This window comes from Microbacterium sp. KNMS, assembly GCF_053851835.1.
In genome coordinates this window covers 1-57,340 of sequence record NZ_JBSQBP010000023.1, presented here as the reverse complement: position 1 = coordinate 57,340, position 57,340 = coordinate 1, and the positions used below count along the sequence as shown (strand labels likewise).

At 71.8% G+C, this 57,340-nt stretch carries 46 protein-coding genes and 1 riboswitch; of the genes, 23 read left to right on the top strand and 23 right to left on the bottom strand.

All coding sequences use genetic code 11. The annotated features are described in order from the left end of the window. Positions 1-61 precede the first annotated feature (61 nt). Positions 62-493 (top strand): MarR family winged helix-turn-helix transcriptional regulator, encoded by a 432-nt coding sequence (locus ACWXWW_RS13990; protein WP_455970408.1) that lies wholly within the window; start codon positions 62-64, stop codon positions 491-493. Here the strand turns inward: ACWXWW_RS13990 and ACWXWW_RS13985 are convergent. Then, entirely contained in the window at positions 490-1,962 is a 1,473-nt protein-coding gene (locus ACWXWW_RS13985; RefSeq protein WP_455970406.1) for an MFS transporter, read from the bottom strand. The genes ACWXWW_RS13990 and ACWXWW_RS13985 overlap by 4 nt on opposite strands. A gap of 181 nt (positions 1,963-2,143) precedes the next feature. Here ACWXWW_RS13985 and poxB point away from each other — a divergent pair, with 181 nt between their 5' ends. Continuing rightward, on the top strand, positions 2,144-3,868 hold the full coding sequence (gene poxB / locus ACWXWW_RS13980; protein ID WP_455970404.1) for a ubiquinone-dependent pyruvate dehydrogenase: 1,725 nt from the start codon (positions 2,144-2,146) through the stop codon (positions 3,866-3,868). A 28-nt stretch (positions 3,869-3,896) separates the two neighbouring features. Further along, entirely contained in the window at positions 3,897-5,396 is a 1,500-nt protein-coding gene (locus ACWXWW_RS13975; protein ID WP_455970402.1) for a carboxylesterase/lipase family protein, read from the top strand. Positions 5,397-5,406: 10 nt separating this feature from the next. Here ACWXWW_RS13975 and ACWXWW_RS13970 read toward each other — a convergent pair whose 3' ends face one another. Continuing rightward, positions 5,407-6,390, bottom strand: a complete 984-nt coding sequence (locus tag ACWXWW_RS13970) for an LLM class F420-dependent oxidoreductase (RefSeq protein ID WP_455970400.1) — start codon at positions 6,388-6,390, stop codon at positions 5,407-5,409. Between the two features lie 116 nt (positions 6,391-6,506). On the opposite strand from ACWXWW_RS13970, the gene ACWXWW_RS13965 reads away from it, so the two are divergent. Continuing rightward, a complete protein-coding gene (locus tag ACWXWW_RS13965; RefSeq protein ID WP_455970398.1) occupies positions 6,507-8,549 on the top strand; it encodes a 5'-nucleotidase C-terminal domain-containing protein in 2,043 nt (680 codons plus the stop codon). A 56-nt stretch (positions 8,550-8,605) separates the two neighbouring features. Here the strand turns inward: ACWXWW_RS13965 and ACWXWW_RS13960 are convergent, their stop codons facing one another. Genes ACWXWW_RS13960 through ACWXWW_RS13950 form a run of 3 tightly spaced genes read right to left on the bottom strand, consistent with a single transcriptional unit; the run spans position 8,606 to position 11,580 of the window. Further along, on the bottom strand, positions 8,606-9,616 hold the full coding sequence (locus ACWXWW_RS13960; RefSeq protein WP_324013887.1) for a DNA-methyltransferase: 1,011 nt from the start codon (positions 9,614-9,616) through the stop codon (positions 8,606-8,608). After that, complete coding sequence (locus tag ACWXWW_RS13955; protein ID WP_324013884.1) at positions 9,613-10,662, bottom strand: lipoyl protein ligase domain-containing protein; 1,050 nt, start codon at positions 10,660-10,662, stop codon at positions 9,613-9,615. The genes ACWXWW_RS13960 and ACWXWW_RS13955 overlap by 4 nt, the downstream gene beginning before the upstream one ends. A gap of 60 nt (positions 10,663-10,722) precedes the next feature. Further along, entirely contained in the window at positions 10,723-11,580 is an 858-nt protein-coding gene (locus tag ACWXWW_RS13950; protein ID WP_455970396.1) for an alpha/beta fold hydrolase, read from the bottom strand. A gap of 59 nt (positions 11,581-11,639) precedes the next feature. Here ACWXWW_RS13950 and ACWXWW_RS13945 point away from each other — a divergent pair, with 59 nt between their 5' ends. From ACWXWW_RS13945 to ACWXWW_RS13935, 3 genes are read left to right on the top strand one after another with little or no spacing between them, the layout of a single operon-like run. Then, positions 11,640-12,080: a MarR family winged helix-turn-helix transcriptional regulator gene (locus ACWXWW_RS13945; RefSeq protein WP_271174323.1), complete on the top strand. Its 441-nt coding sequence runs from the start codon at positions 11,640-11,642 to the stop codon at positions 12,078-12,080. 5 nt (positions 12,081-12,085) lie between these two features. Continuing rightward, complete coding sequence (locus ACWXWW_RS13940; RefSeq protein WP_455970431.1) at positions 12,086-13,459, top strand: MFS transporter; 1,374 nt, start codon at positions 12,086-12,088, stop codon at positions 13,457-13,459. Positions 13,460-13,512: 53 nt separating this feature from the next. Next, the gene (locus tag ACWXWW_RS13935) at positions 13,513-13,866 is read left to right on the top strand and encodes an L-rhamnose mutarotase (RefSeq protein WP_282980080.1); all 354 of its coding nucleotides are present in this window, start codon (positions 13,513-13,515) and stop codon (positions 13,864-13,866) included. A gap of 59 nt (positions 13,867-13,925) precedes the next feature. Here ACWXWW_RS13935 and ACWXWW_RS13930 read toward each other — a convergent pair whose 3' ends face one another. From ACWXWW_RS13930 to ACWXWW_RS13915, 4 genes are all read right to left on the bottom strand, one after another. After that, positions 13,926-15,212 carry an MFS transporter gene (locus ACWXWW_RS13930; RefSeq protein ID WP_455970394.1) on the bottom strand — a complete coding sequence of 429 codons (1,287 nt, stop codon included), beginning with the start codon at positions 15,210-15,212 and terminating at the stop codon, positions 13,926-13,928. Positions 15,213-15,401: 189 nt separating this feature from the next. Beyond that, complete coding sequence (rocD, locus tag ACWXWW_RS13925) at positions 15,402-16,601, bottom strand: ornithine--oxo-acid transaminase (protein ID WP_455970392.1); 1,200 nt, start codon at positions 16,599-16,601, stop codon at positions 15,402-15,404. After that, positions 16,598-17,467 carry a dimethylargininase gene (ddaH, locus tag ACWXWW_RS13920; protein WP_282980086.1) on the bottom strand — a complete coding sequence of 290 codons (870 nt, stop codon included), beginning with the start codon at positions 17,465-17,467 and terminating at the stop codon, positions 16,598-16,600. The genes rocD and ddaH overlap by 4 nt, the downstream gene beginning before the upstream one ends. A gap of 386 nt (positions 17,468-17,853) precedes the next feature. Continuing rightward, the gene (locus tag ACWXWW_RS13915; protein ID WP_455970390.1) at positions 17,854-21,582 is read right to left on the bottom strand and encodes a proline dehydrogenase family protein; all 3,729 of its coding nucleotides are present in this window, start codon (positions 21,580-21,582) and stop codon (positions 17,854-17,856) included. A gap of 77 nt (positions 21,583-21,659) precedes the next feature. On the opposite strand from ACWXWW_RS13915, the gene ACWXWW_RS13910 reads away from it, so the two are divergent. The 3 genes from ACWXWW_RS13910 to ACWXWW_RS13900 are packed head-to-tail and all read left to right on the top strand — an operon-like array spanning position 21,660 to position 23,474. Next, positions 21,660-22,391, top strand: coding sequence for a hypothetical protein (locus ACWXWW_RS13910; protein WP_455970388.1), 732 nt, complete (start codon positions 21,660-21,662; stop codon positions 22,389-22,391). Next, positions 22,388-22,948, top strand: coding sequence for a hypothetical protein (locus ACWXWW_RS13905; protein WP_421076029.1), 561 nt, complete (start codon positions 22,388-22,390; stop codon positions 22,946-22,948). Before ACWXWW_RS13910 ends, ACWXWW_RS13905 begins: the two co-directional genes overlap by 4 nt. A gap of 1 nt (position 22,949) precedes the next feature. Then, positions 22,950-23,474: a hypothetical protein gene (locus ACWXWW_RS13900; RefSeq protein ID WP_421076028.1), complete on the top strand. Its 525-nt coding sequence runs from the start codon at positions 22,950-22,952 to the stop codon at positions 23,472-23,474. On the opposite strand, the gene ACWXWW_RS13895 is transcribed toward ACWXWW_RS13900, so the two are convergent. Both ACWXWW_RS13895 and ACWXWW_RS13890 read right to left on the bottom strand, forming a co-directional pair. Beyond that, a complete protein-coding gene (locus ACWXWW_RS13895) occupies positions 23,364-24,668 on the bottom strand; it encodes a hypothetical protein (RefSeq protein ID WP_455970386.1) in 1,305 nt (434 codons plus the stop codon). The genes ACWXWW_RS13900 and ACWXWW_RS13895 overlap by 111 nt on opposite strands. Positions 24,669-24,701: 33 nt before the next feature. After that, entirely contained in the window at positions 24,702-25,259 is a 558-nt protein-coding gene (locus tag ACWXWW_RS13890) for an acyl-CoA thioesterase (protein ID WP_282980090.1), read from the bottom strand. A gap of 120 nt (positions 25,260-25,379) precedes the next feature. Here ACWXWW_RS13890 and ACWXWW_RS13885 point away from each other — a divergent pair, with 120 nt between their 5' ends. The 4 genes from ACWXWW_RS13885 to ACWXWW_RS13870 are packed head-to-tail and all read left to right on the top strand — an operon-like array spanning position 25,380 to position 27,755. Further along, the gene (locus tag ACWXWW_RS13885) at positions 25,380-25,889 is read left to right on the top strand and encodes a GNAT family N-acetyltransferase (protein WP_271174330.1); all 510 of its coding nucleotides are present in this window, start codon (positions 25,380-25,382) and stop codon (positions 25,887-25,889) included. Positions 25,890-25,894: 5 nt separating this feature from the next. After that, on the top strand, positions 25,895-26,659 hold the full coding sequence (gene cofE, locus ACWXWW_RS13880; protein ID WP_455970385.1) for a coenzyme F420-0:L-glutamate ligase: 765 nt from the start codon (positions 25,895-25,897) through the stop codon (positions 26,657-26,659). Between the two features lie 50 nt (positions 26,660-26,709). Beyond that, entirely contained in the window at positions 26,710-27,096 is a 387-nt protein-coding gene (locus ACWXWW_RS13875; protein ID WP_271174332.1) for an ArsR/SmtB family transcription factor, read from the top strand. A 2-nt stretch (positions 27,097-27,098) separates the two neighbouring features. Beyond that, a complete protein-coding gene (locus tag ACWXWW_RS13870) occupies positions 27,099-27,755 on the top strand; it encodes an SRPBCC domain-containing protein (protein ID WP_324013870.1) in 657 nt (218 codons plus the stop codon). Here the strand turns inward: ACWXWW_RS13870 and ACWXWW_RS13865 are convergent, their stop codons facing one another. Continuing rightward, the gene (locus tag ACWXWW_RS13865; RefSeq protein WP_455970383.1) at positions 27,756-28,901 is read right to left on the bottom strand and encodes an alpha/beta hydrolase family protein; all 1,146 of its coding nucleotides are present in this window, start codon (positions 28,899-28,901) and stop codon (positions 27,756-27,758) included. It abuts the gene before it with no gap. Positions 28,902-29,022: 121 nt separating this feature from the next. Between ACWXWW_RS13865 and ACWXWW_RS13860 the strand changes: the two genes are divergently transcribed. The 4 genes from ACWXWW_RS13860 to ACWXWW_RS13845 all read left to right on the top strand — a co-directional run bounded on the left by ACWXWW_RS13860 (position 29,023) and on the right by ACWXWW_RS13845 (position 37,313). Beyond that, positions 29,023-30,957, top strand: coding sequence for a 5'-nucleotidase C-terminal domain-containing protein (locus tag ACWXWW_RS13860; RefSeq protein ID WP_455970381.1), 1,935 nt, complete (start codon positions 29,023-29,025; stop codon positions 30,955-30,957). A 187-nt stretch (positions 30,958-31,144) separates the two neighbouring features. Next, complete coding sequence (locus ACWXWW_RS13855) at positions 31,145-34,675, top strand: choice-of-anchor I family protein (protein ID WP_455970379.1); 3,531 nt, start codon at positions 31,145-31,147, stop codon at positions 34,673-34,675. Between the two features lie 131 nt (positions 34,676-34,806). After that, complete coding sequence (locus ACWXWW_RS13850) at positions 34,807-35,904, top strand: NAD(P)-binding domain-containing protein (RefSeq protein WP_455970377.1); 1,098 nt, start codon at positions 34,807-34,809, stop codon at positions 35,902-35,904. A 131-nt stretch (positions 35,905-36,035) separates the two neighbouring features. After that, on the top strand, positions 36,036-37,313 hold the full coding sequence (locus tag ACWXWW_RS13845; RefSeq protein WP_455970375.1) for an ATP-binding protein: 1,278 nt from the start codon (positions 36,036-36,038) through the stop codon (positions 37,311-37,313). A 98-nt stretch (positions 37,314-37,411) separates the two neighbouring features. Here the strand turns inward: ACWXWW_RS13845 and ACWXWW_RS13840 are convergent, their stop codons facing one another. The 3 genes from ACWXWW_RS13840 to rlmN all read right to left on the bottom strand — a co-directional run bounded on the left by ACWXWW_RS13840 (position 37,412) and on the right by rlmN (position 40,824). Next, positions 37,412-38,326: a cytochrome b/b6 domain-containing protein gene (locus tag ACWXWW_RS13840; protein WP_455970373.1), complete on the bottom strand. Its 915-nt coding sequence runs from the start codon at positions 38,324-38,326 to the stop codon at positions 37,412-37,414. A 100-nt stretch (positions 38,327-38,426) separates the two neighbouring features. Then, on the bottom strand, positions 38,427-39,440 hold the full coding sequence (locus tag ACWXWW_RS13835) for an aldo/keto reductase family protein (protein WP_455970371.1): 1,014 nt from the start codon (positions 39,438-39,440) through the stop codon (positions 38,427-38,429). Between the two features lie 127 nt (positions 39,441-39,567). Further along, entirely contained in the window at positions 39,568-40,824 is a 1,257-nt protein-coding gene (gene rlmN, locus ACWXWW_RS13830) for a 23S rRNA (adenine(2503)-C(2))-methyltransferase RlmN (protein WP_324013852.1), read from the bottom strand. Between the two features lie 60 nt (positions 40,825-40,884). Between rlmN and ACWXWW_RS13825 the strand changes: the two genes are divergently transcribed. Continuing rightward, positions 40,885-41,610 carry a phosphotransferase gene (locus ACWXWW_RS13825; RefSeq protein WP_455970369.1) on the top strand — a complete coding sequence of 242 codons (726 nt, stop codon included), beginning with the start codon at positions 40,885-40,887 and terminating at the stop codon, positions 41,608-41,610. A gap of 7 nt (positions 41,611-41,617) precedes the next feature. On the opposite strand, the gene ACWXWW_RS13820 is transcribed toward ACWXWW_RS13825, so the two are convergent. Then, on the bottom strand, positions 41,618-42,457 hold the full coding sequence (locus ACWXWW_RS13820; RefSeq protein ID WP_455970367.1) for an SDR family oxidoreductase: 840 nt from the start codon (positions 42,455-42,457) through the stop codon (positions 41,618-41,620). A 187-nt stretch (positions 42,458-42,644) separates the two neighbouring features. Here ACWXWW_RS13820 and ACWXWW_RS13815 point away from each other — a divergent pair, with 187 nt between their 5' ends. Continuing rightward, complete coding sequence (locus ACWXWW_RS13815) at positions 42,645-43,904, top strand: Nramp family divalent metal transporter (protein WP_455970365.1); 1,260 nt, start codon at positions 42,645-42,647, stop codon at positions 43,902-43,904. A 12-nt stretch (positions 43,905-43,916) separates the two neighbouring features. Here ACWXWW_RS13815 and ACWXWW_RS13810 read toward each other — a convergent pair whose 3' ends face one another. From ACWXWW_RS13810 to ACWXWW_RS13795, 4 genes are all read right to left on the bottom strand, one after another. Then, on the bottom strand, positions 43,917-44,915 hold the full coding sequence (locus ACWXWW_RS13810; RefSeq protein WP_455970363.1) for an aldo/keto reductase: 999 nt from the start codon (positions 44,913-44,915) through the stop codon (positions 43,917-43,919). Between the two features lie 64 nt (positions 44,916-44,979). Further along, positions 44,980-45,765: an energy-coupling factor transporter transmembrane component T family protein gene (locus ACWXWW_RS13805; protein ID WP_455970361.1), complete on the bottom strand. Its 786-nt coding sequence runs from the start codon at positions 45,763-45,765 to the stop codon at positions 44,980-44,982. Further along, positions 45,762-47,246, bottom strand: a complete 1,485-nt coding sequence (locus ACWXWW_RS13800; RefSeq protein WP_455970359.1) for an ABC transporter ATP-binding protein — start codon at positions 47,244-47,246, stop codon at positions 45,762-45,764. Before ACWXWW_RS13800 ends, ACWXWW_RS13805 begins: the two co-directional genes overlap by 4 nt. A gap of 1 nt (position 47,247) precedes the next feature. Beyond that, positions 47,248-47,868 (bottom strand): ECF transporter S component, encoded by a 621-nt coding sequence (locus tag ACWXWW_RS13795; RefSeq protein ID WP_271174348.1) that lies wholly within the window; start codon positions 47,866-47,868, stop codon positions 47,248-47,250. After that, positions 47,860-47,970, bottom strand: a riboswitch (TPP riboswitch). Its footprint overlaps the gene before it by 9 nt. A 65-nt stretch (positions 47,971-48,035) precedes the next feature. Between ACWXWW_RS13795 and ACWXWW_RS13790 the strand changes: the two genes are divergently transcribed. Continuing rightward, positions 48,036-49,427, top strand: coding sequence for a D-alanyl-D-alanine carboxypeptidase family protein (locus ACWXWW_RS13790; RefSeq protein WP_455970357.1), 1,392 nt, complete (start codon positions 48,036-48,038; stop codon positions 49,425-49,427). A gap of 254 nt (positions 49,428-49,681) precedes the next feature. On the opposite strand, the gene ACWXWW_RS13785 is transcribed toward ACWXWW_RS13790, so the two are convergent. After that, positions 49,682-53,137: a bifunctional proline dehydrogenase/L-glutamate gamma-semialdehyde dehydrogenase gene (locus tag ACWXWW_RS13785; protein ID WP_455970355.1), complete on the bottom strand. Its 3,456-nt coding sequence runs from the start codon at positions 53,135-53,137 to the stop codon at positions 49,682-49,684. 99 nt (positions 53,138-53,236) lie between these two features. Between ACWXWW_RS13785 and ACWXWW_RS13780 the strand changes: the two genes are divergently transcribed. Further along, positions 53,237-54,136 carry a LysR family transcriptional regulator gene (locus ACWXWW_RS13780; protein WP_455970354.1) on the top strand — a complete coding sequence of 300 codons (900 nt, stop codon included), beginning with the start codon at positions 53,237-53,239 and terminating at the stop codon, positions 54,134-54,136. A 59-nt stretch (positions 54,137-54,195) separates the two neighbouring features. Continuing rightward, positions 54,196-55,182, top strand: a complete 987-nt coding sequence (locus tag ACWXWW_RS13775; protein WP_324013840.1) for a nuclease-related domain-containing protein — start codon at positions 54,196-54,198, stop codon at positions 55,180-55,182. A gap of 25 nt (positions 55,183-55,207) precedes the next feature. On the opposite strand, the gene ACWXWW_RS13770 is transcribed toward ACWXWW_RS13775, so the two are convergent. Both ACWXWW_RS13770 and ACWXWW_RS13765 read right to left on the bottom strand, forming a co-directional pair. After that, positions 55,208-56,140 carry an aminotransferase class IV gene (locus ACWXWW_RS13770; RefSeq protein ID WP_455970352.1) on the bottom strand — a complete coding sequence of 311 codons (933 nt, stop codon included), beginning with the start codon at positions 56,138-56,140 and terminating at the stop codon, positions 55,208-55,210. A 22-nt stretch (positions 56,141-56,162) separates the two neighbouring features. Further along, a complete protein-coding gene (locus ACWXWW_RS13765) occupies positions 56,163-57,122 on the bottom strand; it encodes a phosphotransferase enzyme family protein (RefSeq protein WP_455970350.1) in 960 nt (319 codons plus the stop codon). Positions 57,123-57,340 lie beyond the last annotated feature (218 nt).

Below are 57,340 nucleotides of genomic sequence, written 5' to 3'. Positions count from 1 at the left end.
GCTGAGCCCCTGCGCCCCGATCAACTCCTATAGGCGCGCATGGAACGCTAGCCTGAGAGGCATGGCCGACCGCAGACTCGCTATCGCCGCGTGGGAGAGCCTCTTCCGTGCGCAGCACGAGGTGTTCGAGGACGTCTCGAACGACTTCGTGGGCGGCGACCTCTCGCAGGCGGAGTACGACGTGCTGCTCACGGTCACCCGCGCCCCGGACATGACGGCGCGGCTGCGCGACGTCACGGCGAACATGCTCATCAGCCAGCCGAGCGTCTCCCGGCTCGTCGACCGCATGGTCGGGCGCGGGCTCGTCACGAAGTGCAGCGACCCCGACGACGGGCGCGGCGCCCTCGTGACGGCGACGGAGGACGGCGCCCGCGCGTTCCGATCGATCGCCGCGGCTCACGGCAAGAGCATCGCCGAGCGCATGTCGTGCCTCGACGACGACGACCTGCGGACGCTGCTCGACATCACCGAGAGGCTCCGCGCGGGAAGCTAGCGGTCGGTCGACTGATCCGGCGCGGCCCGCTCCTCTTCCGCGTGCGGAGTCGCGACGAGCCCCGCGGTCCCTGGCGTCGGAGCGGCCGGCGCCTCGGGTGCCGCGTTCGGCTCTTCGCCGTCGCTCTTCAGGAACTGGGCCGACAGCATCCGGTAGGCCGGCAGGAGGAACGCGCCGAGCGCCAGCAGGATGGCGACGACGCCGGCCGCGACGAACACGAGCGCGATGCCCCGCGCCTCGCCCTCCCCCAGCAGCCAGGCCCACTGCCGTTGACCCGCGTCCGTCTGCATGTACGGGATGACCCAGAGCTGGGCGATCGGCGCGATGAGGAACGAGGTGATGGGCGCCGAGGCCGCTTCGAAGGTCATCGCGAAGCCGAAGACGCGCCCCTGCTTCTCGTACGGCGTCACCTTCTGGATGACCGTCTGCTCGGCCGCCTCGACGGCGGGCATGAGGCACATGAAGACCCAGATGCCGCCGACGTAGAGCCACGCCCAGTCCCTCAGGGTGAAGACCGCCCCGACGACGCCGACGAGCGCGGCGATGAGCAGCATCGTGCGGATCGGGTTCCTGCCGAGCCCCAGCTTCGCGATCACCGCGCCGCCGACGATGAAGCCGGTCGAGCCCACCGCGAGCCAGATGCCCCACATCTCGACCGAGAACATCTCGAGCCCGTACGGGTCCATGAGCGCCATGTAGACGCCGCCCACGAGGTTGTTCAGCGTCGTGAAGAGCACGAGCGTGAGCAGCCCCGGGACCGCGCGCACCGCCTGGAACCCGCCGGCGACATCCACCCACCGGGTCTGCCCCTCGGCGTGCACGATCTCGCGCTCGGGGATGCGGATGGCCATGAGGTGCAGAAGCGACAGCGCCATCGAGACGAGAGCGATGAGCAGCGTCGTGCCCATGCCGAGGAGCCCGACGGAGAGCCCGCTGAACACGCTCGTGACGAGGAATGCGAGGCCCTGCACGGTGCCGACCATGCCGTTCGCGTTCGCATGGCGGTCGACGGGCACGAGCAGCGTGACGGTCGTCGAGAGGGCGATGTTGCGCAGCTGCTCGACCACGGCACCGGCGAGCATGACGACGGCGAAGATCCAGAACCACGGCTGCGTGAGGTCGACGATGCGCTCCTCGCCCAGCACGAAGAAGAAGATCGCGTCGAGGCAGAAGACGCTGAACGCGATGAGCGTCGCCCAGGCCATGACCGCCTTCTTGCGGAAGCGGTCGACGAGGGTCCCGAAGAACATGCTGAAGAGCGCGATGAACAGCATGTAGGCGCCGCCGATGACGCCCGTCGCGATGACGTTGCGGGTCTCGAGGTAGATCCAGAAGGTCAGGGCCCACCAGAGGTAGCTCGTCGTGATGTTCGCGAATGCCGTGTTCACGAGCACGTGCAGGAAGCTGCGCATGCCGTTCTCGGGAGGCGCCGGGTTGCCGTCGCCGGGATGGGTCTGGTTGTCCGCCATGGTCTCTCTCCGTCGTCGCACGCCGTCGTTCGGATACTTGCAAAAGGCAAGTACGTCGTCAAGAGGATCTGTCGAGGAGAAGCTACGCGCCCCCTCGGACATTTCCGTGGACCGCCTCCGGGCTCCGGATCGGGCGTAACGTCGGAGGTACCGCAGGCAGGCTCGAACGGAGGCACGACCCATGACCGACGTCGCCCAGAACATCGTCGCGACCCTCAGGGCGAACGGCGTCGAGCGCGTGTACGGGATCCCCGGCGACTCGCTCAACGGCTTCACCGACGCGCTCCGCAAGGACGGGTCCATCCGCTGGGTCCACGTGCGCCACGAGGAGTCGGCGGCGTTCGCGGCGGCCGCCGAGGCGGCGCTGACCGACGACCTCGCCGTCGTCGCGGGCTCGTGCGGTCCGGGCAATCTGCACCTCATCAACGGGCTCTACGACGCCCATCGCTCGCGGGTTCCCGTGCTCGCGATCGCCGCGCACATCCCGACCTCCGAGATCGGCACGAACTACTTCCAGGAGACGCACCCGCAGGAGCTGTTCCGCGAGTGCAGCGCCTACGTCGAGTACGTCGCGGACGCGAGCCAGATGCCGCGCATCCTCGAGATCGCGATGCGCACGGCCATCCAGGAGCGCGACGTCGCGGTCGTCGTGATCCCCGGCGACGTGGCGCTCGCGGAGGCCGCCTCCGACCGCGTGACCGTCATCGACCGGGCGCGCCCGGTCGTCCTGCCGAACGACGCCGAGCTCGACCGCGCGGCCGAACTGCTCGACGGCGCGAAGAAGGTCACGATCCTCGCCGGCGCCGGCGTCCAGGGCGCGCACGACGAGGTTGTCGCCCTCGCCGACCGGCTCGCCGCTCCGGTCGTCCACGCGCTGCGCGGCAAGGAGTTCATCGAGTACGACAACCCGTTCGACGTCGGGATGACGGGACTGCTCGGATTCGCCTCGGGCTACCGCGCGATGGAGGGCGCCGACGCGCTCCTGATGCTCGGCACCGACTTCCCGTACCCGCAGTTCTACCCCGAGCACGCGACGACGATCCAGGTCGACATCCGCGGCTCCCAGCTCGGCCGCCGCCATCCGCTCGACCTCGGGCTCGTCGGAGACGTCAAGGCGACCGCGGCGGCGCTGCTCCCCCGTCTCTCCGAGAAGCGCAGCCGGCAGCACCTCGACGACGCGCGCGACCACTACGTCAAGACGCGGCGCAAGCTCGACGAGCTCGCGGTGCCGCGCCGCGGGGCGCACCCCATCCACCCGCAGTACCTCGCGCGGCTCCTCGACGAGGCCGCTGCCGACGACGCCGTCTTCACCGCGGACGTCGGCTCGCCGACCGTCTGGGCCGCGCGGTACCTGACGATGAACGGGCGCCGGCGGCTCATCGGCTCGTTCAGCCACGGATCCATGGCGAACGCGCTCCTGCACGGCATCGGCGCGCAGTCCGCGCAGCCCGGACGTCAGGTCGTCGCCCTCGCGGGCGACGGCGGGCTCGCGATGATGCTCGGCGAGCTCATCACCCTCACGCAGAACGATCTGCCCGTGAAGACCGTCGTGGTCAACAACTCGTCGCTGAACTTCGTCGAGCTCGAGATGAAGGCCGCCGGCTTCGTGACCTACGGCACGGGTCTCGAGAACCCCGACTTCGCGGCGGTCGCGAACGCGCTCGGCATCAAGGGCATCCGGGTGGAGCGGTCGGATGCCCTCCCTGCCGCGATCGAGGAGCTCCTCGCCCACGACGGGCCAGCGCTCCTCGACGTCGTGACCGAGCGGCAGGAGCTGTCGATGCCGCCGACGATCACGGCCGACCAGGTCGGCGGATTCGCGCTCTACGCCATCCGCACCGTCCTCTCCGGCCGCGGCGACGAGCTCCTCGACCTCGCGAAGGCGAACTGGCGCCAGCTGTTCTGAGCCTCCCGGGGGCGGCGATACTGGAACCGTGACCGCGCGCATCCCGACCGATCCGCACCGCGTCGAGCAGCCCGTCGTCGACACCGAGGCGGGCCGCGTGCGCGGGTTCTGGCGCCGGGACTGCGCGACGTTCCTCGGCATCCCGTTCGCGCAGCCGCCGATCGGGCGCCTCCGCTTCCAGGCGCCCGCGCCGCACGAGCCCTGGGATGGCGTGCTCGACGCCACCCGGCAGGGGGCGACGCCGCAGCGCGGGGCGACCGGCATCACGCTCATCCCGGAGCCGTCGGTCCCCGGTCGCTCGACGCTCAACGTCAACGTGTTCACCCCGACGACCGATCCGGGTGCGCAGCTTCCCGTCCTCGTGTACTTCCACGGCGGCGCCTACGTCTCCGGCTCGATCGCGAGCCCCTGGTACGACGGGCGCTCGTTCGCCCGCGATGGCGTCGTCGTCGTAACGGCGTCGTACCGCCTCGGCTTCGACGGGTTCGGCTGGATCGCCGACGCGCCGAGCAACCGCGGGGTGCGGGACTGGCTCGCCGCCCTCGAGTGGGTGCAGCGCAACATCCGCTCCTTCGGCGGCGACCCCACCCGCGTGACGATCGCGGGCCAGTCGGCCGGCGGCGGAGCGGTGCTCACCCTTCTCGGGATGCCCGCGGCGCAGCACCTCTTCTCGGCGGTCTGGGCGATGTCGGCCACGATCGGCGTGATCACGCCCGAGGAGGCCGAGCGCTTCGGGCGCCGGGCCGCAGCGGAGGGAGGCGTCGAGCCGACCGTGGCGGGATGGCGCGCGCTCACCGAGAAGCAGGTGCGCGACGCCGCGAAGGACCTCATCGCCATGCGCGATCTGCACGGCGCCCAGGCCGTGCTGTCGGATGGCCTGCGGCTGGGTCCTGCGATCGACGGCGAGCTCATCCTCGAGCCGACTCTGCGTGCTCTCGCGAAGGGCGTCGGCTCCGACAAGCCCCTCGTGATCGGCACCACGGACGACGAGTTCTCGATGATCGTCGACGACCACAGCCGGTGGCTCCGCTGGGTTCCGGCCTGGCTCGTCCTGACCGTGCTCGGGCTCCCTCGGAAGCGGCGCCGCGCCTACCTCCGGGCGAACGCGGAGCTGCGGCGCGAGCGCGGCGTTCCCGCCGCGATCGGCCGCTTCGTCACCGACGCGCTCTTCCGCCGCCACGTGGTGCGCATCGCCCGCGCGCGATCGGCCGCGACCTCGGGCGGCCGCACCTGGGCCTACCGCTTCGAGTGGGTGTCGCCGGCGCGCGGGTGGTCGCTCCACTGCCTCGACGTGCCGTTCTTCTTCGACGTGCTCGACGCCGAGGGCGTCGACCTCATGACCGGCGAGGACCCGCCGCAGGAGCTCGCCGACGCCGTCCACGGCGCGGCGGTCGGCTTCCTCCGGACCCGCGCGGCCGATTGGAGCCCCTGGTCAGCGGGCTCGACGCCGTCTCGCGTGTTCGCGCACCCCGCGACCGCGGAGACCGAGTCGCTGGACGCGTACGACGGGGCGATCCCGCTCGCGTGAGGCCGCGCGCTCAGCTGAGCGACGGGATCACCTTCTGCTCGAACAGCTCGACGCCCGACCGGTCGTAGGCGGCCTCGGGGAAGTAGTGGATCGCGTAGGCCAGTCCCTGGTCGCCGAGCGCGGCGAGGCGCTCGGTCACCTGCTCGACCGTGCCCACCGCGACCGCTCCCCGGTACTCGCCGATGAAGCCATCCGTCGCGTCGCCGAGATGCGGCCGGACGCGCGCCTCGATCGCCGCGAGGCGCTCCTCGACCTCGGACTCGGTCTCGCCGATGACCGTGTTGTAGTTCGCCGACCGGACGATCTCGGCGAAGTCGCGGCCGATGGCGTCGCAGTGCTCGCGAAGCACGGCGCTCTTGTGGGCGAACGCGTCGGGCGCGCCGGCGAAGTTCGTGTACTGCGCGTACTCCGCGGCGATCTTCAGGGTGACCTTCTCGCCGCCGCCCGAGATCCAGAACGGGATGCCGGGGCGCTGGATGGGCCGGGGCTCGACGATCGCGCCGTCGACCTGGTAGAAGCGGCCGTCGAGGGTCGCCTCCCCCGTCTCCCACGCCTGCTTCATGATCTCGACACCCTCGCGGAGCATCCGGAGTCGATCGCCGATCTTCGGGAATCCGTACCCGTACGCGCGCCACTCGTGCTCGTACCATCCGCCGCCGATGCCCATCTCGACGCGCCCGCGCGAGACATGGTCGACTGTCGCGGCGACCTTCGCGAGGTATGCGGGGTTGCGATAGCCCATGCACGTGCACATCTGCCCGAGGCGGACGCGGCTCGTCGACGCCGCGAACGCCGACATGAGGGTCCACGCCTCGTGAGTAGCCTCGCGCGACGGCACCGGCGTCGTGTGGAAGTGGTCGTAGACCCACAGCGACTCCCACGGACCGGCGTCCGCGGCCTGCGCGAGCGACAGCATCGCGCTCCACTGCTCAGCCGGATCGATGCCGACGAGGTCGTGACGCCAGCCCTGGGGTATGAAGGTTCCGAAGCGCATGCCGCCAGGGTACCCGCCTTCCCGCGCGCGACATCCGCATGTCATCGGGCCCCCGTAAGGTGTCCCCCGTCGCCACCGCGACGCCCTCTCCCCTCTCCCGAACCAGGAAGGCACTCATGCGCAGGATCATCGCCGCGCCCGCCGCCGCCCTGCTCGTCCTGCTGCCGGCGGCACCCGCCGCATCGGCCGCTCCGGACGACGCAGAGCGGCGCATCCCGCTCACGCTCATGGCCACGACCGACGTGCACGGACACGTCGTGGACTGGGACTACTTCCAGAACGCGCCGTTCCCCGCCGACGACGCACTCGGGCTCACCCGGGTCGCCACCGCCGTCGATCAGGTGCGCGCGGAGAAGGGCGCCGAGTCGGTCGTCGTCCTCGACAACGGCGATGCGATCCAGGGCACTCCCCTCACCTACTACTACGGGATGGGCGACGGAGCGCCGTCCGTGCTGTCGGGCGAGCTCGAGCACCCCATGGCGACGGCGTTCGACGCGATCGGCTACGACGCGCAGGTCGTCGGCAACCACGAGTACAACTACGGTCTCGACCTCCTCGCCGCCTACGAGCAGGGCCTCGACGCTCCGCTTCTCGGCGCGAACGTCATCGACGTCGCGACCGGCGAGCCCTATCACGAGCCCTACACGCTCATCGATCGCGAGATCGACGGCGAGACCGTCACGATCGGCGTGCTGGGGGTCGTGACCCCCGGCGTTCGGGTGTGGGACAAGGCGATCGTCGACGGCGTGCTGGAGTTCCGCGACGTCGTCGAGACCGCGGCGGAGTGGGTGCCCGTGGTCGAGGAGCAGGCCGATGTGGTCGTCGTGCTCGCGCACACGGGCAAGGGCACTACTGCCGACGCGGACTACGACCCGGCTCTGCTCGAGGAGGACGCCGCCCGCAACATCGCGACCCAGGTGCCGGGCATCGACGTCGTCGTGGCCGGCCACAGTCATCAGGACGAGCCGGAGGAGGTCGTCGAGAACGCCGCGGGCGAGAAGGTGCTCATCACCCAGCCGGAGTACTGGGCGCGCAGCGCGAGCCAGGTCGACCTGACGCTCGTCGCCGACGGCGACGGCTTCCGCGTCGACTGGTCGGATGGCCACGCCCCGGTCGTCGTGCCGCACTACGGCCGAGAGGGGATCGGCGAGAGCGCCGGGCTCGCCGAGGCGGTTCAGCGCGCGCACGACACCACGGTGTCGTACGTCAACACCCCGGTCGCGACGTCGACCGAGGAGCTGCGCACCGAGACGTCGCGCTACGAGGACACCCCGATCATCGACTTCATCAGCGAGGTTCAGGCCGAGACCGTCGCGAACGCGCTCGACACGACGGAGTACGCCGACCTGCCGGTGCTCTCCCAGGCGTCGCCGTTCTCGCGGACGGCGCGCTTCCCGCAGGGCGAGGTCACCATCCGCGATCTCGCAGGCCTCTACATCTACGAGAACACGCTTCTCGGCGTCGTGCTCACGGGCGCGCAGGTGCAGGACTACCTCGAGCACTCCGCGCGCTACTTCGTCCAGACGGAGGAGGGCGCCGAGTTCGATCCCGAGAACGGCACGAACGCCCGCTACGAGGATGCCCCTGAGGGCATCCCCGACTACGCGTACGACGTGCTCACCGGGCTCGACTACACGATCGACATCTCGCAGCCGGTCGGCGAGCGCATCACGGGGCTCCGTCACCCCGACGGCACCCCCGTGTCCGATGACGAGCAGTTCGTGCTCGCCGTCAACAACTACCGGCAGAGCGGCGGCTCGGGCTACCCGCACGTCGCGGAGGCGCCCGTCGTCTACGACGAGCGCCTCGAGATCCGGCAGCTGCTCGTGGACTGGGCGCAGTCGCGCGGCGTGATCGACCCGGCCGACTTCTTCACCGAGAACTGGTCCCTGACCACCTCGCCCGTCGAGGAGGCGCCATCGCCGGCGCCCACCCCGGAGCCGACTGCGGAGCCGACTGCCGCTCCCTCGCCGGAGCCCACTGCCGAGCCGACCGCGGCGCCCTCGCCCGCGCCCACCTCAGCGCCCTCGCCCGAGGCCGACGAGGATGCTCCGCTTGCGCCGACGGGCGGCTCGACGGTCATCGGCACCGTCGTCGCCGGCGTCCTCGTGATCGCAGCGGGGGCCGTGGTCCTCGCGGCGCGCCGGCGCCGAGCCTGAGGAGGGGCGGCGGGGGCGGCATGTGTCCCCCGCCGCCCTGCACAGGGGGGCAGGCGCTACCTGCGGAGAACGACGCGCGCGTCGGGGATGCGGTCTCCCATGATCCGGATGGCGTCGGGGTTGTCGTCGATGAGCACCGCGTCACGGCCGAGCGCTGCGGCGACCGCTCCGGTCGTCCCGCTGCCCGCGAACATGTCGAGGACGCGATCCCCCGGGCGCGAGGAGGCCTGGATGATGCGGCGCAGGATGCCCTCGGGCTTCTGCGTCGCGTATCCGGTCCGCTCCGCCCCGCTCGTCGGCACGATCGTGTGCCACCAGACATCCGTCGGCAGCTTGCCGCGACGCGCCTTCTCGCGCGTGACGAGTCCGGGGGCCATGTACGGCTCGCGGTCGACGGCCTCGGAATCGAACCAGTAGCGGTCGGGGTCCTTGACGTAGACGAGGATCGTGTCGTGCTTCGTCGGCCATCGGCGGCGCGACTTCGCCCCGTAGTCGTATGCCCAGATGAGCTCGTTGAGGAATGCGTCGCGCCCGAAGACCGCGTCGAGCATCACCTTGGCGTAGTGCGCCTCGCGGTAGTCGAGATGCAGGTAGAGCGTGCCGTCGTCGGCGAGGAGCCGCCAGGCCTCCTCGATCCGCGGCATGAGGAAGCCCCAGTAGTCGTCGAACCGGTCGTCGAAGGTGCGCAGCGCACCCCGCACGCGCTCGTAGCTGCGGCCGTGGAAGCCCGTGTGCGTCGCCGCGCGGACCTCGGCCTCGTGCGCGTCGATCGCCGCGATGTCGGCGCCGTCCGGGCTCCCGAAGAGCGCGCCGTCCTCGAGGACGGGCTCGGGGGCATCCGCCGCCGCCTCGGGCTCGTCGGGCACGTGGATCGAGAAGCCGCGGCGGCTCTCGTCGGTCTCGCGGCCGCGCCCCGTGTTGAACGGCGGGTCGAGGTACGCGATGGTGAAGGCACCGTCGGGCAGCCGTGCCGCGACGTCGAGGTTGTCGCCGTAGTGGATCGCGACCGCGCCGCGGCCCGGTGTGAGGGCGGCGAGCGGTGCGTCGTCGAGGATGTCCTGGCTCACGGGACGCGGTGGAGCCACGCGTCGGTCGCGAACTTGGTGCGCACGAGCTCCTCGGCCTCTGCGAGCTCGTCAGGCGCCACGTGCCCGCGCTCGGCGCCGGTGAACGCCTGGAACGACGCCATGAAGCGGTCGATGATCTCGCGGCGCGACATGCCCGTCTGACTGCGGATCGGGTCGACGCGCTTCGCGGCCGACGCCGTGCCCTTGTCGCTGAGCTTCTCGCGCCCGATCCGCAGGACCTCGGTCATGACCTGGCCATCGATGTCGTACGAGAGCGTCGCGTGGTGGAGGACCCCGCCGTTCGCGAGCCGCTTCTGCGCCGCCCCGCCGATCTTGCCCGAGGGGCTCGCGATGTCGTTGAGCGGCTGGTAGGTCGCCTCGATGCCGAGCCCGCGCAGCGCCTGCAGCACCCAGTCGTCGAGGAAGGCGTACGAGTCGGCGAACGTGAGGCCCGCCACGAGCGATGCCGGCACGTAGAGCGAGTAGGTGATGATCTGCCCGGCGCCCATGAGCATGGCGCCGCCGCCCGAGATGCGGCGGACGACCTGGAAGCCGTGGCGTGCGGCGCCCTCGGGGTCGACCTCGTTGCGGTACGACTGGAACGAGCCGATCACGACCGCCGACTCGTCCCACTCCCAGATGCGGAGCGTCGGCTTGCGGCGACCGTCGCCCACGCGCCCCGTGAGCACCTCGTCGAGCGCGAGGTTGACGAGCGGCGAGACGGCGGGGTCGTCGATGATCTCCCACTCGAAGTCGGTCCAGGTCGACGCCGTCACGAGCGCGCGGCGCACGGCCGTGCCGACGGCCTCCGGCGTGAACCCGAGCATCTGGACGCCCTCGGGGAGGCGCGCGCGGATGGCCGCGGCGATCGCCGGGACGTCGGCAGTGTCGGGCATGCCGATCAGCGCGCGGTTGATGTCGTCGAGCGCCGTGTCGGGCTCGAGGAAGAAGTCGCCCGCCAGGTGGAAGGAGCTGATCCTCCCGGCCTCGACCTCGAGGTCGACGACCACGAGCTTTCCACCGGGGACCTTGTACTCGCCGTGCACGCGTCCAGCCTACGTCGTCGCGTCGAGACGACGCCGAGAGAGCGAGCGCTCTCTCGCACGCTACGACCGCGCCGGCACGCGCGCGTCGAGCCAGGCGAGGATGTCGGCGCGCACGCGCCCCTGCACGGGCTCGTTGAGGATCTCGTGCCGCCCGTCGTAGACGAGCGTCGTCACATCCGTCAGCCCGGCGCGCTCCCGATACGCCTGCGCGAGCTTGTGCACGCCGCGCGGACCGCCGACCGTGTCGTCGCGCCCGACGAGGAGGAGCACGGGGACGTCGGCCCCCGCCCGCTCGCGGAGGTCGCGGCGGGGGCGCCCGTAGATCCGGGCGGCCTCGACCACGCCGAACAGCTTGACGAGCGGCACGTTGACCGTGAGCGGATCGTCGAGGAACGCCTTCTGCACGGCCGGGTCGGTCGAGAGCCACTCGACGCCGGTCGCGCCCGGCGCCTTCCACGGCGCGTTGAGGTCGCCCGGGTTCAGGGCGCCCGGCCACCGCAGCGACGAGCCGACGAGGACGACCGCGTCGTACGCCTCGGGGTGGGCGTCGAAGAGGATCTGCGCGAGGAAGGATCCCCACGAGTGGCCGAGGAGCACGAGCGGGAGGCCCGGGCGCTCGTCGCGGATCCGCCGCGACAGCTGCCAGACGGCGTCGACCGCCGCGCGGTGCCCGCCGATGCCGAGGCGACCGAGCTTCGCCGCGTCACCGTGCTGGCGCATGCCCGTGCGGCCGTGACCGCGATGGTCGTCGGCGTAGACCGCGAAGCCGGCCCCGGTCAGCGCCTCGGCGAGCGCGGCATAGCGCCCCGCGTGCTCCCCGACGCCGTGGAGCACCTGGACGACACCGCGGGGCCGCCCCTCCGGCTCGTAGACGTCGTACACGATGGCGACGCCGTGCGCGTCGACGAACTCGGGCATGCGTCGATCGTACACACCCCTTTATTTAGCAAAGCTAATGAGCTATGCTAATGGTTGACATGGCTAAACAATCCGCATCGACGAAGCTCTCCTCCGACGCCTCCGAGATCCGGGCCGCCGTCTTCCGCCTCTCCCGGCGGCTCAAGCAGCAGCGCGCCGTCTCGGACATGACCGACGGGCAGTTCGCCGTGCTCGTCGCTCTCAAGGTGCACGGGCCGCACACGCTGTCCGCGCTCGCCGAGCGCGAGGGCATCACCGCGCCATCCATGAACCGGACGGTCAACTGCCTCGAGGAGCTCGGCCACCTCAGCCGCACCGAGAACGGCGATGACCGGCGCAAGGTCGACATCCAGATCACCGAGAGCGGGCGTCGCGTCGTCGAGGAGACCGCGCGGCGACGCGACGAGTGGCTCTCGAAGGTGCTCGCCGACCTGTCACCCGAAGACCGCCAGACGCTCCGCAGCGCGGCGGCGATCATCATGCGGGAGGTCGAGCGATGAACGCGATGTTCCGCTCGTTCGCCTCATTCAACTACCGCATCTGGTTCCTCGGGGCCCTCATCTCCAACGTCGGCGGATGGATGCAGTCGACGGCACAGGACTGGGTCGTCCTGACCGAGCTCACCGACAACGACGCGACGGCCATGGGCGTCACGATGGCGCTCCAATTCGGCCCGCCGCTCGTGCTCGTGAGCGTGACCGGCTGGGTCGCCGATCGCTTCGACCGGCGACGTCTTCTCATGGTCACGCAGGGCGTGCTCCTGCTCCTCGCGCTCGGGGTCGGCGCGCTCCTCCTCGCCGGCGTGATGACCCTGCCGCTCATGCTGCTCTTCGCGCTGGCCTTCGGCGTCGCGAACGCCTTCGACAGCCCCGCGCGGCAGGCGTTCGTGTCGGACGTCGTCGAGCGCCGGTACGCGGCCAACGCCGTGGCGCTGAACTCGGCGTCATTCAACATGGCGCGCCTCATCGGCCCGGCCGTGGGCGGTCTGCTCATCGTCGCGGTCGGGAGCGGATGGGTGTTCTTCGTGAACGCCGCCACCTTCCTCGCCATGATCGTGGCGCTCATGCTCATGCGCCGCGACGAGCTCGTGCCGCGCGTGCGCAGCCAGGGCGCGGCGCGCGTCGCCGACGGCTTCCGCTACGTCTCCCGTCGCCCCGACCTCATCGTCGCGTTCGTCATGGTGTTCCTCGTGGGCGCGTTCGGCATGAACTTCCCGATCTTCGCGTCGACCATGGCGATCGAGTTCGGGCACGGTGCGGACGGCTACGGGCTGCTGAGCTCGGTGCTCGCGATCGGCTCGCTCACGGGCGCACTGCTCGCCGCCCGACGCGAGCGCGCCCGGCTGCGCGTCGTCATGATCGCAGCGGGCGGCTTCGGCGTCGCGTCGCTCGTGTCGGCGGCGATGCCGAGCTACTGGACGTATGCCGCCGCCCTCGTCTTCGTCGGCTTCGGCACGGTGACGATGCTCACCACCGCGAACGGCTACGTGCAGACGAACTCCGACCCGGCCCTGCGCGGCCGCGTGCTCGCCCTCTACATGGCGGTCATCATGGGATCGACCCCGATCGGCGCGCCGATCGCGGGGTGGGTCGCCGACGCGTTCGGCCCTCGCGCCGCCATCATCCTCGGCGGCACGGCCGGCGTGCTCGCGAGCCTGATCGGGCTCACGTGGGTCATCTGGTCGGGGCGCCTGCACCGCGATGCCGACCGCCGCCTCGGCGTCTCCCTCGACGAGACCCGGCCGCTCGACATCATCACGAAGGCCAATCCGACCGTCGCGCCGGAGGAGTTCAGCGACCAGGTGGCCCAGACCACGGCCATCCGCATCGACGACGAGGACGAGGACGAGGACGAGCGGATGGCGCGACGCGGCCGCTGAGGCTCGACGGCTAGCATGAAAGCGCTTGCCCGCCATCGAGAGAGGCCCCGCCCATGAGCTCCACGACCCGCGTCTGCTTCCGTCTCCGGGTGAAGCCCGAGATGCTCGACGAGTACATCGCGCGCCACAGCCCGGTGTGGCCGGAGATGCTCGAGGAGATCGCCGCAGCCGGGCGGCGGAACTACTCGATCTTCCACCTGGGCGGCGGGGAGCTCATCGGGTTCTACGAGACCGACGATGACGCCGCCGCGCAGGCCTACCTCGCGGAGTCGGAGGTCGCGGCGCGCTGGGAGGAGTCGATGGCACCCTTCTTCGTGTCGCTCGACGGCCGCGCCGACCAGGCGGCCGAGACGTTCCCCGAGGTGTTCCACCTCGAGTCGCAGCTCGCCGACGCCCGCGGCGCCTAGCAGCGACGACGAAGCCCTCCTGCGCCGGTCGGCGCAGGAGGGCTTCGTGTTGCGGGAGCTCAGACGAGCGACTTCGCGGGAGCGCCGTAGCGCTCCTCCTCGATCTCCTCGAGCGTCTTGCCGCGCGTCTCGGGCGCCCAGATCGCGCCGACGAGCAGGGCGACCGCGAGGATGGCGATGAGCAGCGCGCCGAGTCCGTGCAGGCCCATCGTGGTCAGCCAGACCGGGAAGCCGTAGCTCAGGATGCCCACCATGATGCGAGCGGCGAAGAACAGCACGCCCTGCGCCGACGCGCGGTAGCGGGTCGAGAACAGCTCGGCGGTCCAGAGGCCGTAGAACGCTTGCGCGCCGATGCCCGAGGCGAAGCCCCACAGCACCGCGAACGCGAGCATCGTGACGGCGGAGGCCGGCAGGTAGACGAGCACCACCCATCCGGCGATCCCCATGACCGCGCCGATCACATAGAGCAGGCGACGGGAGACGCGGTCGGCGAAGCGCATGAACCCGAAGTAGGTGCCGAGCACGGTGAAGAGCCACAGCAGCGACTGCAGGAAGAACTGCTGCTGCGCGTTGGTGAGGCCCGCCGCGTCGTAGACACGCGGCATGAAGATGCCGGCCTGGCCCGCGACGGTGTTCCAGAAACCGTAGACGCCGATGAGGAACAGCAGCGCCGTGAGGTTCTGCTTGCGCCCGAAGAGCGCCTTGAGCCCCTTGCCGCCGATCGCGTTGGCGGAGGCGTCGTCGCGCGAGGCCTTCCAGCGCTTCGACTCGGAGAGCCCCTGTCGCACCCACCACGTGACGAAGGCGACGACGAAGAGGTGCACGAAGATGATGCGCGAGCCGAGCAGTCCGAGCGGTTCCAGCAGAGCAGCGAGCAGGAAGCCGATCATCGGGCCCACCGACCAGGCGAGCTGCGCCGTGCCGACGTGGGCCGCGCGCTTGTCGGCGGGCGCCTCCTCGGCGATGTAGGTCCATGAGGCGGGCACGCCCGCGCCGACGGCGATGCCCGTGATGACGAACGCCGCGAGCAGCATCCACTCGTTCACGGCGAATGCCGCGATGAGCACGCCGACCATGTAGACCATGAGGTCGTAGGTGTAGATGAACTTGCGCCCGAACCGGTCGCACAGCGGCCCGCCGATGATCGCTCCGATCGCCGCGCCGAACGCGTTCGCGCTGAGCGCGGCGAGGAGGCCCGCGAAGCCGTCGGTGAACCCGAACTGCGCCTGCCAGAATCCGAGGCTCGTCGCGATCGCGATGATCGAGCCCGCTTCGATGTAGTTGGACATCGCGACCGAGATGGTGGCCTTCCACCCCGTGGTCGATTTCGCTCCGATGCGTGCCATGTGAGTCGTCTCTTCCTTGAATCCGTTCGACGTCGTCCGCGTCCTCGCGCTCCGATGTGACCGCTCTCATAAAACGATTCAACGACGCCGAGTCGGTACCTTACGCGGCGCGCGGACCATCCGCAAGCCGCCGGACGACAGAAGCCCTCCGACCCCTGTCGGGGCGGAGGGCTTCCGGAGGAACGGGGGTCAGCCGGCGAGATCCGCCAGCACGACCTGGAGCTGCTCGAGCGCCCAGTCGATCTCGGTCGCGCGGATGACGAGCGGCGGGGCGATCCGGATGGTCTGCCCGTGGGTGTCCTTGACGAGCACGCCGCGCGCCATGAGCGCCTCCGACACCTGACGCCCCGTGCCGATGGACGGGTCGATGTCGACACCGGCCCAGAGCCCGGCGACGCGGATCTCGGTGACGCCCTGCCCCACGAGCGCCTCGAGCTTCTCCCGCAGGTGCGCACCGAGCAGCTGCGCGCGCTTCTGGAACTCGCCGGTCGCGAGCAGCTCGACGACGCGAAGCGCCACGGCCGCAGACAGCGGATTGCCGCCGAACGTGGACCCGTGCTCACCCGGGCGGATGACGCCCAGCACGTCGGCATCCGCGACGACAGCCGACACGGGCAGGATGCCGCCGCCGAGTGCCTTGCCGAGCAGGTAGACGTCGGGGACCACGCCCTCGCGATCGCACGCGAACGTCTCGCCCACGCGGCCGAGCCCCGACTGGATCTCGTCCGCGATGAAGAGCACGTTGCGCTCGCGCGTGACCTCGCGCACCCGTCGGAGGTAGCCATCCGGCGGGATCACGACGCCCGCCTCGCCCTGGATCGGCTCGATGAGCACGGCTGCCGTGTCGTCGTCGATCGCCGCGGCGAGCGCGTCGGCGTCGCCGTAGGGCACGGCCACGAATCCGGCCGGGAACGGCCCGAAGTCGTCGTGCGCCTCGGGGTCGTCGCTGAAGCCCACGATCGTCGTCGTGCGGCCGTGGAAGTTGCCGTGTGCGACCACGATCTTCGCGCGGTCGTCGGCGATGCCCTTCACCCGGTAGCCCCACGCCCGCGCCACCTTGATGCCGGTCTCGACGGCCTCGGCGCCGGTGTTCATGGGGAGGACGAGGTCCTTGCCGCACAGCTCGGCGAGTGCCGTCGCGAACGGCTCGAGGCGGTCGTTGTCGAACGCGCGGCTCGTCAGCGTGATCCGCCCCAGCTGCTCCGTCGCGGCCGCGACGAGGTCGGGGTGCCGGTGGCCGAAGTTGAGGGCCGAGTACCCCGCGAGCATGTCGAGGTACCGCTTGCCCTCGACATCCGTCACCCACGCGCCCTCGCCGCCCGCGATGACGACGGGAAGGGGGTGGTAGTTGTGCGCGACGTGGCTCGTCGCGGCCTCGGCCGTGGTCACTTCGCGCCCCGCAGCTCGAGCGTGCAGCACTTGATGCCGCCGCCGCCGAGCAGGAGCTCGGACAGGTCGATGAGCACCGGGTTGTACCCGCGCTCGCGCAGCTGTGCCTCGAAGCCCTTCGCGCGCGGCGAGATGAAGACGTTGTACCCGTCGCTGGCGGAGTTCAGGCCGAAGACGGCGCCGTCCTCATCCGAGACCTGGATCGCGTCGGGGAACCGCTCCTCGAGGATCGCGCGGCTGCGCTCGTCGAATGCGCCGGGGAGATAGGCGATGTTCGCGGGCCCGGTCGTCTCGTCCTCGACCGGGTCGAGCACGCTGAGCGCCGTGTCGAGGTGATAGAACCGAGGGTCGACGAGGTTGAGGCTGATCACCTCTCGGCCGAACACGCGGGCCACCTCGGCGTGGCTGTCGCCCGTCGACCGGAAGCCCGTACCCGCCAGGATGACGTCGCCCGCGAGGAGGAAGTCGCCTTCGCCCTCGTTGACCTCCTCGGGCACGACCGTCTCGAAGCCGTTCGCGCGGAACCAGTCGATGAACGCGGGCGCCTCGCCCTGGCGCTCGACATAGCGGAAGCTCGGCCCGTACGCGATGCCGTCGATGACGAAGCCGCCGTTCGCCGTGTAGACCATGTCGGGGTAGTCGGCGAGGGGCTCGATGAGCTCGACCTCGTGCCCCAGCTCGCGGTAGGTGTCGTAGAGCACCTGCCACTGGGCGACCGCCCGCGCGGTGTCGGTCGGCCGCGTCGGCTCCATCCACGGGTTGATCGAGTACGACACGGTGAAGTGCTCGGGGCGGCACATCAGATAGCGCCGCTTGTGCTGAGTGCGAGTCGGCGCCTCGGTGGGCGCGGGAGACGCGACGGACATATTTCGCTCCTCGTCGTGGCAACGGGTGGCGGACGCTGTCCAGAGGCCCGGCGGAGCTGGAAGCCGCGATCCGGGCACGCCGAGGTCATTCTTCCACGGCAATCCCGAGTCGTCGGTGAGAACGCGGCGTCAGGGCACCACGACGATCTTGCCGAAGGCGTGCCTGCTGTGAGCGCCCGCTGCCGGTGAACGCTCCCGGATTCGGACCGGTGGGGCTGGTGTGAGCTCCTGGGGCCGACACGCGCACACGCGCCCCACCGATCCGAATGCGGACACGCCTGCGCGACCCCCGGCACGCCTGCGCGACTCGGGACACGCCAGCGCGACGCCGGACACGCGACCGCGCCCCGCGTCGGAGACGATCAGCCCCCGCGCCGCGCTGAGCGTCAGATCACGTCGGAGAAGCGGTCGTCGGGATTGCCGAAGCGGTGCGCCGTGATCGAGATCGACTGCTCGCGCAGGAACGGCAGCAGCTCGAGGCGTCCGGCCGTGGTGACCTCTCCCGCATAGACCGCGAGATCGGGATCGCCCTCGACGCGTGCGGCGAGCGCTCGATGCAGACGCTCGACGCTCTCGCGCGATCCGACGAGGCGCGCGCGGGACGGCCGCTCGCGTCGGATACCGAGGATGTCCTCCGAGGTCGGCACCGCCGCATCGTCGGCCTCCTCGTCGGAGACGTCTCGATCCTCACCGCCCTCGAGGGCCTCGTCGGCGGGCGCGGCTCCGGCCATCCGCTCGATCCACTCCGCGTCGCTCTCGACGAAGACCGGCACGTCGAGCTCGCCGAGCGCACGGCGCACGGCCGCCGGGAGCCCCGACGGCACGCTGAGGGAGAACCAGTCGGCGGCTCGGACGCCCGCGATCACGACCCGCAGCACGGCCTGCCACGGAGCGTCGGCGGTCGCGCGGATCGCGACAGAGGCCGCACGGTAGCGGAAGAGGTTGCGCTCGATTCCGAGCCGCGAGACGTCCTTGACGCGGCCGAACTCGCGGTCCCACGCGATCGCGTCGGACAGCGCGCCGCGCCGCAGCCACTCGAACTCGTCGTACGACAGCGAGGGCTGCGCGGCCTCGATGAGCGCGGCGATGCGCGTGTCGAGCCCGCGCAGGTGCAGCGACTGCGACGACGGGCCTCCGCTCGTCGCGCGCCACGATCCGAGGCCGACGAGGTAGTTCGGCCCGCCGGCCTTGGCGCCCGCTCCGACCGACGAGCGCTTCCAGCCGCCGAACGGCTGCCGCTGCACGATCGCGCCCGTGATGCCGCGGTTGACGTAGAGGTTCCCGGCCTGCACGGTCTCGAGCCACTGCTCGAGGTCGTCGGGGTCGAGCGTGTGCAGACCGGCGGTGAGACCGTAGTCGACGGCGTTCTGCAGCTCGATCGCCTGCTCGAGGCTTGCGGCGTGCATGATCCCGAGCACGGGCCCGAAGAACTCCTCGCGGTGGAAGCGCGAATCGGGCCGCACGCCGATCCGGATGCCCGGTGTCCAGTAGCGGGCATCAGCGTCCTCGAGACGGCGCGGCTTGAGGAGCCACGACTCTCCCTCCTCGAGCTCCGTGAGCGCCCACGCGAGCTTGCCCTGCGGCTCCTCGATCACCGGCCCCATCTCGGAGAGCGGGTCGTGCGGCGGTCCGACGCGCAGCGACCGGGTGGCGTCGACGAGCTGCCGCGCGAAGCGCCGGGAGCGGCCGACCGGCCCGACGAGGATCGCGAGCGATGCGGCAGAGCACTTCTGCCCGGCGTGGCCGAACGCGCTGCGCACGACATCGGCCGCAGCGAGGTCGAGATCCGCCGACGGCGCCACGACGATCGCGTTCTTGCCGCTCGTCTCGGCGAGGATCGGCAGATCGGGGCGCCACGACCGGAAGAGCCGCGCCGTGTCCCACGAGCCCGTGAGGATCACGCGCTCGACGGCGGGATGCGAGACGAGGCGCTGCCCGAGCTCTGGCTCGTCGAGCGCGACGAGGGCGAGCGCGTCTCGGGGCACGCCCGCGTCCCAGAGCGCCTCGGCGACGACCGCCGCGCAGCGCCGCGACAGGTGCGCGGGCTTGAAGACGACGCCCGAGCCCGCGGCGAGCGCGGCGAGCACGCCGCCTGACGGGATGGCGATGGGGAAGTTCCAGGGCGGTGCCACGACCGTGACCGCCGACGGCTGGAAGACGGCCCCGGCCACGCGGTCGAGCTCGCCTGCGTTCGCGGCGTAGTAGTTCGCGAAGTCGACGGCCTCGCTCACCTCGGTGTCGGCCTCGGCGAGCACCTTGCCGGTCTCCGACGCGGCGACCTCGATGAGCTCGGCCCGCCGCGCCTCGAGCGCCCGGGCGGCACGGCGCAGCACGGCGGCGCGCTCGGCCGCGGGGCGCGCGCCCCACTCCCTGCCCGCCGTGCGCACCCGCTCGACGATCTCGTCGAGCGCGGCGGCGTTCGCGACGTGCGACGTCGCGACGGTGTCGGCTCCTGCCCGCGAGTCGGGAATGCGGGCGAGGATCTCCCGCGCCCATTCCCGGTTCGCGACCAGGGCGGGATCGGTGTCCGGGGTGTTCCGGAACCCCGGCGCGCCTGCCGCCACCGCGCTCTCCTTTCGCGCGAAGACGGCGGTCTCGACCCAGTCGTCCTCGAAGCCTGCGGCCGACGCGGATTCGCCGGCCGCGATGTCGAGCACGACCTGCGTGAGCTGGCCATCGCCATCCGACGCCGCGTCGCCCGAGCCGCCATCGAGGTCCGCGTCGTCGGCCCGCCGTTGCGCACGGCGCGGCCCGCGCGCGAGAGACGCGTCGTCGGCTCGGCGCACGGCGCCCGCGAAGCGGTTCTCCTCGCGCGCGAAGAGCGTCTCGTCCTCGTGCAGCGAGAAGGCGGCCGACAGGAAGTTCTCGCTCGATGCGTTCTCCTCGAGACGCCGCACGAGGTAGCTCACGGCGACGTCGAACTCGTCGGGGTGCACGACGGGGACGTAGAGGAGCACGCGCCCGACCTCGCGCGAGACCGCCTTCATCTGGCCCTCGGCCATCCCGAGGAGCATCTCGAACTCGATCGCATCGCGCACCGAGCGCTCCCCCGCGAGCAGCCACGCGTAGGCGATGTCGAAGAGGTTGTGGCCGGCTACCCCGATGCGGACGGCCCGCGTGCGCTCGAGCGAGAAGGCCGCCCGCAGGCAGCGGATGTAGTTGGCGTCGGTGTCGAGCTTGGTGTCGTACGGCGCCTGCTCCCACCCGTGCAGAGTCGCGTCCACCCGCTCCATCGCCAGGTTCGCGCCCTTGACGAGCCGGATCTTGATGGGCGCGCCGTCGCCCTCGACGCGCTCGGTCGCCCAGTCCGTCAGGCGGTCGAGCGCCGGCAGCGCGTCGGGCAGGTACGTCTGCAGCACGATCCCGGCGTGGTAGCCGTGCAGTCTCGGGTCGTCGAGCACGCGCTGGAAGACCGCGATGGTGAGATCGAGGTCGCGGTACTCCTCCATATCGAGGTTGAGGAACGTGCCGTTCTTCGCCGCGGAGAGGTAGAGGGGCAGGAGCCGCTCGGCGACGAGCTCCACGGTCTCATCGAACGCCCACATCGAGAGGCGGCTCGCGATCGCGGACACCTTGACCGACACGTAGTCCACGTCGGGGCGGCGGACGAGATCGTGGATGCCCTCGAGGCGACGCCGCGCCTCCTTCTCGCCCAGCACGGCCTCGCCGAGGAGATTGAGGTTGAGCCGCGCACCCTTCTCGCGGAGCTTCTCGATCGCCGGCCCGAGCTTCTCCGGCCGCGCGTCGACGATGAGGTGCCCGACCATCCGCCGCAGAGCGGCGCGGGCCGCCGGGACGACCGCGATCGGGGCGACAGGAGCGAGGACGCCGCCCGCCTGCACGGCGCGGCGGAGGTACCAGGGCAGGAACCGCGGGGCCTTCGGCGCGATGCGGGCGAGCTGCGACGCCGCTGCCGAGAGGCTCTCGGGGCGCATGACCCCGTCGACGAAGCCGAGCGTGAAGGGCAGGCCGTTCGGATCCTGCAGCACGCCGGCGAGCCGCTTCGCGGCCGGATCGACCTCCGCCTCAGCCGCCTCGTGGACCCAGCGCCGCGCGAGCGCGACGGAGCGCTCGACCAGTTCGTCCGTGCCCTCGGATGGTGTCTGCTCGGCCATGCGCTCAGCCTACGAGCGCGATCCCCGCGGCGGCGGGCATGGATGATGTGGGTCTGCTGAGTCGTATGCTCTGCGTCATGGAGGAGGCGGAGGGCGCGCGGCCGACGGAGGCCGCCGCGTCGGAGTCGGCGGCGACCGCCGTGAACGCGGCCGCGCTCAGCGGCGGAGGAGCACCCGCCCTCGGCGCGTGGGCGCGGAACCTCATCGACCGGATCCCCACAGGGTGGAGCGCCACCATCCTCACCGGGCTCGCGCTCGGCGCCACGGCCATGTTCGGCGGTCTCGAGGACGCGCCCGTGCCCCCGCCCACGATCGTCTCGGTCGCCGCGGGCGAGGACCACGTGAACGACGCCCTGCGGATCACGGTGCAGCGCGCGATCGTCATCGACGAGCTGTCCGGGTCGGGGAGCAACCCCGACGACGACTCCGACGACCGCGTGTTCGCCCTGGTCGTCGACGTCGAGAGCCGGTGGGACCGGCCCCTCTACGCGACGACGACCCTGCAGTCGAGCGTGCTCGCGCCGCACACGGAGCTCGACGAGTTCGACCGGGACGCCGAGATGAGCGTCGTGCGCCTGGAGGACGAGACGTCGGGCGTCGTGCTGCAGCCGCATGTGCCCGAGACCCTGGTGCTGTCCTGGGTCGTCCCGGGTGATCGCTATGCCGACGGCGAGCCCGTGGAGATCGCCCTCCGCGACCCCGAGCTCTTCGTCTACACGACCTTCGAGCACGAGGACGAGTGGACGGACTTCGCCGAAGCCGCGACCGTCTCCCTCACCGTCGAGGACCTCGGAAGCGGGGCATCGTGATCCGGCGCGCAGCCGCCCTCCGCTGGGGCGCCGGCCTCGCCCTCGTCGGCGCGGCCTGGGGCGTCATGCAGCTCACCCCCGACGACGACGTCATGCGCGAGCCGTTCCGCACCTGGGCATCGGTCGGCGAGCACGTCGAGACCCGCACGCTCGCGGGCGCCGTCACGGACGCACGGCTCGGCGAGCGCATCTCGGACGAGAGCGGATGGCGGGACACGGGGATGTGGCTGGTCCTCGACCTGGAGATCGCCGCCATGGAGACCGACGCCGACCGCTCCCTCGAGCACGTGCGGCTGACCCTCGACGACGGCACGGTGTACACGGCGAGCGAGCGCCCGGAGGACTCCCTCTATCGCGCCCCCACCCACGTCGGGCTTCCGCGCACCGGCAGCGTCGCCTTCGAGCTGCCGCTGGAAGCCGCCGACGAGCGGGCCCGCATCGACATCGGCACCGAGCTCGAGCCGTGGGTCGACGCACTGATCTCCCTCGACCTCGACCTCGGCTCCCTCGAGGTGCGGCCGTCGGTCGAGCTCCTGCCCCTCGGATGGAGCGGCTGAGATGCAGAGGTCCTGGCTGCGACGCAACGCCCTCGCCCTGACGGCGCTCGGCGTGCTCCTCGTCGGCGCGATCGCCGGCATCGGCGGCCCCGCGTGGTGGTCGCGACACGAGACGATGCCGGTCTTCCCGCACACGGTCGCCGCCGGCGAGACCGGCGCGTTCGGCGGCGCCACCTGGCGCGTGCGCAGCGTGGAGGACGTCTCGACGGAGGTCACGTCGCCGCTGCCTCCCGGCGGGCGGGCGATCACGGTCACCGTCGAGGTGTCGCCCTCGGACGACGAACTCGCCTGCAGCATCATCCGCCTCAGCGAGATCGGCGGCTCGCACCGGCAGTGGAATGCGAACCCGCCCGACCTCGACGTGCCCTACGACCCGGAGGTCGACGCGTTCTGCGACGCGTCCGACGGGGATTTCCTACTCGGCTTGAGCTTCCTCGTCCCTCGCCAGGTCGACGGCGCCCTTGCTCTCGACATCCCGGTCCAGGGCGAGACCCCGGCGTTCGTCCGTCTCGAGCTGCCCCGCTGACAGCACGACGCGATCGAGGGTCGCGTCATAGGCGGACGCGACGAGCGCGAGCCGCAGCGGCTCGACGATCAGCGGCATGACCAGGAGGATCAGCCGATCGAAGACGCCCCAAAACGTCGCGAGATCGTGCGGGCCGACGAGGCGCGTGATCGCGTAGAGGAGGACGGGCTCGAGCAGGAGCGTCACGCTGTACAGCAGGATGAACCCGCCGATGAGAACGGGCCCGCCTCGGAGCATCAGCCGGATCGCGCCGTAGATGGGCGCGACGCGCGACGCGGCCATCCCGCCGAGGTCGTTCAGCCGTCGCTGCGCGGACGCGGGCAGGCGCGACAGGCGCGTGCGCGCCGCCCGGATGACGCGGTGATCGAGCTCGAGCCCGCGCGCGCTGATCGCGACGCCGTAGACGACGCCCGCGATCGCGAGCCACGCCAGCGGCAGGGAGACGACCTCGACGAGCTGCGTGACCAGCCACCAGAGTGCTTCCCACGCCCACGCGACGGGAGCCGCCGCGCGGGCGATGGCGTCGCCGACGCCCTCGGCCCAGGCCGTCGCGGCACGGCTCTCGACCCAGTCGCGGACGGGCGCGGAGAAGGACTGGATGATGAAGCCGACGCAGAAGGTCCACACGAGCTCGAAGACCACGGCGACGGCCGCCGTCCACTCGGGCAGCCGGTCGCGGAACCTCGTCCAGAGAGCGCGTCCCGTGAACGCGGCCACGATGAGCACGATCGTCAGCGCGCTCACCTCGACCTCGACGATCCGCGAGAGGTCGGCGCCGCTGTCTCCCCAGCCGAGGTCCGTCGCGTAGAGCTCGCCCGCGCGCCGAGCCCAGTCCAGCCGGTCCTCCTCGAGATAGCCGGCCGCCACGTAGAACGCGATGAACGGGATCATCGCCGCGATCAGGGCGTCGATGAAGAAGTCGCGCCGCTCTCGGCGATCGACGGGAGTCGGCGCGACCTGCTGCAGCGCGGCCATCCCGTCCCGCATCACGAGGAGCATCGCGACGAGCGCGACGAGCCGGAACAGCACGCCGAGCGCGAGGAGCATGAGCCCGCCGATGCCCGAGTAGAGCCCCACGTAGGCGGCGGCCTCGACCGCGAGGTGGCGCCCGAGCTGCCCGAAGAGGAACCACGCCAGCAGCGCAGGCCAGTGCGCGAGCAGCAGCCTCCCCATGGTCCCGAGCATCCGGAGCATGCGTTCACGGTACTGCCCCGGGACCGGGCGACATCAGTCCCAGATGCTGGGGGCGGGGCGCCGCGTCGACGGCAGCGCCGCCGCGTCGGCCCACGTGTGGATCCACTCGTCGACCTCGGGAAGGCCCTCGGGCACGTGCACCGCGGCGAACAGGTCGTCGTGCGGAACCGGCCCGCCGGGGCCGAGGAGGCGCGCCCGCACGATGGCGCGCGCGAAGACCTCGCCGTCGACCACGGCGCGGTGCTCCATGTAGAGCGCGCGGTCGTCGCGGCCGATCCAGCGCGTCTCGAGGTCGAACCTCTGCCACAGGTCGAGCGAGCGGCGGAAGGTGATCGTCTCGCTCGAGACGACCGGGTACCAGCCGCGGGCGCGGAAGACATCGGTGAGTCCGGCCTGCTCGAGCATGTCCCAGCGCCCCAGGTCGAACAGCGACAGGTAGCGCCCGTTGTTGAGATGCCGCAGGAGGTCGATGTCGGTCGGCAGCACGCGGAGACGGATGCGGTAGACGTCGGTGAGGGGCCGCGTCCCGCGACGGCGCCTGCGCAGCTTCGCTCGGAGCATCACGAAGAGGGTTCGCCAGAGCACGTTCACGATCCGGACGCTATCGGCGGCGCGCGCCCGGGCCGCTTTCCTTGTGCTCGTCCCACAACCCCGCGGCCGGCCATCCCCCTCCGATTTCGCCCCTCCTCGGGGCGCGCGTAATCTGACGGCATGGCCACCGAAACGCACGCCGACGTGCTCGTCCGACCTGTCCGCGATGTCGACGTCGAGGCACTCGGACGCGTGCACGCGAAGGTCTGGCACGAGACCTACGACCAGCTGATCAGCAAGGCCACGCTCGAGAACGTCTCGCCCAAGCGCCTGGCCGAGCTCTGGACCCACTACACGGCTCTCGGCCCCGAGTACCGGATGGCCGCCGCTCTCGTCGACGGCGAGATCATCGGCTTCGCGGGCTCCGGTCCGGCGCGCGACACGGACGCCCCGGCCGCCCGGGAGCTGTACTTCGTGTACCTGCTCGACTCGTGGCACCGCAAGGGCATCGGCCGCGCGCTCTTCGACGCGGTCGTCGAGAAGGACGAGCCGCTGTACCTGTGGCTGGCCGAGCAGTACCCCGGCGCCCGCGACTTCTACGAGAAGCGCAACCTGCGCCTCGACGGCGGCCGGCGCGAAGAGGCGTTCCTCGGTGAGACGATCACCGAGGTGCGCTACTCGCGCAGCTGAAGCGCGTGCTGCAGATCTGGGCGCTCGCCGGCATCGGCGAGGTGACGGCGGACGACGACCTCGCCCAGCTCATCGGCGACGCGCTCGCGGCGGCGGATGTCCCGGTGGCGGACGGCGACATCCTCGTCGTCACGAGCAAGATCGTCTCGAAGGCCGAGGGGCGGTTCGTGGTCGCCGACGACCGCGAGGACGCCATCACGCGCGAGACCGTTCGCGTCGTCGCGACGCGCACCGCTCCGTCCGGCCACACGACGCGCATCGTCGAGAACCGGCTCGGGATCGTGTCGGCGGCGGCCGGCGTCGACGCCTCGAACACGCCCGAGGGCACGGTCCTGCTGCTGCCCGAGGATCCGGATACGTCGGCTCGCGCGCTCGCGGCGGCGCTCCGGGACCGGTTCGGCGTGCGCCTCGGGGTGCTCGTCTCGGACACCCTCGGCCGAGCCTGGCGCGACGGGCAGACCGACCACGCGATCGGCGCGGGCGGCGTGCACGTCTTCGAGGATCTGCGCGGCGAGGTCGACGCGCAGGGCCGTCCGCTCGTCGTGACCCTCCCGTGCGTCGCGGACGAGCTGTGCGCCGCAGCCGACCTCGTCAAGCGGAAGGCGACGGGGATGCCCGTCGCGGTCGTGCGCGGGCGCGGCGACCTCGTCGGCGACCTCGACCTGCCGGGCGCCCGGTCGATCGTGCGCACCGGGGAGCGCGACATGTTCCGACTCGGCGCCGACGAGGCGTACGCCGAGGGCTACGCCGCCGGCCGCGCCGCGCGCTGACCGTCGAGTTAAGCATTGACTTATATAAGCGCCAGGTGAAGAATGGGCGCATGCACGCGCTCGATGTCCTCGGGGATCCGGTCCGCCGGCGCATCCTCGAGCTCCTGACCGACGGCGAGACCGCCGCGGGAGACCTCGGCTCGGTGATCCAGGCCGAATTCGGAATCAGCCAGCCGGCCGTCTCCCAGCACCTGCGCGTGCTCCGCGAGCAGGGGTTCGCGACCGTGCGCGCCGAGGGCGTCCGGAGGATCTACGCGGTCGACCCGCGCGGGATGCAGGCCGCGAGCGCATGGCTCACCCCGTTCGAGCGCTTCTGGCGTGGGCCCCTCGCGGCACTCGACACCGAGCTCGCGCGCGGTCGGCGCGCGCGCCGTGCGGAGGAGCCATCCGAGCGCGAAGCCGATGACCGGGAGCCTCCCGGCGACAGAGAGGAATGATCATGGTGGACATCCAGGCGCAGCTCGATGCGGTCTCGCGCGAGCTGCGGGAGGACGAGGTCGACGGGCACGCTGCGCACGTGCAGACCATCGCGCAGGAGTACCCGTCGGGCATCGACGACGTGTGGGAGGCCGTGACCGCGCCCGAGCGCATCGCCCGCTGGTTCCTCCCTGTGTCGGGAGACCTGCGGCTCGGCGGCCGGTACCAGCTCGAGGGCAACGCGGGCGGCGAGGTCCTCGCGTGCACCGCACCGGACGGCGGCTCGGCGGGCTACCGCGTCACCTGGGAGTACGGCGGAGGCGTGACGTGGCTCGCCGTCCGCCTCACGTCCGTCGCCGACGGCCGCACCCGGCTCGAGCTCGAGCACACGGCGCGCACGGCGGATGTGCCGCCGGGCATGTGGGAGACGTTCGGCCCCGGGGCGACCGGCGTCGGATGGGACCAGGGCCTCCTCGGCCTCGCGCTGCACCTCGGCGCGGTCGAGGGCGCGGTCTCGCCCGCCGAGGCCGAGGCGTGGCAGCTGTCGGACGAGGGGCGGGCGTTCACGCGCGCCGCCGCGGACGGCTGGGCGGCCGCCCAGGTCGCGTCAGGGGCCGACCCGCAGGCCGCTCAGGCGGCAGCCGATGCGACCTACGGCTTCTACACGGGCCAGCAGTGATCAGGCGACGTGCGCGCGCAGCCACGCGCGCACCGTCTCGGTGAACCACTCGGGCGCGACGTTGTACTCCCAGGAGTGATCGGCCGCCGGCGCCTCCTGCACCTCGACGAGCCCGGGGTTCGCCGCCGCGAACCGCTCGGTCGAGTCGAACGGCACCGTGCGGTCGGCCCGCGAATGCACGACCAGCGTCGGCACGGCGAGGCGTCCGGGTCGCGTCCAGTCCAGCTCGTCCAGGTCGACCGGTGCGCTCATGCCCGCGAGCCGCGACAGGAGCGGATGGCCGAGCGCGGCGCACGCGATCCACGCGGCCGCCCCGGGCAGCGGGACGCGCCCGGCCGCCGCACCCGATCGGATGGCCGCGCGCCAGTCGGTCGCGGGGCCGACGAGCACGAGGCCGGCGATCCGCTCGCGATGCGCGCTGCGCTCCGTGAGCCGCAGCGCGATCCCGCCGCCCATCGACCAGCCCACGAGCACGATCCGCTCGGCGCCCCGCTCGACCGCGAAGCCGATCGCGGCATCGACGTCGTCCGCCTCGTCGAGCCCGAGACGGCTCGCGCCTCCCGGAGCAGGGGCCGCGTCGCCGTCGCCGCGGTACGAGACGACGAGGCTCGACAGGCCCTCGGCGTCGGCCGCGGGCACAGTCCGCAGCGCGCCGTCGCGCGTCGAGCGGATGCCGTGGATGTGGATGGCCCAGGTCGTGTTCTCGGCCGGACCGAAGCGCCACGCGGGCGCGGGCCCGCTCGGCGCGTCGATCAGCACGTCGACGTGCGGTCCGACGTCCGAGGGGAGGGCATGCACGTCCCCCTCCCAGCTGACGCCGCCTCGGCCGGGAGGGCGTCCGGAGACCTCGCGCAGCTCGCGGGTCACCGTCCGAGCGCCCTCGGCGACGACCGGGCCGACAAGGGCGTACCCGTCCGCGTACCGCATGCCGAACACCCCGGGATGACGCGTCTTGAGCGATGCCGCGAGCACGACCATCCGCTCGTCTGCCGCGAGCACGCGCTCGTCGTCGTGCGGTCGCCAGCGGACGACCCGGCGCGCGAACGCCGCGGCGAGCGCGACACCGAGGGCCCCGACCGCCGCTCCCCCGGCCGCGGCTCCCCCGAGCACGCGGACGACGATGCGGCGGTCACGCGGAGTTCCCATGGTGCTCGTCAGCGTATCCGTCTTCCGCGGCCTGCTCTTCCCCTCGCCCCGTTGCCGGGGCAGGATGGCGGAGTGTGCGCGACCCGCGCCATCCATCCGCTCTCTCACGACGAGGATCACGATGCCCTCTCCCTCCCTCAGACGCGTGACCGGCGCGGCCGCCATGACGGCCGCGTGCGCTCTCGCCTTCCTCCCCGGGGCGGCGAACGCCGCCGTCGAGCCCGAGACGTCCGATCTCCGCGTGCTCACGATCAACGACTTCCACGGTCGGATCGAGGCGAACGGCGACGAGGTCGGCGCGGCCGTCCTGGCGGGCGCCGTCGCGCAGTTCAAGGCCGAGAACCCGAACACGATCTTCGCGTCGGCCGGCGACAACATCGGCGCCTCGACGTTCACCTCGTTCATCCAGGACGACAACCCCACGATCGACGCGATCGTCGCCGCCGGGCTGGACGTCAGCGCCGTCGGCAACCACGAGTTCGACCAGGGCTTCGCCGACCTGCGCGACCGCGTCATCCCGCGCTACGGCAGCGGCGAGTGGGCGGCGGGTGTGGACTTCGCGCTCGGCGCGAACGTCTACGCGAAGGGCACGACCGAGCCTGCGCTCAAGGAGTACGCCATCCGCGAGGTCGACGGCGTGCGCGTGGGCTTCATCGGCACCGTGACGAGCGACACGGCGACGCTCGTGAGCCCCGCCGGCATCTCGGAGCTCGACTTCGGCAGCCAGCTCGAGGCGGCCAACCGCGTGGCCGCCGAGATCGCCGACGAGACCGACGTCGTCGTGCTGCTCACGCACTCGGGCGCGGCGACCGAGGACTGCGCGGCGATCGCCGGCGAGCAGTCGGAGTACGGCGAGCTCATCCGCGAGGCGTCTCCCGAGATCGACGCCATCGTGTCGGGCCACACGCACCAGCTGTACTCGTGCGACATCGCCGACCGCCCCGTCATCTCCGCCCACCAGTACGGCACGACGCTCGGCTCGCTCGAGATCAGCGTCGACGCCGCGACGCACGAGCTCGTGTCGATCGCGGGGTCCACGGTCGACCTCGCGACGCAGGAGCTGGACGAGAACGGCGAGGAGATCGACGTCCCGCAGTTCCCCGCCGACCCCGAGGTTCAGGCGATCGTCGACGCGGCGACCGAGGAGGCGGACGTGCTCGGTCAGGAGGTGGTCGGCACGATCAGCGCCGACATCCTGCGCGGCGGCAACCCGCCGGGCGACGACCGCGGCGTCGAGTCGACGATGGGCAACCTCGTCGCCGACATCTACCTCTGGTCGACGTCGCCCGAGTACGCGAACTACGGCGGCGAGCCTGCCGACATCGCCGTCATGAACCCCGGCGGCCTGCGCGACGACCTGCTCTACGGCGAGGACGGCACCGTGACGTACGAGGAGGTCGCGGCGGTTCAGCCGTTCGGCAACACCCTCACCACGACGACGCTCACGGGCGCCCAGCTCGAGCAGCTCCTCGAGGAGCAGTGGCAGCCCGGCAACGAGCGCCCGAAGCTGCACCTCGGCATCTCGGAGGGCTTCGCGTACGAGTACATCGAGGACGCGCCCGCGGGCGAGCACGTCGTGTCGATGACGTTCCAGGGCGAGCCGATCGCCGCCGAGGATGAGTTCCTCGTGACGACGAACTCGTTCGTCTCCGCGGGCGGCGACGGCTTCACCGCCTTCCTCGAGGGCACGGGCACGTCGGACACGGGTCTCATCGACCTGTCGGCGACGGTCGACTACTTCGCCGCGCACGAGGTCGTCGACCCCGCGCCGCTCGGCCGCGCCGCCGAGTACGTCGCGGAGCCGACGCCCACCCCGACCGCCTCGCCGACCGCGACGCCGGAGCCGACCGAGACGCCGACGGCGTCGCCGGAGCCGACGGCGACGGCCACGCCCGAGCCGACGAGCGAGCCCTCGACGCCGCCCACCCAGAAGCCCGAGGACGAGCACCTCGCGCCGACGGGAACGGACGTCACCTGGGGCCTGGCCGCGGCCGCGGCCGGTCTCGTCGCGGCAGGCGCGCTCCTCGTCGCCCGTCGACGCCGCGAACGCGCGTAGCGATCACCCCCACGGCGCCCCGCGACGATCCGTCGACGCGGGGCGCCGTGCTGTCCCCGCGGAGGGGCGCCGACGTCGCCGACAGGCGTTCGCCATCCGTTCACGTCGGCGACACCTGCCGACGACAGGGTGGAGCGCGGTGCCCGGGCATCCCGACCCGGCGCTCTCTCCGACCACGAGGACAGCGATGCCTTCTTCTCCCTTCCGTCGCGCCGTGGGCGCGGCCGCCGTCGCGGCGACCGCGTGCGCGCTCGCGATCGCGCCCGTCACCGCGGCGAGCGCAGCTCTCGTCCCCGATCCGCTCGTCGACGCCTCCGCGGACGCGCCGTTCGATCTCGTGCCCACGGGCACGTTCGAGACCGGCGTGTTCGACGAGGGCGCGTCCGAGATCGTGCAGGCCCACGGCGACCGCCTCTTCTCGATCAACGCCGCCGAGGGGTCGGTGAGCGTTCTCGACATGAGCGACCCGGCCGCTCCCACCCTGCTCCACACGATCGGCGCCGAGGGCTTCGTCGCCAACTCCGTCGCGATCCGCGAGGACGGGCTCGGCGTCGTCGCGCTCGAGGTCGCCGATGACAAGACCGCGGATGGCGCGCTGCTCTTCTTCGACGCGGATGCCGAGTCGGCGACCGTGCTCGGCACCGTGACGGTCGGCGCTCTGCCCGACATGGTGACCGTCTCACCCGACGGCGCATACGCGCTCGTGGCGAACGAGGGCGAGCCCGCCGACGACTTCTCGAGCGATCCCGAGGGCTCGGTCGGCATCGTCACGCTGCCGGAGGCCGGCACGCTCGCCGCGCCCGCACAGGCGGATGTCCGGATCGCCGACTTCCACGCGTTCGAGGGCGGCGCACTCCCCGCCGACGTCAGCGTGTTCGGCCCGCGCCCCCACGGCGACGACCTTCCCGTGTCGCGCAATCTCGAGCCGGAGTACATCACCGTCTCGGGGACGACCGCCTATGCGGCACTCCAGGAGGCCAACGCGGTCGCGGTGATCGACGTGCCGACCGCGACCGTCACCGACATCTGGTCGCTCGGCTTCAAGGACTGGGGCCAGGTCGCCCTCGACCCGTCGGATCGCGATCCCGAAGACGCCCCCACGATCGACCTGCGCACGTTCGAGGGTCTGCACGGCATGTACATGCCCGACGGCATCGCGTCGTACGAGGTGGACGGCGAGACCTACCTCGTGACGGCCAACGAGGGCGATGCGCGCGAGTGGGGCGACTACGTCGAGCCCGCCCGCGTCAAGGACCTCGGCGAGGTCGACGACGAGACCGGGCTCATGACGGGCTACGGGCCCGTGTGCGAGACCGCCTTCGACGCCGCTCTGCTCGAGGACGACCAGCTCGGTCGCCTCGAGGTCACGACCGAGCTCGGCTTCGACGAGGAGCAGGGCTGCTACGACGAGCTCTACGCCTACGGGGCGCGCTCGTTCTCGATCTACACCGCCGACGGCACGCAGGTCTTCGACTCGGGCGCGCAGTTCGAGGAGATCACGGCCGAGCTGCTGCCGGAGCACTTCAACGCGGGCCACGACGACAGCGAGCTCGAGAGCCGCAGCGACGCCAAGGGCGTGGAGCCCGAGAATCTCGCCGTCGGGGAGGTGGACGGCCGCACCTACGCGTTCATCGGCTTCGAGCGCCTCGGCGGCGTCATCGCGTACGACATCTCCGACCCCGCGTCCCCCGCGTACGTCACCTACGTGAACAACCGCGACTACTCGGTGTCGGCCGCGGACGACATCGAGGCCGCTCCCGAGCGCCAGGCCGAGATCCTCTCGCAGGCCGGCGACCTCGGGCCCGAGGGCCTCGACTTCATCCCGGCGAGCGCGTCGCCCACCGGCAAGCCCCTGCTCGCCGTCGGGAACGAGGTGTCCGGGTCGACCACCCTCTACACCCTCGACGACGGCACGACCGAGGGGCGGATCCTCACGATCAACGACTTCCACGGTCGGATCGAGGCGAACGGCGACGAGGCGGGCGCCGCCGTCCTGGCGGGCGCTGTCGCGCAGTTCACGGCTGAGAACCCGAACACGATCTTCGCGTCGGCCGGCGACAACATCGGCGCCTCGACGTTCACCTCGTTCATCCAGGACGACAACCCCACGATCGACGCGATCGTCGCCGCCGGGCTGGACGTCAGCGCCGTCGGCAACCACGAGTTCGACCAGGGCTTCGCCGACCTGCGCGACCGCGTCATCCCGCGCTACGGCAGTGCCGACCTCGCGCTCGGCGCGAACGTGTACCTCAAGGGCACCGACACCCCCGCGCTCGAGGAGTACGCCGTGCGGGAGGTCGGCGGCGTCCGCGTCGCCTTCATCGGCACGGTCACGAGCGACACCGCGACGCTCGTGAGCCCCGCCGGCATCTCCGAGATCGAGTTCGGCAGCCAGCTCGAGGCCGCCAACCGCGTGGCCGCGGAGATCACGGCGGATGGCGCCGCGGACGTCATCGTGCTGCTCACGCACTCGGGTGCGGCATCGGAGGACTGCACCTCGGTCGCCGATGAGCAGTCGGAGTACGGCGAGCTCATCCGCGAGGCGTCTCCCGAGATCGACGCGATCGTGTCGGGCCACACGCACCAGCTGTACTCGTGCGACGTCGCCGACCGCCCCGTGATCTCGGCGCACCAGTACGGCACGACGCTCGGCGCCCTCGACTTCCAGGTCGACGACGCGACGGGCGAGCTCATCTCGATCGCCGGCTCCACCGTCGACCTCGTCGCCCAGGAGACCGACGAGCTGGGCGAGGAGATCGACGTCCCGCTCTTCCCGGCCGACCCCGAGGTGCAGGCGATCGTCGACGCCGCGGCGGCCGAGGCGGATGTGCTCGGGCAGGAGGTCGTCGGGCGCATCAGCGCCGACATCCTCCGCGGCGGCACCCCGCCGGGCGACGACCGCGGCGTCGAGTCGACGATGGGCAACCTCGTGGCGGACATCTACCGGTGGGCGACGTCCGCGGAGTACGCGAACTACGGCGGCCGGCCCGCCGACATCGCGATCATGAACCCGGGTGGTCTGCGCGACGACCTGCTCTACGGCGAGGACGGCACCGTCACGTACGAAGAGGCCGCGGCCGTCCAGCCGTTCGGCAACACGCTCGTCACCACGACGCTCACCGGCGCGCAGCTCGAGCAGATCCTCGAGGAGCAGTGGCAGCCCGGCAACGAGCGCCCGAAGCTGCACCTCGGCATCTCGGAGGGCTTCGCGTACGAGTACATCGAGGACGCTGCGGCCGGAGAGCACATCGTCGAGATGACGTTCGACGGAGACCCGATCGCCCCCGAGGACGAGTTCCTCGTGACGACGAACTCGTTCATCGCGTCGGGCGGCGACGGATTCACGACCTTCGCGGAGGGCGTCGGAACGGCGGACACGGGCCTCATCGACCTGTCGGCGACGGTGGACTACTTCGCCGCGCACGAGGTCGTCGACCCCGCGCCGCTCGGCCGCGCCGCGGAGCACGTCCCGGGTGAGACCCCGGCGCCGGAGGTCCCGGAGGAGTCGCCCGCTCCCGAGTCGCCCGCGCCGGACTCCCCGGCACCGGAGTCACCCGCGCCAGAGAGTCCCGCGCCGGAGGAGCCGCAGAGCGAGCAGAAGCCGGAGCGCGAGCTCGCGCCGACAGGCGGCGACATGGCCATCTTCGGCGGCATCGCCGCGGTCGTGCTCATCGCGGCCGGTGCGGCGCTGTTCGTCGTGCGACGCCGTCGCGTCTGACGCGACCGGATCAGGGGCCGCCCCGCGACGTGCGTCGCGGGGCGGCCTCCTCCGTATGCGGAGGGATCGACTCCGCGTGCATCCATGCACTCGCATGGAATAGTCGGCGCGCCACCCGCGTTGCCCCGCATATGACTCCGCAGCCCGTCGACGTCGTCGTCATCGGCGCCGGGCAGGCCGGACTCTCCGCGGCCTTCCACCTCCGCCGTCGCGGATTCGCGCCCGTCGACGAGGGCGGCGAGCGCACCTTCGTCGTGCTCGACGCGAACGCCGCACCGGGTGGCGCGTGGCAGCATCGCTGGGCCTCGCTGCGCATGGGCACGGTCAACGGCATCCACGAGCTCCCCGGCCATCCTGTGCCTCAGGCGGATCCGGCGAGCGCGAGCCGCGACGTCCTCCCTGCGTACTTCGCGGAGTACGAGCGGATGTTCGACCTGCGCGTGCACCGTCCGGTCGCCGTGCGCGCGGTGCGGCGGGAGGACGACCACCCCGATGGCCGCCTGCGTGTCGAGACGGATCGCGGCGCCTGGTCGGCGCGCTTCATCGTCAACGCCACGGGAACGTGGACGAGCCCGTTCGTCCCGCGCTACCCGGGCCAGGAGCGCTTCCTCGGACGCCAGCTCCATGTCGCGGACTACGTCTCCGCCGACGAGTTCGTCGGGCAGCGCGTGATCGTGGTCGGCGCGGGCATCTCGGCCGTCCAGCTGCTCGACGAGATCTCGCGCGTTGCCGACACCGTGTGGATGACCCGGCGCGAGCCGCAGTGGATCGACGACGACTTCGACGAGGCGGCTCGCATTGCGGCGATCGCCGGTGTCGAGGAGCGCGTGAGCCGCGGGCTCCCTCCCGGCAGTGTCATCTCGGTGACGGGCATGCACTGGACGCCCTGGGCGCGGGCCGCGCGCGACCGCGGAGTGCTCGTGCGCCATCCGATGTTCGCGCGGATCGAGGAGGACGGGGTGCGGATGGCCGACGGCGCGTTCGTCGCGGCTGACGCGATCCTCTGGGCCACCGGGTTCCGGCCCGCGCTGCGCCACCTCGCGCCTCTGCGCCTGCGGACACCCGATGGCGGCATCCGCGCCTCGCACGGGCGCGCCGTCGACGAGCCGCGGCTCTTCCTCATCGGGTACGGGCCGTCCGCGTCCACGGTCGGCGCGAACCGCGCGGGCCGCGCGGCGGTGAACGCCATCGTCGCTGAGCTCGACCGCGCGGGCGCGCAGGCGGCGTGATCGACGCGCCACCGCCATCCGCTACGCTGTCCGTTACCGTCCCGCACCCGGGACCGCGATGACGCGGCACGACCCCTGCCGGCACCTCTCCGCCGCTCCCCCGAGAGCGACCGCTGCCGCCAGGAGGCATCATGAGCCGTACCCGCATCCGCGACTTCCACGACGACGATCTCGACGGGATCGTCCGACTGTGGGAGGACTCCCACGACGATGACGCACCCGTCTACGCACTGTCGGAGGTCATCGCGTCATGCCAGGCCGACCACGCGGTCGTCGCCGTGCGCGACGACGAGATCGTCGGCGCCGCCGTCGGCCGGGCCGCGCACGCGCAGGGCTGGGTGGTGTTCTTCGCGGTGGCGCCGCACGAGCGCACCGACCGCGTCGAGGCAGGGCTCCTCGACGCGCTGGAGCGGCGGATGGCTCCGCTCGGCCTGGGCAAGCTGTCGATCCTCGTCGCGGATCGGGCGGGAGCGATCGACGGCCTCACCGCGAACGGATTCGAGGCGCGCACGCAGCTGCGGTACCTCGAGCGCCAGATGCCCGTGCAGCGTCGCGAGCTCGACCTCCTGAAGGGCGTGGGTGGGCGCATCCTCCCCCGGCACCTGTGGGATGCCGTGAGCGGCATGCAGCTCGAGAAGGACCTGCTCGAGGAGCGGCTCGTCGTGCCGCTGTCGCGTCCCGACCTCGCCGATCGGTTCGGGGTCGTGCCGCCGCGCGCGGTCATGCTGTTCGGACCTCCCGGCACGGGCAAGACGACCTTCGCGAAGGCGGTGGCCTCGCGCCTCGACTGGCCGTTCGTCGAGCTGTTCCCCTCGCGCCTGTCGGATGAGCCGGGCGGGCTCGCCGCGGCCCTGCGCGCGACGTTCGAGATGATCGGCGAGCTCGAGCACGCGGTCGTGTTCATCGACGAGGTGGAGGAGATCGCGGCACGGCGTGGAGGCGAGCCGCCGTCGCCCATGCAGGGCGTGACGAACGAGCTGCTGAAGCTCGTGGCGGAGTTCCGCGAGCGCGAGGGGCGTCTGCTCGTGTGCGCGACGAACTTCGTGCGCGCCCTCGACGCGGCGTTCCTGCGACACGGCCGGTTCGACTACGTGATCCCGATCGGGCTCCCCGACGAGGAAGCCCGTCGGGCGATCTGGCGCCGCTACGTGCCGTCGCAGCTCGTCGACGGACTCGATCTCGACGCGCTCGTCGACGCGAGCGACGGCCTCACGCCGGCCGACATCGAGTACGCCGCCCGACGCGCGTCGCAGGAGGCGCTGGCCCGTGCCCTGCGCGACGGCGAGATGGGAGAAGCGGATCTCGGCACCGACGACTACCTCGCGGCGCTCGGCGCGACGCGCGCGACCGTCTCGGAGGAGACGGCGCGCGAGTTCCGCGACGACGTGCAGACCATCGCGCGGCTGTGACGGCGCCCGGCCCCGGCCGCCGAGACTAGCGTCGGTTGTCGAGGCCGGTGCCCGGAGCGCTGGTCTCGACGACGGACGCTAGTCTCAGGCAGCCGCGGCTACTTGCGCAGGCGCACGTCGCCGAAGCGCCGGGCGAACGCCGCGATCCACGCGTCGTTGCGGATGGCGAACCAGCCGACCACGAGGGCCACGACCGAGAGCACGAAGATCCCGAAGCCGAGCCATCCGTCGCCGTCGTTCCCGGCGTACATCGTGTTGAGGTTGCGCAGGATGCCCGTCGTCAGCACGAGCCCCACGTGCACGACGACGAACGCCACGAAGAACAGCATCGTCGGCCAGTGCAGGGCCTTCGCGATGCGCTCGGGGAAGAGCGCGCTCAGTCGCTCGCTCTGGCGCGGCCAGAAGGCGCTCAGGCGGAACCCCGTGATCGCCGCGAGCGGAGCGGCGAGGAAGACGATCGCGAAGTAGCTCAGCTGCTGCAGCGCGTTGTAGTTCGTCCAGCCGTCGTGCGTCGGCCAGTCGAAGGACGCGTACTGGATGAGCGCCGACAGCGCGTTCGGGAAGACGTCCGCGCTCGTCGGCACGATGCGTGCCCAGTGGCCCGACGCGAACAGGAGCACGACGAAGACGACGCCGTTGACCAGCCACAGCACGTCGACCGCGATGTGGCCCCACAGCGCGAGGCTCATCCGGCGCTTCTTCACGCGCTTCGACGACCACAGCCCTCCGGCCACCTTCTCGTTCCGCACACGCAGCCCCGAGCGGATGATCAGCACGAGGAAGAACGCGTTGAGGAAGTGCGTCCACGAGACCCACGCGGGGATGCCCGGGGTGACGAAGTCGGGGAGCGTCGAGTCGCCGGGGTACGCGCGCAGGAAGTCCGCGACGGGCTCCAGGCTGGCGACGACGCGCACCGCGGCGACGCCCGCGGCGACGAGGACGAGGAGACCGGCGGCGCCCAGCAGGTACGCGAGCGCACGCGGCCACGGCGTGCGGGGGCGGGGGGACGTCACGAGAAGATCATGCCAATCGCGGCACCTCATCCGGAAACCGGATGAAACACAACGCACACGGAGGGCTCGCGGCCTCTCGGCCGCGAGCCCTCCGTGTGGTTCAGACCAGTCGGGTCTTGGGCGAGACGCCGTACGTGTCCTCGGGGTCGTCGTTCACGACGCCCTCGAGAGCCGCGTCGATCGCGGCCAGGACTCCGGGCTCGAGGACGACGCCCGACGCCTTGACCGTGTCGGCGAGCTGCTCGGGGCGCGAGGCGCCGACGAGCGCGGCCGCCACGTTCTTGTTCTGCAGCACCCACGCGATCGCGAGCTGTGGCATCGTGAGGCCGAGGTCCGACGCGATGGGCTTGAGCTTCTGCACGGCGGTGAGCGTCTCCTCGTTGAGGAAGCGCTGGATGAACCCGGCGCCGCTCTTCTCGTCGGTTGCGCGGCTGCCGGCCGGCACGGGCTGGCCCGGCAGGTACTTGCCGCTCAGGACACCCTGCGCCATGGGCGACCAGACGATCTGCGAGATGCCGAGCTCCTCGCTCGCCGACACGACCTTGCCCTCGATCACCCGGTGCAGCATCGAGTACTGCGGCTGGTTCGAGACGAGCTGGAAGCCGAGCTGCTTCGCGAGCGCGTGGCCCTCGCGCAGCTGCTCCGCCGTCCACTCCGAGACGCCGATGTACAGCGCCTTGCCCTGGCGGACGACGTCGGCGAACGCCTGCATCGTCTCCTCGAGAGGCGTCTCGTAGTCATAGCGGTGCGCCTGGAAGAGGTCGACGTAGTCGACGTTCAGGCGGCGCAGCGATCCGTGGATGCCGTCGAAGATGTGCTTGCGGCTGAGCCCGGTGTCGTTCGGCCCCTTCGGACCGATCGGGAAGTAGACCTTCGTGAAGATCTCGAGGCTCTCGCGACGCTGCCCCTTGAGGGCCTCCGCGAGCACCTCCTCGGCCGCGGTGTTGGCATACGTGTCCGCGGTGTCGAACGTCGTGATGCCTGCGTCGAGGGCGGCGTGCACCGTCGCGATCGCCGCGTCGTTCTCGACCTGGGAGGCGTGCGTCACCCAGTTGCCGTAGGTGATCTCGGAGACCTTGAAACCGCTGTTGCCGAGGTAGCGATAGTTGACCATGCCTTCACGCTAGCCGCCCCTGATGGCACCTCGGCGCGAAATCCGGAAACCGCTTGCTTCGACTCAGCCCGCGGCTGCCGCAGCCGCCTGATCGTCCTCCGTGGCGGTTTCGTCTCGCTTCGCTCGCTCAACCCGCGGCGACGGGCGAGCCGCTTCGCGGCTCAGGATCGTCCGCCGCGAGCTGACCGCACGCGCCGTCGATCTCCTTGCCCCGGGTGTCGCGGATGGTCGTGGGCACGCCCGCATCGTTGAGGCGGCGGACGAACTCCATCTGCACCGAGCGCTCCGACGCGTCCCACACCGAACCCGGCGTCGGGTTCAACGGGATGGGGTTCACGTGCACCCATCCCTTGCCGCGCGCGTTGAGCTTCTCGGCGAGGAGGTCGGCGCGCCACGCGTGGTCGTTCATGTCGCGGATGAGGGCGTATTCGATCGAGACGCGGCGTCCGGTCGCGTCGAAGTAGGCGCGCGCGGCATCGAGCGCCTCGTCGACCTTCCAGCGCGAGTTGACGGGGATGAGCTCGTCGCGCAGCTCGTCGTCGGGCGCGTGCAGCGACAGCGCGAACGTGACGGGGATGTCCTCGGCCGCGAGCTTGCGGATGGCCGGGACCAGCCCCACGGTCGACACCGTGATGCCGCGGGCGCTCATGCCGAGGCCCTCCTTCTTGTCGACCATGACCCGAACCGCCTGCATGACGCGCGCGTAGTTCGCGAGCGGCTCGCCCATCCCCATGAAGACGATGTTCGAGACGCGCTCGGCGCTGTGGTCGTCGGCCTTCTTGCCGCCCAGCTCGCCCGACGCGATGACCTGGTTCGCGCGCACGATCTGGTCGACGATCTCGGCCGCCGACATGTTGCGCGTGAGACCCGCCTGCCCCGTCGCGCAGAACGGGCAGTTCATGCCGCAGCCGGCCTGCGACGACACGCACAGCGTGATGCGCCCGGGGTAGCGCATGAGCACCGACTCGACGAGCGCTCCGTCGTGCAGCCTCCAGAGGAACTTGATCGTGTCGCCGCCGTCGGTCTGCAGGCGGCGCACCTCGGTCAGGAGCGGCGGCAGGAGCCCCGCGACGAGCTCCTCGCGCCCTTCCGCGGGGAGGTCCGTCATCGCGGCGGGGTCGCTCGTGTAGTGCGTGAAGTAGTGCTTCGCGAGCTGCTTCGCCCGGAAGCCGGGGAGGCCGAGCTCCTTGACCTTGGCGACGCGCTCCTCGGGCGTGAGGTCGGCGAGGTGCACGGGCGGCTTGCCCCGCTTCGGGCTCGCGAACTGCAGGAGCGGGCGCCCGCTCTCGTCCTTCTGCTGCTGCCACCCCTCCGTGCGCGGGCGCACCTGCCGCACGCCGGTGCTCGTCGGGCGTGTCGTCGTGCTCTCGGGGCGCTCGGTCATTCCTCCAGGGTAGAGCCCCGCCCTGCGAAGCCGCTGGTTCCGGCAGGGCAGGATGGCTGCATGAGCATCCCCGTCGACGACATCGCCGTGCCGGACCGCGTGCGCGCCCTCGCGGGGCCCGCGCGGCTCGAGCCCGCCTGGCGGAACGAGCTCGGCGGTCTCACCTTCCGAACCGACGACGGGCGGTACATCAAGTGGGGCCCGCTCGACCTCGAGACGTCGATGGCTGACGAGGCCGAGCGGCTCGCGTGGGCGGTGCGGTGGGCTCGGGTTCCCGAGGTGATCGCGCACGGATCGGATGGCGCGCACGAGTGGATGGTGACGCGCGCGCTCCCGGGGCGGAGCGCGGTCGCACCGCGGTGGCTCGCCGACCCCGCGACAGCCGTGCGCGCCGTGGGCGAGGGCCTGCGGGCGCTGCACGAGGCGCTCCCCGTCGCCGAGTGCCCCTGGTCGTGGCAGGTGCCCGACCGTGTGTCCAACGCCGCGCGCCGCGGCATCCGCGTGCCCGACGCCCTCCAGGCCGCGCCGCCCGTCGACCGGCTCGTCGTCTGCCACGGAGACGCCTGCTGCCCGAACACCCTCGTCGACGACGCGGGCCGATGGGCGGGTCACGTGGATTTCGGCGCGCTCGGCGTCGCCGACCGCTGGGCCGACATCGCGGTGGCCGCCATGAGCACCGAGTGGAACTACGGCCCCGGCTGGGAGGACGCGCTCGTCGAGTCCTACGGCGTCGCGCCCGACCGCGAGCGGATGGCGTACTACCGCGATCTGTGGAACGCCACGTGAGCCACGGCTAGAGGAAGACGTCGGGGATGAGGTCCTCGTCGGGCGTCCCGGGCACGGCCGCGTAGCCCGAGAGGTCGGTCACGCCGGCGTCGGCGAGCACGTCCTCGACGATGAGCGTCTGGCCGGAGTACGCGCGCGCGGGCTGCGTGAGCACGACGTGCGCGGCGTCGGCATAGATCTCCGGCGTCCGGCTGCGCGCCATCATCGCGTCGCCGCCGATGACGTTGCGCACCGCCGCGGTCGCGATGAGCGTCTTCGGCCACAGCGCGTTCGCGGCGATCCCCGCGTCCGCGAACTCGGCGGCGAGCCCGAGGGTCGCCATGGTCATCCCGAACTTGGCGATGCTGTAGCCGGGATGAGCCCCGAGCCATCGCGGCGTGACGGTGAGCGGCGGCGAGAGCGACAGGATGTGCGGATTGCCGCTCTCGCGCAGGACGGGGATGGCGGCCCGGCTCAGCATGAACGTCCCTCGAACGTTGACGTCCTGCATGAGGTCGTACTTCTTCGCCGCGAGGTCCTCCGAGCCGGAGAGGTCGATCACGCTCGCGTTGTTGACGACGGCGTCGATGCCCCCGAACGTCCCGACGGTCTCCATGACGGCCTGCGCGATCGCGTCGTCGTCGCGCACGTCGCCGACGATCGCGAGGGCCTGCCCGCCCGCGGCGCGGATGGCATCCGCCGCCGTGTGCACCGTGCCCTCGAGCCGCGGGTGCGGGGTGTCGGTCTTCGCCAGCAGCGCGACGTTGGCGCCGTCGCGCGCGGCGCGCAGCGCGATCGCGAGTCCGATGCCGCGGCTCCCGCCCGACATGAGGATCGTCCGCCCTGCGAGGGAACCGTCCTGGATCATCCGCTCTCCTTCGAACGTGCACGTGGCGCGCGGGCGCGCGCGGATCCATCCTGCCCCGGCGCGGCACCGACGGGCGAAGGCGTTATCGGATGCGCACAATCCCGGAGCGGATCCGCCGATCGGCCGCGATCGCCCGATAGCGTCGGAGTGCGCGGGCCGCGCCGCGCCGCGAGACGAGGAGGTTCGCATGTCGACGTCACCTGAGCAGACCCCGAAGTGGAAGGTGATCGGCCCCGGCCTGGTCGTCGCGGCGACCGGCGTGGGCTCGGCCGACATGGTCGCGACCCTCGTCGCGGGCTCGAACTACGGCTACATGCTCCTGTGGGCCGTGGTCCTCGGCGTGATCCTCAAGATCGTGCTCGTCGAGGGCGCGGGGCGGTACACGGTCGCCACCGGCCGCACGATCTTCGAGGGGTGGCGCTCCCTCGGGCGCTGGCCCGTGTGGTACTTCGCCCCGTACATCGTCATCTGGGGCTTCGTGTACGCGGCGTCGGCCATGAGCTCGACCGCGCTCCCGCTCGTCGCGCTGTTCGGCGGCGAGACCTGGATGTGGGCGGTCGCGATGGGGCTCGCCGGCTTCGTCCTCATCTGGTTCGGCAAGTACCGCTTCTTCGAGCGCATCACGGCCGCGCTCGTCGGCCTCATGTTCGTGACGATCGTGATCCTCGCGATCATCGCGGCGCCCAACGTCTTCCAGGTGCTCACCGGCCTCGTCCCTCTCCTGCCGGATGCCCCGAACGGCATCTTCTACACGCTCGCGCTCGCCGGCGGGGTCGGCGGCACGATCACGCTCGCGGCGTACGGCTACTGGCTGCGCGAGAAGGGGTGGGACAAGCCCCGCTTCCTCCGCGTCATGCGCATCGACAACACGGTCGCGTATGTCGTGACCGGCATCTTCGTGATCTCGATGCTCATCGTCGGGGTCGAGGTCGTGCAGGCGGCGGGCGTGGCGCTGGCGTCCGGCGACCAGGGCCTTCTCGAGCTCGACGCCGTCCTGCGCGAGCGCTACGGCGACTTCATCGGCGTGTGGTTCCTGGTCGGCTTCTGGGCCGCGGGCTTCTCGTCGCTGCTCGGCGTCTGGAACGGCGTCTCGCTCATGTTCGCCGACTTCATGGGCAACATCACCGGCAAGGGCTCCGATCACGCCGACTCCCGCGGACACGGCAAGTGGTTCCGCGTCTACGTGCTGTGGCTGACGTTCCCGCCCATGCTCATGCTGTTCCTCGACCAGCCGATCTTCCTCGTGCTGCTCTACGGATTCCTCGGCGCGCTCTTCATGCCCTTCCTCGCGATCACGCTCCTGCCCATCCTCAACACCGATCGCGTGCCGACGGCGTTCCGCAACCGCTGGCACCACAACGTCGCGCTCGGCATCACGGCCGTGCTCTTCATCGTGCTCGGGGTGTACCAGGCCTGGAACGCGATCGCGACGGTCATCGCGGGCTGAGCCCGCGCCGCCTCACCAGCGCGGGTGGATGGCCTCGCGCAGGCGGGCGTCGTAGATCCGGCGCACGCCGGCCTCGAACGCCTCGCCGAGCGGGGAGACGGAGCCCGCGGCCGCGTTGCTCCGCGCCTGGGCGATCGAGCGGGCGCCGGGGATGACGCTGCTCACGCCCGGCTGCTGCCACAGCCACGCGATCGCCGCCTGCGCGGGCGAGACACCCTCGGGTGCCTGCTCGGCGACGAGCGCGCTGAACTCGCGCGCGGCCTGGACGCCGGTCGCGTAGTCGACGCCGGAGAAGGTCTCGCCCACGTCGAAGGCCTCGCCCGAGCGGTTGTATGTGCGGTGGTCGTTCGCCGCGAACGAGGTCGTCTCGTCGTACCGCCCTGACAGGAGACCCGACGCGAGCGGCACCCGGGCGATGATCCCGACCCCGGCCTCCTGCGCCGCGGGGAGCACCTCGTCGAGCGGCTTGAGGCGGAAGGCGTTCACGATGATCTGCACGGTCGCGACGTTCGGCCGCGCGATCGCCGTGAGCGCCTCCGCGACGGTCTCGACGCTCACGCCGTAGTGGGCGATCGCCCCCTCGTCCACGAGCACGTCGAGCGCGTCGAAGACCGCGTCGTCGGCGTACACCGACGACGGCGGGCAGTGCAGCTGGACGAGATCGAGAGTGTCGACGCCGAGGTTGGCGCGCGACCGGTCGGTCCACGCCCGGAAGTTCTCGAGCGTGTAGTTCTCGGGCACCTGATCGACGCGACGGCCCATCTTCGTCGCGACCGTGATGTCGTCCCGCAGACCGCGCTCGTCGAGGAAGCGGCCGATGATCTGCTCGCTGCGGCCGTCGCCGTAGACGTCGGCGGTGTCGAAGAACGTCACGCCGCCCTCCGTCGCCGCCGCGAGCACGCCGAGCGCGTCGGCCTCCGACACGTCGCCCCAGTCGGCGCCGAGCTGCCACGTGCCGAGTCCCACGACGGAGACGTCGCGTCCGGTTCGTCCGAGTGTCCTGTGCTCCATGTCCGCCTCCGCGTCGTGGGTTGTCGAGCCGCGTCCGATTATGCCCGCCCCGACGACACCGGGCTCAGCTCGGGCCGAGGATGAAGTTCCACGCGCCCGTCGCGATCGCGACGGCAACCGCGGTGAGCGAGATGCCGAGGCCGATCGCGAGGAGCATCCACTCGCGCGCGCCCCAGGGCGAGCGGCGCGCCCACGTCCGGGCGCGGTCGCTCCCGAAGCCGCGCGCCTCCATCGAGGTCGCGAGGGTCGCCCCGCGACGCAGGGCGAGGACGACGAGGGCGAAGGCCATCCCGAGGACGCGGCGCACACGGCGGGTATCGGCGACGCCGCGCGCACGACGGGCCAGCTCGAGCTCGCGCCAGTCGTCGAAGAGGAGCCCGACCAGGCGCATGCCGCCGAGCGCACCGAGCACGAACCGCGCCGGGAGCCGCACGCGCTGCGCGAGACCATCCGCGAGATCCGTCGGATCGACGGTCGCGAAGAGGACGACGCCGGGCAGCGCGAGCGCGAGGATGCGCAGGCACGTCGCGGCGGCGAGGGCGAGCGATCCGTCGCTCACGCGCACGAGCAGCCACTCGAAGTGGACGGTGCCGCTGGGCTCGCCGTACAGCGCGATCGTCACGGCGGCGAGCGGCGCCGCGATCCAGACGGGCGCGGTGCGGCGCCAGAACGTGCGCGCGTCGACGCCGGCGGCGAGGAGCAGCGGGATCTCGAGGAGGAGCGCGACCGCCGCCGAGACGACGTCGATCGTGAGGATGAGCGGGAACGCGATGAGGAGCGCGGCGCCGAGCTTCGCGACCGGGTTCACGTGCGCGAGCGGGCCCCGAGGGATGGGCGGCGCTGGGATCATCCGAGCACCCCCGCTCCGTCGAGGCGGTGGACGCGCGCCTCGAGGGCCGTGAGGACGTCGGCGTCGTGCGTCACGGCGACGACCGCCGACGGAGCGGCGTCTGCTCCGTCGCGCAGCCGGGCGATGATGTCGACGAGCTCGGCCCACGTCGTCGCGTCCTGGCCGAACGTCGGCTCGTCGAGGACGCAGACGCGCGGCCGGGTCGCGAGCATGGCCGCGACCGTGAGGCGGCGCTTCTCGCCGCCCGAGAGGGTATGGGGGTTGGCGTCCGCGAGGTGCGCGAGGCGCAGCGCGGCGAGGAGCTCCTCCCCGCGCGCCGAGATCTCCGCGTCGGGCACTCGGAGCGCGCGCATGCCCACCTCGAGCTCGGCGCGCACCGTGTTCGCGAGGAGCTGGTGATCGGGCGACTGCAGCACGGTGCCGATCCGGGTGAGGAGCTCGCGCGAGCGCCATCGGATGGGCGCGGGGCCCGCCCCTGCCGCGAGTTCGGGTGCCGCCGCCACTCGGCCATCGACCGGCGGCAGGAGCCCTGCGACCGTGCGCGCGAGGGTCGACTTCCCCGCGCCGTTGCGGCCGGTGATGCCGAGCACCTCGCCGGGGCGCACCTCCAGGTCGACGGGGCCGGCCACGGCCGTGTCGCGCAGGCGCCCCACCTGCAGCGCTTCCGCAGCGAGGAGAGGAGCGCCCGGCGCGTGGCGCGGCGAGCCGGGGCGACGCGGCGGGATGCCCGGCACCCACACGCCGCCCGACGCGAGCTCGGCGCCACGTCGGGCGAGGACGACCTCGGGCGTCCCGTCCGCGACGACGCCCTGCTGCCCGTCGCCGAGGACGATCACGCGATCGACGACGGGAAGCCACACGTCGACCCGGTGCTCGACGACGACGAGCGTGGCGCCCGTGTGCGCGACGACGCGCGACACCGCGTCGCGCACCTCGACGACACCCTCGGGATCGAGGTTCGCGGTCGGCTCGTCGAGCAGCAGGAGCCCGGGGCGCATGGCGAGCGCACCGGCGAGGGCGAGGCGCTGCTTCTGCCCGCCCGACAGGGCGGACGTCGAGCGGTCGAGCGGCACGTCGAGGCCGACGATCGCGAGCGCCTCCTGCACGCGCGACCAGATCTCGTCGTGCGGGACGCCGAGGTTCTCGCACCCGAACGCGACGTCGTCCCCGACGCGCGCGAGCACGGCCTGTGCGTCGGGGTCCTGCTGCACGAGCCCGGTCCGTCCGCGTGCGGCCTCCGGCGGCGCGCCGTCGACGAGGAGACGGCCCGCCTGCTCTCCCTCGTCCTCCCCGCCGAGCACGCCGGCGAGCGCCTGCAGCACGGTCGACTTGCCCGATCCGCTCGCTCCGAGAAGCAGCACGCGCTCCCCGGGCCGGATCGACAGCGTGACGTCCTGGGCCGCCCATGCCAGGCGCGTGCCGTACCGCCATCCCCACCCCTCGGCGAGGATGCCGCAGGGGCGGGTCTCCGCCGCCGTCACGTCAGACGCGTCGCGCGACGTCGCGCCCCGCGGCGAAGCGGCTGAGCGCTCCGGTCGCCGCGAGTGCGCGCACGATCGCCCAGCCGCCGAGGCCGGCGATGACGGCGCCCGACAGCGTCGTCGACGCGATGTAGATGGCCGTGAAGGCCGCGTCAGCCCCCGCGTACCAGTTGACGATGTCGTTGATGCCGCAGGCGAGGCCCGCCGCAGCGCCCGCGAGCGCCGCGACGACGGGACCGAAGGCGCGGTACAGGAAGATCGCGAGGACGATCTCGGCGCCGAGGCCCTGCACGAGGCCCGAGACGATCGTGAGCGGACCCCACTGGTTGCCGACGAGCGCCGAGATCACGGCGGCGAGCAGCTCGGTGTAGAGCGCGGCGCCCGGCTTGCGGACGACGAGTCCGCCGATCACGCCCGCGATGAGCCACGGGCCGGCGACGAGGCCGCCGAGCCCGGGCAGGAGCGGGCTGAGCAGCGTGCTCGGCAGCTCGTAGGCGATGTTCCAGACGAGGAACACGACCGCGCACGCGACGCCGATCACGCTCGCGACGACGATGTCGACGACCCGCCACGTGAAGCGGCGTCCGGTCGCGGTCTGTCCTGCGGAAACGGACGTGGACATTCGTTCTCCTTCCTTCGCCGGCATGACCCGGATCAGGTTCGACGGTCGACGCGCGGCTCGCGTCCTCTCAGTCCGGCTCGGCGGACTCCCGTGTGATGTGGGCTGATTCTACTCGCATCCCACGAGCCGCTTCCCGTCTTCGCAGGAGCAGCGGGTACCGTATGCGGGTGGCAATCGACGACATCCCTGCGGCGGAGACCGCGCCGTCGCAGGACGCCGCTGCGGCGCTCACGGCGCTCGGCTGGGTCGACCCCGACGCCGTCGCCGCCTCGCGCACGGCGGGCGCGCTCCCCACGAGCCGCCTCGTGCCCGTCGAGCCATCGCTCCTTCCGCCGCGCACGCGCCGCCGGTTCTGGCTCGGGCCGACGGTCACCCTCGGGGTGCTCGCCCTCGGCTACGTCGCATCCTGCGCGGTGTGGCCGCTCGCGAACGTCGCCCCCACCATCTCGGATCTCACCGTCGAGACGCCGATCGGCGAGGAGTTCCCCGTCACCTGGCCGGAGGACGGCATCGCCGCGCTCGCGGCGGAGGGCGGCCCCGGCGGCCCGATCGCCTCGAGCGACGAGGCGCTGCCGATGGCGAGCATCACGAAGATCATCACCGCGCTCATGATCATCGAGCGCGAGGGCCTCGAGCTGGGTCAGGATGGGCCGTCCTACGCCTTCACGCAGGCCGACAGCGACGAGTACTGGGCCTATCTCACGGCCGATGAGTCGTCGCTCGATGTCCCCGTGGGCGGCACGCTCACGCTGCACGAGATGCTGCAGGGCGTCATGCTCGGCTCGGCGAACAACTACGTCGACCGACTCGTCCTCGAGCTGTGGGGCACGCAGGAGGCCTGGCTCGCCGACGCGCAGGCCTGGCTCGCGCAGCACGAGCTCACGGGCATCACGGTCGCCGACCCGAGCGGCATCGACCCGGCGAACACCGCCGACGCGCGCTCGCTCATCCGCCTCGCCGAGATCGCGCTCGAGGATCCGGTCCTCGCGAGCATCATGGCCGAGGACTCCGTCGTGCTCCCGGGAGCGGGGCTCGTCGAGAACTCGAACCCGCTCATCGGGGACGAGGGCGTGGTCGGCCTGAAGACCGGCTCGCTGTGGTCGACGGGCACGCAGTACTGGAACCTCCTGTCCGCGAAGGAGGTCACGATCGGCCAGACGAGCGTGACGCTCTACGCCGCGGTCGTCGGCCAGCCCGACGACGACAGCCGCGCGATCGTGAGCCGCGAGCTCCTCGCGCAGCTCGAGGAGGGCATGCAGCTGACGACCGCGGTCGCCGCCGAGGTGCCCGTCGCGCACGTCAGGACCGAGTGGGGCGCGCAGAGCACGATCGTGACCGCCGACGAGGCCCAGGTGATCTCGTGGCAGGGCGTCGCGCCATCCACCGATCCGTCGTACGAGGTCGAGCTCGGAGCCGAAGCCGGCGACGAGGTCGGCACGCTGGCCGTGCAGGGCGGGATGGACGACACGAGCGTCGCGCTCACCCTCACCGACGACGTGCCCCCGCCCTCCTTCTGGTGGAGGCTCACGCACCCGCTGTCGCTGTTCGGCCTCGACTGACCCGACCGACCAAGCATGTCTCGCTCGGCGCGGCCAGACGACCGAGCATGTCTCGCTCGGCGCGGGAGGCCGGCCGAGCATGTCTCACTCAGCGCGGGATTCGGCCTCCCTATCCCGCCGGGAGTGAGACATGCAGATCGGGCGGCATCCAGAGCGGGCGACCTGCGGGGCGGGCGACATGCAGATCGGGCGAGGCGCGGACGGACGGGGTGACAGAGGCGGACCGCCCCGGGAGGGAGCGGCCCGCCCTCTGATCAGGCGTCGGCGAGACCGGGAACGACGTACCGCCGCTCGTTGCCGAACCGGTGCGCGGTGATCGACACCGCCTGCTCGTGCAGGAACGGCAGCATCTCCACGCGGCCGGCCGACGTCACAGGACCGTCGTACACGGCGACGTTGGGCGCGCCGTCCGTCGCCGCCACGACGTCGGCGAGCGCACCGCCGAGGAGGCGGATGCGCCCGCCCGTCTGGGCGAGGCGCGCCGCGCGGGCCGCCCACGCCTCCGCATCCTCGAACGTCACCTCGACGCCCGCGTCCGTCAGCCACGTCGCGACCCGCTCGGGAAGAGCAGTCGGCGTGCTCACGACGAGCTCGGCGCCGACACGCAGCCCCGCTGCCGCCACGCGCACGAGCTCCGCCGGCGGGCGTCCGTCGAAGCGGATCGTCACGGGAACCGGCGCGTACCGGAGCACGTTCTGCTCGAGCCGGAGGCCCTGCACATCCCGTGCGACGCCGAACTCCTCCGCGAACGCGACGACGTCGGTTGCGAGCGCCTTCTCGAGCCACTCCGCGCCATCCGCGGCGCCGAGCGCCTCGACCGCGCGCCGCGCCGCGCCATCCGCCCTGCTCGCCGTCACGACGGGCGCATCCGTCCAGGTGCCGAGCCCGAAGAGGTAGCTCGGGCCGCCGGCCTTCGTCCCGGCGCCGACCGCCGACTTCTTCCAGCCGCCGAACGGCTGGCGCTCGACGATCGCGCCGGTCGTGCCGCGGTTCACGTAGGCGTTGCCGACGTCGATGCGCGAGAGCCACCGGGCGATCTCGTCCTCGTCGAGGGCGTGCAACCCCGACGTGAGGCCGTAGTCGACGGCGCGCACGAGGTCGATCGCCTCGTCGAGGGTCTCGGCGGTCATGATGCCCAGCACCGGGCCGAAGTACTCCGTGAGGTGGAACTCGCTGCCGGGCTGCACGCCGTCGCGGATGCCTGGCGTCCACAGGGCGCCGGCGTCGTCGAGCTGCTTCGGCTCGCGCACCCACGTCTGACCGGGCTCGAGCTCGGTGAGGGCGCGGCGGAGCTTGCCCTCAGCGGGGCCGATGAGAGGGCCGATCCGGGCGGCGGCCTGCCACGGCATGCCCACCTCGTAGCCCTCGACCGCGTCCACGAGCTGGCGGCGGAACCGCTCGCTGCGGGCGACCGATCCCACGAGGATGACGAGCGACGCCGCCGAGCACTTCTGGCCGGCGTGGCCGAACGCCGAGTACGCGACGTCCTTCGCGGCGAGGTCGAGGTCCGCCGACGGGGTGACGATGATCGCGTTCTTACCGCTCGTCTCGGCGAGGAGCGGGAGGTCGCGCCGGAACGACCGGAAGAGCTCGGCGGTCTCGTACGCGCCGGTGAGGATGACGCGCTCGACGCGCTCGTGCGACACGAGCCGGCGCCCCAGCTCGTTCTCCTCGACCCGCGCGAGACGCAGCACGTCACGCGGGACGCCCGCCTCCCACAGCGCCTCGGCGAGCACGGCGCCGCAGCGTCGCGCCTGCGACGCCGGCTTGAGGATCACCGGCGACCCTGCGGCGAGCGCGGCGAGGGTCGAGCCTGCGGGGATGGCCACGGGGAAGTTCCAGGGCGGCGTCACGACGGTGAGCCGGACGGGCTCGAACACGGCCCCGTCGACCTCGGCGAGCCGCAGGGCGCTCTCGGCGTAGTAGTGCGCGAAGTCGACCGCCTCGGAGACCTCGGGGTCACCCTGCTCGATGACCTTGCCGCACTCGGACCCCATGACCTCGAGCAGCTCGGCGCGCCGGGCCTCGAGGATGTCGCCCGCGCGATGCAGGATCGCCGCGCGCTCCTCGGGGGCGAGCGCGCGCCATCCCTCGCCCGCCGCGACCGCGCCGTCGACGACGGCGTCGACCTCCTCGAGCGCGCGGAGCGTGTGCGCGGCGAGCGTCTCCTCGCCCAGGGTCGACGCCGCCATGCGGGCGCGGATCTCCGCGGCCCAGGCCCGGTTGCCGGCGATGCTCGGGTCGCTGTCGGGCGCGTTGCGGAAGCCGTCGCGCGGACCCTCGGGCTGCGGCTCACGGCGATCCTGCACCCGGTTGGACGGGGGCACGTCGCTCGGCATGAGGTCGATCGACGCGAGGAAGCGGTCGCGCTCGCGCGCGAACAGGGCGGGATCGGCGTCGAGGTCGAACACGGCCGACATGAAGTTCTCCGGGCTCGCGCCCTCCTCGAGGCGGCGGATGAGGTACGCGATCGCGACGTCGAACTCGTCGGGGTGCACGACCGGCGTGTAGAGGAGGAGCGACCCGACCTCGCGGCGCACGACCGCGGCCTGAGCCGTGGCCATCCCGAGGAGCATCTCGAACTCGAGGCCCGGGCCGTCGGCGATGCCGCGGCGCTTCGCGAGCAGCCACGCGAGCGCGATGTCGAAGAGGTTGTGGCCCGCGACGCCGATGCGCACCGATCGCACGCGCTCGGGGTGCAGCGCGTAGTCGAGCACGGCCTTGTACGACGCGTCGCTGTGCTGCTTGCTCGGCCAGGTCGCGAGCGGCCAGCCGTGGGTCTCCGCGTCGACCTGCTCCATGGGGAGGTTCGCGCCCTTCACGACGCGGACCTTGATCGGGGCGCCGCCTCGCGCGACGCGACCACTCGCCCATTCCTGAAGGCGCATCATCGCGCCGAGCGCGTCGGGGAGGTATGCCTGGAGGACGATGCCGGCCTCGACGTCGTGGAACTCCGGGCGCTCGAGAAGGCGCATGAACACCGCGAGCGTGAGGTCGAGGTCCTTGAACTCCTCCATGTCGAGGTTGATGAACGTGCTGTTCGCGCGAGCGGCCGTGTAGAGCGGCGCAAGTGCGGCGACGGCGTGGTCGACGGCCTCGTCGAACGCCCACGGGCTGTGCGGCGCGACGGTCGAGGACACCTTGATCGACACGTAGTCGACGTCGTCGCGCTCGATGAGGCGTCGGGTTCCGGCGAGGCGCTTATCGGCCTCGCGCTGGCCGAGGATGGCCTCGCCGAGGAGGTTCACGTTGAGGCGGATGCCCTCGCCGCGCAGGCGCGCGAGCGTCGATCCGAGCTTCTCGTCGCGCGCGTCGACGATGAGGTGCCGGACCATCCGGCGCAGGACGGCGCGGCTCGCGGGCACGACGACGCTCGGGAGGACGGGCGCGAGCGCGCCGCCGAGACGGATGAGCCCGCGCAGCGGGGCCGGCAGGAAGCGCGGGATGAGCGGCACGAGGCCGGCGAGACAGCGCGCGGCGACGCCCGTGTCCTCGGGGCGCACGACGCCGTCGACGAAGCCGACGGTGAATGCCAGGCCGTTGGGGTCGCGGAGGACGCCGGCGAGGTTCTTCGCGGCTGCGTCGACCTTCTCGTCGCGCGCCTCGCGCAGCCAGGTGCGGACGAGCGCGATCGCCTCCTCCGCGAGCTGCGGGTCGATGCCGGGGACGTGTGCCGCCTCGTGAGCGGATGACGGGGGTGCGATGGTCATGGCGAGGTCTTTCTCGAGAGGATCGCTCTCATTGTGCGACCGTCCACCATCCGGCAAAAGCGCACGTTTTCGCGCATGACCTTTCGATATTCTCGAACGATGGCGACTCCCTGGAACAGCCGCGGTCTCCTGCTCCTGCACGAGCTCCGGATGCGCGGCACCGTCTCGGCCGTCGCGGCCGCGCGCAGCTACAGCGCATCGACCGTGTCGCATCAGCTGCAGCAGCTCGAGAGGGAGGTCGGCCTCCCCCTCCTCGAGCCGGAGGGGCGAGGTCTGCGCCTGACGGCAGCGGGCGAGGCGGTCGCCCTCCACGCCGCCCAGCTGCTCGCTGCCGAGGAGGCGCTGCGCGGCGAGCTCGCGGCCCTGGCGCCCGACGCGGCGCCGCTGCGGATCGCGGCGCTCCAGACGAGCGCGCGCACGCTCATCCCCCGCATGCTCGACGCCCTTCGCGACGCCCTCCCCGCGCTGCGCGTCGAGGTGATCGTCACCCCTCCCGAGCACGGCCTCTTCGAGACCGAGGCCGGGGGCTTCGATCTCGCGATGGCCGAGCAGTACCCGGGCCATACGCGGCCGCATCGCGCCGGGCTCGACCGCGAGCTGCTCGGCCGCGACCCGATCCGCTTCGCCGCGGGGCCCGCGAGCGGCATCGCGTCGCTCTCCGACGCGCGCGAGGCGGCCTGGGTGATGGAGCCCGAGGGGACAGCCGCCCGCGCGTGGGCGGTGCAGCAGTGCCGGGCTGCGGGGTTCGAGCCCGACATCCGGTACGAGGCGACGGACCTCTCCGCGCACCTCCGTCTCATCGCCGCCGGGCATGCCGTCGGGCTCATCCCGGGTCTCGCTGTCGCGGCCGACGAGGCAGAGCCGCGTCTCGTGGACCTGCCCGGCTCGCCGCACCGCGAGATCTTCACCTCGACGCGCGTGTCGGCACAGCGTCTGCCCGGGCTCCGGATCGCCCGCGACGCCCTCGCGGAGGCGTTCCGCTCGCTCCCCGAGACCTGAGTCGCACCTCAGCGGGACGCCGCGACGAGGATGACGCCGAGATGTGATGGGCTGGAGTCGTGGATGAGACGCAGTGGCTGTGGGTGGCAGGCGCGGGGTGCGGTGTGCTCCTCATCGCGGTCGTGGTGCTCGTCATCGCGAACCGCCGCGGCAGGGAGCGCGCACGTCGTCGAGTGGCGGAGATCGAGGTCGCGAGTGCGACGCGCGCCGCGGAGCTGACCCGCGCGCATGAGGACCAGGTCGCGACGCTGGCGGCCGAGCACGAGAGCCGGCTCGCCGCGGTATCCGACGATCACGAGCGCGAGACCATGCGGCTGCGCGCCGAGACGGCGGCGTCGATGGAGGTGGCGCGCCGCACGCGCGAGACGCTCGCGACGGGGCTGAAGTGGGAGGCCGCATCGCGTCGGCTCATCCTCGCCGCGTGCGAGCAGCTCGGTCTTCGCGGAAGCCTCCACACGAACGTCGTGTTCATGCCCTCCGACGCGCTCGAGACGCGGACCTTCGTCACGCAGATCGACCACGTGCTCCTGCTCGACGGCGCGCGGCTCGTCATCGAGAACAAGCGCTGGCAGGGCGTGCTCTTCGACGGCGTGCGGCCATCCGCCGTGCACGAGGCGTTCGGCAAGCTCGTCGACGAGAACGACCTCGGCGAGCACTTCGCCGTGCAGCTGCGCCGTGATCCCGAGTCGCCGCAGTCGATCACCGTGAACCGCCATCTCGGCGAGCGGGCGCCCGTCGTGCAGGTGCGGCGTCAGGCGCAGCAGCTCTCGCGCTTCGTCGAGCAGGAGCTGTCGGAGCCGATCTGGTTCGACACCTGCGTGCTGTACTCGCACGAGCGGGCCGAAGCGCACCTCCGGCAGCGAGACCAGTCATCGGGCGGAGCGAGCACGTGGGTCGTCGCGGGCGCCGACGGACTCATCGCGTGCCTCGAGTCGTTCGCGAGCCGGACCGGCAACGACGACACGCGGCGAGACGACGCGGCCCTGTTCGAGACGCTGTCCGCCCTCGGCGCCGACGCCACGCGCTTCGGGCCCGACGAGAGCTGACCGGGCGGGCACGGGCGCGCGCTTCTCAGCCTGGGACGTGCGCGCGCGTCCAGGCGTCGATCGCTGCGCGCTCGGTCTGCATGAACGCGTTGATCGCGTCGGTCGCGGCGCGATCGTGCGCGATGGCGCGCCCGTCGATCGCGGTGACGGACTGCACGAACGATGCGCCCATCATCCACACCTGGTCGGCCGCGTGCAGCCGCTCGACCTCGACGTCCTCGTAGGCGACCTCGAGGCCGTTCAGCGACGCCCAGGCGAAGAGCTCGACCTGCGTCGTGCCGTGGAGGATGCCGATCCGCGGATGCGGCGTCACGACGCGGGCGCCCTCGCGCAGGACGATCGACGACTGCGGCCCCTCGAGCACGAAGCCGTCGCGGGTCACGTAGACGCCGTTCTGGGCTCCGCGTCGTTCGTACTCGCGGCGCGCTGCCATGTTCGTCGCATACGAGAGGGTCTTGGCGCCGAGAAGCAGCCACGGTGCGCGCTGAGCGGAATCGCGCAGGAGCTCGCGCTCGAGCGTGGCCACCTCGATCTCGGGCTTCTTGGGAGCGAACCCGGGGTCGATGATCGCGAAGACGGTCGGGGACGTCGGCACATCGACCGCCGACAGGGTCGCATCGGCCCCGCGCGTGATCACGAACTTGATGTGGGCGCGCGCGATCGGGCTCATCCGCCGGATGGCCGCGCGCACGAACAGGTCGAGTGCGCGGACGTTCGGGGCCGGCAGGTCGAGCGCGGCCGCTGACTGGAGGAGGCGCCGCACGTGGAGGTGCCAGGCGAGCGGCACGTCGTCGACGATCGTCGTGGCCTCGAAGACCCCGTCGCCGCGGAGCAGCCCGAGGTCGAACGCGGACACGCTCGCGGCGGCGGGGTCGATCGCGCGGATGTCGGGCTCGCCCGCGAAGGACGTGTCGAGGAGCTGGTCGGCCCGCCCGAAGAACACTCCGAAATCGCTCATGGGATCACGCTAGTGCCGGGGTTCAGCGGAGCGCGGCCGCCCACTCGGACGGATCGCTGCCGAACGGGATGGCCATGAGCCCGTGCCAGAGGATGAGAGCTTCGAGCCATGCGCGCTCCGCTTCTCCGAGGGCTCTCACGGACTCGTACCCGCGCCGCAGGCTCTCGCGCGTCGCCTCGGAAGTCGGCCGCCAGTCGGTGAACCGGGTGCGCAGGTACACCGACGCGCGCGCGAGGTCGTTCACCCGATGTGAGGTCGCGACCTCGTCGAAGTCCAGCACGGCGGCGACGGTGGAGCCGCGGGTCAGGATGTTCGCGGCCCGGAAGTCGTTGTGCACGAGCTGGGGCGGGTCCTCGAGGTCAGGCAGGTCGGCGAGGAGCGCTTCGAGCCGCGAGGAGGCCTCCGGAACCACACGTCGATCGTGGTGCGCGAGCCAGGTTCGGATCCGTGCTCGCGGGTCGCCGACGTCCATCTGGAGGGCGCTGTCACCGCTTTCGCGGCCCAGGGCGTCGTGGAGTCGAGCAAGGCACTGCCCCGCGGCGTGAACCGCGTTCAGATCAGCCGCGTCGAGCCAGACACCCGACACCTCGGGGAGGACGGCCATGGAGAGCGGACCGCGCGGGCCGTCCTGCACCGCGCGGGCACGACGTTCCGTCGTCAGGATCGGTTCCGCCACGGGGACCCCGCGCGCCGCAAGCGAGCTGAGGATCTCGGCGGAGGCAGCCAGCCGATCGAACTGCTCCGTCGCGCAGGACCATTTGACGACCAACGGGCCGCTGCCGCTGCGCACCCAGACGATCGCGTTGCGATCGCTGATCACGAGACGGCCGACGCCGTGCAGATCGATGCCCCACACCTCGCGCAACGTGACCGAGAGCCACTCCGAGGCGTCGGGAAGACCGGTGAACCCGAACCGTTCGAGAAGCGCAGCGTCGGGAGAGGTCTGCTCCCACAGCATCGACAGGCCAGCAGGCAGGGTCATGCGGCGATGCTACGGGGAGCAGATCTGTGGACGACCGTCATGGTGCGGTTCTCAGCATCTGAGGGTGCGGGTGAGTTTGGCGTGGAGTCTGGTGCGGGAGGTGGGTGCTGGTCGGTGGCGGTGGTGTCGGTCGATCCAGTGGGGGGCGGCGATGTAGGGCACGCCGTGGTGCATGTGGATGTTCCAGCCGGAGGTGTCGAGGTGGTGGTGGTGCCACC

Bases quoted from the DNA above. Each gene is read 5' to 3' on its own strand.
- ACWXWW_RS13950 (WP_455970396.1), bottom strand. From the start codon at position 11,580: ATGCCCGAGTTCGTCGACGCGCACGGCGTCGCCATCGTGTACGACGTC.
- ACWXWW_RS13895 (WP_455970386.1), bottom strand. From the start codon at position 24,668: ATGCTCCGGATGCTCGGGACCATGGGGAGGCTGCTGCTCGCGCACTGG.
- ACWXWW_RS13815 (WP_455970365.1), top strand. From the start codon at position 42,645: ATGTCGACGTCACCTGAGCAGACCCCGAAGTGGAAGGTGATCGGCCCC.
- ACWXWW_RS13820 (WP_455970367.1), bottom strand. From the start codon at position 42,457: ATGATCCAGGACGGTTCCCTCGCAGGGCGGACGATCCTCATGTCGGGC.
- ACWXWW_RS13780 (WP_455970354.1), top strand. From the start codon at position 53,237: ATGGCGACTCCCTGGAACAGCCGCGGTCTCCTGCTCCTGCACGAGCTC.
- ACWXWW_RS13970 (WP_455970400.1), bottom strand. From the start codon at position 6,390: ATGCGCTTCGGAACCTTCATACCCCAGGGCTGGCGTCACGACCTCGTC.
- ACWXWW_RS13765 (WP_455970350.1), bottom strand. From the start codon at position 57,122: ATGACCCTGCCTGCTGGCCTGTCGATGCTGTGGGAGCAGACCTCTCCC.
- ACWXWW_RS13935 (WP_282980080.1), top strand. From the start codon at position 13,513: ATGAGCTCCACGACCCGCGTCTGCTTCCGTCTCCGGGTGAAGCCCGAG.
- ACWXWW_RS13910 (WP_455970388.1), top strand. From the start codon at position 21,660: ATGGAGGAGGCGGAGGGCGCGCGGCCGACGGAGGCCGCCGCGTCGGAG.
- ACWXWW_RS13810 (WP_455970363.1), bottom strand. From the start codon at position 44,915: ATGGAGCACAGGACACTCGGACGAACCGGACGCGACGTCTCCGTCGTG.
- ACWXWW_RS13900 (WP_421076028.1), top strand. From the start codon at position 22,950: ATGCAGAGGTCCTGGCTGCGACGCAACGCCCTCGCCCTGACGGCGCTC.
- ACWXWW_RS13985 (WP_455970406.1), bottom strand. From the start codon at position 1,962: ATGGCGGACAACCAGACCCATCCCGGCGACGGCAACCCGGCGCCTCCC.
- ACWXWW_RS13990 (WP_455970408.1), top strand. From the start codon at position 62: ATGGCCGACCGCAGACTCGCTATCGCCGCGTGGGAGAGCCTCTTCCGT.
- ACWXWW_RS13860 (WP_455970381.1), top strand. From the start codon at position 29,023: ATGCCCTCTCCCTCCCTCAGACGCGTGACCGGCGCGGCCGCCATGACG.
- ACWXWW_RS13795 (WP_271174348.1), bottom strand. From the start codon at position 47,868: ATGTCCACGTCCGTTTCCGCAGGACAGACCGCGACCGGACGCCGCTTC.
- ACWXWW_RS13825 (WP_455970369.1), top strand. From the start codon at position 40,885: ATGAGCATCCCCGTCGACGACATCGCCGTGCCGGACCGCGTGCGCGCC.
- ACWXWW_RS13875 (WP_271174332.1), top strand. From the start codon at position 26,710: ATGCACGCGCTCGATGTCCTCGGGGATCCGGTCCGCCGGCGCATCCTC.
- ACWXWW_RS13835 (WP_455970371.1), bottom strand. From the start codon at position 39,440: ATGGTCAACTATCGCTACCTCGGCAACAGCGGTTTCAAGGTCTCCGAG.
- ACWXWW_RS13845 (WP_455970375.1), top strand. From the start codon at position 36,036: ATGAGCCGTACCCGCATCCGCGACTTCCACGACGACGATCTCGACGGG.
- ACWXWW_RS13945 (WP_271174323.1), top strand. From the start codon at position 11,640: ATGGCTAAACAATCCGCATCGACGAAGCTCTCCTCCGACGCCTCCGAG.
- rlmN (WP_324013852.1), bottom strand. From the start codon at position 40,824: ATGACCGAGCGCCCCGAGAGCACGACGACACGCCCGACGAGCACCGGC.
- ACWXWW_RS13850 (WP_455970377.1), top strand. From the start codon at position 34,807: ATGACTCCGCAGCCCGTCGACGTCGTCGTCATCGGCGCCGGGCAGGCC.
- ACWXWW_RS13805 (WP_455970361.1), bottom strand. From the start codon at position 45,765: ATGATCCCAGCGCCGCCCATCCCTCGGGGCCCGCTCGCGCACGTGAAC.
- ACWXWW_RS13915 (WP_455970390.1), bottom strand. From the start codon at position 21,582: ATGGCCGAGCAGACACCATCCGAGGGCACGGACGAACTGGTCGAGCGC.
- ACWXWW_RS13770 (WP_455970352.1), bottom strand. From the start codon at position 56,140: ATGAGCGATTTCGGAGTGTTCTTCGGGCGGGCCGACCAGCTCCTCGAC.
- ACWXWW_RS13865 (WP_455970383.1), bottom strand. From the start codon at position 28,901: ATGGGAACTCCGCGTGACCGCCGCATCGTCGTCCGCGTGCTCGGGGGA.
- ACWXWW_RS13855 (WP_455970379.1), top strand. From the start codon at position 31,145: ATGCCTTCTTCTCCCTTCCGTCGCGCCGTGGGCGCGGCCGCCGTCGCG.
- ddaH (WP_282980086.1), bottom strand. From the start codon at position 17,467: ATGTCCGTCGCGTCTCCCGCGCCCACCGAGGCGCCGACTCGCACTCAG.
- ACWXWW_RS13785 (WP_455970355.1), bottom strand. From the start codon at position 53,137: ATGACCATCGCACCCCCGTCATCCGCTCACGAGGCGGCACACGTCCCC.
- ACWXWW_RS13965 (WP_455970398.1), top strand. From the start codon at position 6,507: ATGCGCAGGATCATCGCCGCGCCCGCCGCCGCCCTGCTCGTCCTGCTG.
- ACWXWW_RS13870 (WP_324013870.1), top strand. From the start codon at position 27,099: ATGGTGGACATCCAGGCGCAGCTCGATGCGGTCTCGCGCGAGCTGCGG.
- poxB (WP_455970404.1), top strand. From the start codon at position 2,144: ATGACCGACGTCGCCCAGAACATCGTCGCGACCCTCAGGGCGAACGGC.
- ACWXWW_RS13885 (WP_271174330.1), top strand. From the start codon at position 25,380: ATGGCCACCGAAACGCACGCCGACGTGCTCGTCCGACCTGTCCGCGAT.
- ACWXWW_RS13930 (WP_455970394.1), bottom strand. From the start codon at position 15,212: ATGGCACGCATCGGAGCGAAATCGACCACGGGGTGGAAGGCCACCATC.
- ACWXWW_RS13940 (WP_455970431.1), top strand. From the start codon at position 12,086: ATGTTCCGCTCGTTCGCCTCATTCAACTACCGCATCTGGTTCCTCGGG.